We start from the raw sequence: 57,671 nt of genomic DNA, 5'->3' as shown, positions 1-57,671 counted from the left end.
ATCGAATGTAAAATATTCAGTTCATTCAAATTCAAAAAATCCGAATATGTAACGATATCGCGACTATATGCCAGATTTGACAGCTCTGACAGCCGCTTCTCCAACTGTTGTTCTTCCTTCTGCATATGAATAAATCCTAGTATCTGCCTCTCATGCTTGGTTTTTCCATGGAACCGCCGAGAAGATCCTGCAGATCTCCGGAAATATCTACATTCGTCGGTGTCACAAGGAAGATGTAATTAGAAATCTTCTGCAGATTTCCGCTGATCGCAAAAGTCGCTCCTGAAATGAAATCAATGATACGCTGTGCAATCTCAAGATCCATACCTTCCAGATTCAGGATCACAGTACGTCCTGCAAGCAGTGTCTCGGTAATCTCACGAGAATCATCTACAGAAGTCGGTTTTACAACACAGACCTCCATATTCACACCTCTTCTGGCTGCAGGCTGACGCATTGGTGTCACTTTATTTCCAGAGGATGGGGCAAGATGCTTGTCCTCGTCCATATCGAAATCATCAAAATCATCACTTCTGCTCTTCTTGTTTCCGAAAATTGAACGATGCGGTTTTTCATCGAAATCATCATCTTCAAAATCATCATCATAAAAATCATCATCATCGTATTCGTCATCATTCAATTTCATGATATCCAAGAATTTATCAAATACACCCATGTTTACACTCCTATCTTATGCCGTACCCTTTTTGCATAAAGTTATTTTAAAATTGAAAACGTACCTTCTTATCCGGAAATTAAATCTGATAATTTCTGGCACCAAAGATTCCAGTGCCTACACGCACCATAGTCGCGCCTTCTTCGATCGCAACTTCGTAATCATTGGTCATCCCCATTGAAAGTATGCTTACGTTAACATTATCAATGTTTTTATTCATAATGTCAACAGATAATTTATGTAAATTTGCAAAAACAGGACGATTGTCATCTGGATTTTCCACAAATGGTGCGATTGTCATCAGCCCTTTTACGCAAATATGTTGAAATTGTGAAATTTTTTCAATGAAGGGAATGACTTCGTCAACTTTCAGCCCAAACTTACTTTCTTCCTGTGCAACATTTACTTCTACCAGAATATCCTGGATACAATTCTTCTTTGCAGCCTCTTTTTCGATTGTTTCTGCCAGCTTCAAAGAATCCACGGAATGGATCAGTGCCGTTTTTCCGACAATATATTTTACTTTATTTGTCTGAAGATGGCCGATCATGTGCCACTCTATATCCTTTGGCAGAATCTCATATTTTTCTGTCAGTTCCTGCACTTTATTCTCACCGTATACATGTATACCAAGTTGATATGTCTCTTCGATCATTGATACAGGCTTTGTTTTGCTTACAGCGATCAGAGTCACTTCCTCCCGTTTTCTCCCTGCACGGTCACATGCCGCCTGTATACGGCGTTCCACCTCTTTCAGTTGTTCTTTCAACATGTTTCAAGCTCCTTTCCCACTTTAAAATACCACTTCATCCTCTTTTACGTCTTCTCCATCCTGTACGATATGATCATAATTTGACAAGCCGTAAGAATTACCTTCTTTAATAATATAATACTCATCACTCTCACACAGGATCTCAACTGCATTGAATACCGCGTATCCCTGATTGATATTATAAACGCCACTCAACTCTGCCGTTTTTTCTACTGTCATTGTCTCTGATGACTCCGGTTTGATTAAGGTAGTTCCTGCTTTCAGACTCTCCGGATTCACATAGTTTGTCCCGTCATCTGATACATAATAAATCTCAATCTGCTGAAATACCGCGCTGTCCTTATCCTGTATCATCACTCCGGAGTCCGAGCTGTTGCCTCCGGTTGTAATATAATCCTGAGGTATCGCATAACATGATTTTTTGATCACCGAGCTTTTCGGAATCTTCAGTCCGCTCTGATCTTCCAGTATCAACTCTACATTCAAGTAGCGCTTATCTGCATACCGGATCATGGATTTATCAAAATCGAGACACCCATAATATTGTTTTCCTTTTTTCAAAATTGAAAAATCTGCCCATACCGTGTCATTCTCATTATCAAGCCGCACTTTCACAGAATCTGTCTCAGACAGCTCTTTTGCTGTTTGATCCTCCAATGGAATCACAACCGACCAGTCTTCACTGGTGACAAGCTTATAAATCGGTTCTCCGCTTGCTATTTCCATGTTGTCTTCCAGATTTGTACTCTTGTAATTGCTTTTATCAAAATCTGCATCCGTAAAATTGTCTTTTGTCAGACCTTCTTCGCCGTCATATGTCAGAACCATCACACCGTCCCTTGCAGCCGGATATGTTTTTACATCCTGCCCACTCGCAGCGATCACTGCGTCAAGCTGTGCTGTTTTCGTCTGGTCGGATGCATTCTGAAGAGTTTCTGCAACATCTCTTTTCAGACTGTAGACAGAAGAGAATTTCTGTGATGTGAAATTTTCATTAAAATCCTGTGCTTTCAGAACAATCGTTTCCTGCTCCTCTGCGCTCAATGTCGTCTCACTCTGCTCCTGAGACTCTGAAACATCCAACTTCTGCGGCGAAATCGCGCAAATGTTCATGCCTGTCCTGATTTTACTCTGTCCACTCTGATAGTAATTGACATACCCGTCACTTTCCGCATTTACCAGGGTTTCCTCTCTGAGAATCAACCCCGTATATGAATGATCCTTCAAAATACTGCCTTCCCGTACTTCATACACCGTGATCCGTTTCTCTGTGGCATACGCCACCACCGCAACGACCAGATAAATAAAAATCAGTGCGAAAATCAGCGTTCCGATATTCAATTCTCTCTTTGTTTTATATTTATTAATACTGATTGAATTCTTTTTTTGTTTTTCTGGCAAACTTGATACCTCCTTGAAATCAGTCTTAATCCCCTCTTAAATAACTTGTTAATTATAACATTTCTGTATGTATATTTCCAGTTTTTGCGGAAATAATAAAATTATCCCATAGAAAAGGAGGGAACAGTATGAAATGGCTCGATAATACAGCTCTTGTAATTGTCATCATCGGAGCAGTGAACTGGCTGCTTGTCGGAATCTTCCAATTTGATCTGGTGGCGTTCCTTTTTGGAAATTTAAGCTGGCTTTCCAGAATCATTTACACTCTTGTCGGCTTGTGCGGACTCTATCTGATCAGCTTTTTTGGCAGAATCGGGAATTCAGCAAGTGATGTGTAAGTTTCACCCTCTTACGACTTTATATAAAAACGGCAGTTCCATGCGAACTGCCGTTTCAAGTCTTTATTTTCCATTAATTCCCGAACTCATTAATCTTGTCATATTGTCATAGAGAATCGATTTCTGAGACGCTCCCATCACAATCGAAATATATGGACGCCCCTGCTGATCCTGCTCATACAGCACCAGACAAGACCCTGCTTCATCCGTTGTCCCGGTCTTCCCGCCAATCACCTTGACTCCTTCCGGCGCTGCAGCGTCTCCGGATGCATAATAATTGGTAGGCTCCCAGGTCATCGTATACGGTACTCCGGATGCCGATGTAAGATTCGCAGTATAGGATGTCTGCGAAATCATCTCTACAAACTGCGGATTCTGCAGACAGGCATTGAACATCAGATATAAATCATATGCCGTTGTGTAATGATCTTCGTTCTGCAGTCCGTGAGGATTTACAAAATGTGTCCCGGTCGCCCCAAGGTTCCGTGCCTCTTCATTCATCTTATCCACGAATGCCTCCACACTTCCGGATACATGCTCTGCGATTGCAACGGCACAGTCATTCCCCGAATAAAGAAGCAATCCATTCAGCAAATCTCTCAAAGAAAGCTGATCTCCTGCCTGAAGTCCGCATACCTGCTCATCTTCGGCAAAATCAGTCGCACGCTCACTGACCGTGACTATATCATCCAGATTCCCATATTTTAATGCCACATACGCTGTCATGATCTTTGTTGTACTGGCCGGATATAACGGTTCAAAAATCTGATCTGCATAGAGCACATTCTTCCCCTGCACATCAAACAGACCAACGGCATGAAGGGATGCATCCTGTGTGTATCCTTCCATTGCCACATCTGCATCCGTCACACACAGCTGGGAAGCAAACGTTTCCGCTTTGTAAAGACTCTTGCGATAATGTGTCTTCTCATATTCCGAAACAAAATCCTTCGCGTTGTCATGCAGGATCAGCATCAGAGTACCGATCAATGCCAGAAACAGTAAAACTGCCACAACAATTCCTGCAATTGCGCCTTTTCCAATTCCGGTTCTTTTTTGTACTTTTTTACTCCTGCTTCGCTTTTTACTTGTAGATTTCACGCCAGTCCAAATCTCCTCTGTCCAGGGCCAGAACCAATGCCTCTGCTGTAGCAATGTTCGTAGCCATCGGAATGTTATACATATCACACAGTTTTACAATATCATTTACATTCGGTTCATGCTTCTTTGGTGCAAGCGGATCCCTGAAAAAGATCAGAAGATCGATCTCATTATGCTCGATCTGTGCTCCCAGCTGCTGATTTCCGCCAAGATGTCCCGGCAGAAACTTATGAATGCTCAGATTGGTAACACTTTCTACCAGTCTTCCAGTTGTCTCTGTCGCATACAGGTTATGCTTACACAATATTCCTCTGTATGCAATGCAGAAGTTCTGCATCAGTTTCTTTTTTGCATCATGTGCCACTAATCCTATGTTCATACACTTTCGTCTCCTCTATTGATATTTTTTAGGCTGCAGGCCGACATTCAGAACCAACCCGATTCCTGCAAAAAAGCAGACAAGGGATGTCAGTCCATAACTTACAAACGGAAGGGATATTCCTGTATTCGGAAAAATTCCTGTCGCCACACTGATATTGATAAATGTCTGAATCCCTACCAGTGCGCCAACACCCCCGCAGATGATGCGCCCTCCGGTGTCTTTTGCCCTTAAACCTATCACAATACATTCTATCACAATCAATAATAACAAAATTATGACCACACAACAACCCACAAATCCTAATTCTTCACCAATAATTGCAAAAATAAAGTCTGTCTGCGGTTCCAAAATAAAATTTCCGTTTTTTACTGATGTTGTAGCATCGCTGTTGTATCCTTTCCCGTTCAACTGCCCGGATCCGATCGCCATCACGGAATTCAGCTGCTGATATGCTTCCTCCGTGGCATATGCCTCCGGTTCCAGCCATGCCAGAATACGCTTCTGCTGGTAATCCTTTAAAAACGGTTGATTCGGCTGCACCACAATTCCGATCACCAAAGCGATCGTAGGAATTGTGATCGCCAGCACTGTGCCAATGAATTTATAGCTCAGACCGGCCATAAACATGATCACACAGAACAATGCTGCAATACAGATCGTTGCCGAAAGACTCGGCTGCTTATATACAAGGAGCAAAGATGGTATGATCAGACCGATTGCTTCCAGAATCGTCTTTTTCTTATTGATCTGTTCTTCCCTGTCAGCCAAAAATCTGGCAAAAAACAAGATCGTGATCAATTTTGTCAGATCTGAAGGCTGAAACTGCACAAATCCAAGATCCAGCCATCTTGTCGCACCATTTGCCTCTGTCCCAAGAAAAATAACAGCCAGAAGTAAGGCAATATTTACCACATACATCAGCCAGTAGAAATTCAGGATCCACTTGTAATCGATCAGTGAGATCACACCCATGGCAAGCAGACCTAATCCCACGCCCATGATCTGTCTGGGCTGATACTCTGCATTTGCACTCCCCACCATAAATACGCCGATCACAGAAACTGCCAGTACCAGCAAGATCAGAGTGAATTTATAATCTTTCAAATTGTATCGCTGTTTAAGATTTAAAAATTGAAGTTTCAATTATTTTCTCCTGTTATTTTAATATGTATATCTGAATGTGTTATCTCTATCTGAACCGCTTCCGGTTTTAGTTCTATGTATTTTGAAATCGTATAGTAAATGTCTGAAGTCATTCTCTCAGACATATCGGGTGTACACATAAGCCGATCCGCAATGAGCAGATTCCGGAGTCTGTCTTTCGCAATGTGAACAGATGGTACACTCATATCTGCCCCTCCTAATTCTTTTTGAACAGATCTCTGAATTTCGAGAACAGTCCTTCTGATCTTCCAAAGTCAGTAATCGGAATTTCCTCCCCGAGAAGCCTGCGGCAGATATTTGCATATGCTTTTCCTGACATGCAGTCCTCTCCCACGATCGGCTCACCCTGATTTGTCGCGATCACAACCTGCTCATCATCCGGGATCACACCAAGCAGATGAATCGCCAGAATCTCTGTCACATCCTCCACGGACATCATGTCTCCCCGCTTCACCATGTCGATCCGCAGACGATTGATGATCAGATCATTGTTTTTAATCCCGTGCGCTTCCAGCAGACCGATGATGCGGTCTGCATCCCGGATCGCAGACACTTCCGGTGTTGTCACTACAATCCCTCTGTCAGCTCCGGCAATCGCATTTTGGAACCCCTGCTCGATTCCTGCCGGGCAATCCAGCAAAATATAATCAAACTCCGTTTTCAGCTCTTCGATCAGTTTTTTCATCTGTTCCGGAGAAACTGCGGTCTTATCCTTTGTCTGTGCCGACGGCAGCAGATACAGTTCCGGAAAACGCTTATCCTTAATCAGTGCCTGTTTCAGACGGCATCCGCCTTCGATCACATCCACAAGATTATATACGATCCGGTTTTCCAGGCCCATAACCACATCCAGATTGCGAAGTCCGAGATCGGTATCGATCACCACTACTTTTTTCTGCAGCTGCGATAACCCAATCCCTATATTTGCTGTTGTCGTCGTTTTTCCAACACCGCCTTTTCCCGATGTAATGACAATCACTTCTCCCATGTCTATTCTCCCTTTCACACTTAAGTTCATATTTGTCTACAGCGAATCCAGAACAAGTCTGTTTTCACCCATGACTGCTATCTGCGGGTGCTTAAAAGACTGTCTGCAGATGGCAAGCAGCGATCTGCCTGCTTTGACATCTCCGATACGCATATATGCAGGTTTCATGGATAACGCGGCCACATAGGCTTTGTCATCCCCGCAGGCTCCTGCATGAACAGATCCTTCCAGTCTGCCAAGAATCACAACGCTGCCCTTTGCGATCACTTTTGCCCCATACTCCACATCTCCGAGTATAAGAACACTGGTATCTGATTCCAGAATCTGCCTTTTTCTGAGAGTTCCCCGATAGAACTGCCCGTCCTTTTGCCGAACATTCGTCATTGTGTGTTCTATCACGCTTTTGTATGCCATTTCTTTTGTCTGATTCCGGTCTATGATACAGACCACATCAATCCCGGCTGTTTTCGAGATCAACTCTAATAACTGATCCTCTTCTGCCTGTGAAAGCAGGCGGTCTTTAAATTCGACCGCCATCTTTGCTCCTTCAAAAAATTTGATCGAAGCCTTCAGCTTCCGTTCCATCTCCCGAAGCAGTTTGGAAAATTCCGCCTGTGGATTCAGATGGATCTCCAGACCGTACCGGCTGCTTTTGAGCATTACCAGCTTGTCCATACACCTCACATCCTTTTTTAGTCACCGGCTGTAACAGCGCCAAGCTGTGCTGCCTTTCCGGTAACAAGTTTATCGGAATCTGATATCTTGTAATAGCTCTTGACAATATCTCTTCCGATTTCTGCTGTATAAGCGGAACTATATCCATTTGCAATTCGCACGGCAACTGCGATCTCAGGGTTTTCTGCCGGTGCAAATCCGACAAAAAGTACATGGTCCGGATGGATCTCACTCTGCTGTGCAGTACCTGTCTTACCTGCCATGGAAATCTCCATTCCGTTGAACTGGGACATATCCTGAACCATGGCGATCATTCCCTGATGAAGCAGATTCCATGTATTGTCACTGATATCATCGATCGTGTTTGTCACTTCCGGCTCATATTCTTTGATCACTTTACCGTTCACATCTGTGGTCTTATCAAGCAATGTCAGCTTATATACAGTTCCTCTGTTTGCAACTGCAGCCACATAGCGGTTCAGCTGACTGACTGTAAAGTTGTTTGTTCCCTGACCGATCGCACTCTGTACCGAATATTCATCCGATATCTGCGGTTCGCTCTCCGGAATCTCTACTCCGGATTTTTCACCCAGTCCAAATTCTTTTGCGTATTTTGCAAGTGTGTCTGTGCCTTTATTGCTGTCGTATTCTTGCCCGTTCATGCCAAGCTCGTATCCGATGTTATAAAAATAATCGTTACAGGAATCACGAAGTGCAGTCACAACATTCTCATAGCCATGAGCACCCGGATATATCCAGCATTTTGGGTTCGGTGTGATTTTATCGAAAACTCCGGTACAATAAAATGTCGTATCTGCTGTCACAATCCCTTCTGTAAGTCCTGCCGCTGCTGTCAGCATCTTGTACGTAGATCCCGGCGCAGTACGCTCCTGCGTGGCATTGTTATAGAATGGTCTGGACAGACCGGTAACCAGCTGATTGTAGTATTTCGAGTCCATGGTATTGGACAATCGGTTATTGTCATAGCCCGGATAAGAAACACATGCCAGCACCTCACCGGTATTGGGATCACTGACTACCGCGGATCCCGTACAAGGCTCCAGAGCCAGCTGTCCCGGAGTAATCTCCAGATTTTCAATTTTCTGACACAGCCAGGTATACGGATTGACACTTCCGTTATTCAGACCATTGTACGCAGCCTCATCCATCGGAAGTACCCCCTGCTCATATACCATGGCACAGATCTGTGCCCCACTGATACCCTCTGATTTTATAAGATATTTATAGAGAAGTTTGTCGAAATCTGCATCTGAATTCAAATATTCTTCTAAAAATTTCAAAATTCCCTGATAAATCTCTCCGGAATCAGAATATTTCTGCTCTGCCACTTCCTCTGACAGCTTGGATGTATCGATCCAATTCTTCGAAATGGCATAATTTAAATACTGGTTCAGATTGATCGTTTCCTCTTTTGCCCACGCAAGATACGTCTCATCTTTTGTATCCACCAGATCCATATTTAAAATCCCAGTGTTCTTAGCAAGCACGGTATCACATACATAATCCATATAGGCCTGCATTTCTTTTGACAAGTCCTTGTAGGCTGTTGCACCCGCATTATTCAATTCTGCCAGAATCTCTTGGATCACACTTGCCTTACGGTTGGTAAAAATTTCATACACTGTTTTTTCCACTGCTTTTGCATCTGCCGCACCGAAATGCGTCTCATCCAGAATCTCGTTCGCAATAAATGCATTGTAGGCATCATCTACCGGAATGATAATCTCACTTGAATCATTTGTTGTACTCGGATCGTAATTCATTACATTACGAAGTTTTGACCTTACGATTCCTGCCAGCTTTTCCTCCAGCAGTTTATAGGTCTGCTCCTGAAGATCCTTATCAATTGTCAGATATACATCATTTCCTGCTCCGGGATCTTTTTTGCTTACCGTATCCGTTACTTTCCCGACATTATCCGTATAATAGCTGATCTCACCTTTCGTTCCCTGAAGCACCTCATCCATGGTCTGCTCCAGTCCAGATTTTCCGACAATATCAGAAAGTGAATACTTTTTCTTCTGCTCTTTTGTCAGCGCATCATATTCCTCCTGGGAAATCTTTCCGGTATAGCCGATGATCGACGCAAAATACTTGCTGTCCGTATACCGGCGCAGGGAGTCCTCTGCAATATCTACCCCATCCATCTGATCCAGATTTTCCATGATCGCCGCCACCGTCTCATCGCTGACATCGGATGCGAGCACTGTCGGAATATACTTCTGGAAACTGTTGAGTCCGATGGCATAACGCATGGTCACAAGCTTTAAAACATGACTCTTGTCCAGATTTTTATCATCGATCCCATACCCGTACGTATCATCTGTACAAAGATAATGGATCACATCTTCCGCAGACTGCTGTTTCTGCGCGTCTGAAAGTTCATCAATTGTTTTCTTTCCATAAACATCTGCAATAAACCGCAGTTTTAATGTCTCATCCGTCTGCAGAAACTGATAGTTTCCCGCAGAATCCAGAACAACGCCAAAGTCACTGATCACAGAATCGCCATGCGCTTCTACAATCTGCATAACTTTCTCCAGAATTCCGTTGATCGTATCATTTTTCTTGGAATCATTGGTAATATTGTCCTCAAATGTGACGGAATAGGCAAGCTCATTATATGCCAGAAGATTGCCGTTCCTGTCATAAATATTGCCTCTTGTTCCTGACAGTTCTCTTGTCTTTTTGATCTGCAGCTTGTAGTTGTTCAGATAGTAGTCTCCCTTTACGATCTGAAGATAAAACAGTCTGTTCACCAGGATCGCAAACATTACGCAGAATGCAAGGATCAGAACAGTCAGCCGGGAATTTACGATACGATGAAACACTTCTTTGATTTTCTCAAACAAATTTACTTGCACTCCTTTTTTCTTCTGCTTCCAGTTTCTGGTTGATCCACAGGATCAGCTGATACAAAATGAGCGTAACCCCAACTGTATAGATCAGTTCCGGAATGATTACATGCATCAGATAATAAACAAAATCAAATTCACCTCTGAGCATGAACATCAAAAAGTAGATCAACAGCCCGTATACAAACTCGCTTCCTGCGATCAGCAGTAACGGAAGCTTGATGTCTTCGTCAAAATAAGTTTCACTGAACAGGCCATTCACATAGCCGATCATCAGATAGATCAGTGCATACAGCCCCAGCACCGTTCCAAACTGAATATCGATCAGAAGTCCCGAAAAAAATCCGATCCACATTCCTGTTTTCGGCCCGCGCATAAAACCATAGGCAGCTGTCACAATCAACAGCAGATTCGGCTTCACAGATGCCAGTTCCAGAGATGGAAATAAGGTACATTGAAGAAGATAACATGCCAGCATGATCACAACCGTGATCACAAATCGTTTTAATTTGATCTTTTTCATCTTGGCAGGCTCCTTTCTCTACTCACTCTGATCTGTTCCTGTCATTTCCGCCTTTGTCGTTGTAATGACAAGCACCTCCTGCAGATTTTTAAAATCTACCACAGGAGTGATATAGCCGGAACGGGTCAGATTGTTTGCATCTACATTGATCTCGCTGACATAACCGATCAAAAGTCCCTGCAGATATTTATCACTGATGTGAGAAGTGACGATCTGCTCCCCTACCTCTACATCATGATCATTATTTTCCATCTGTTCAAACCGGATCTTCCCTTCTCCGATCAAAGAAAGGTCTCCTCTTACGATACATTTGTCAGAAGTAGAAAGTGCCATACCGCTGACGTTGCTGGAATCATCAATAATCGCACGTACCGTTGCCCAGGTCGGACCTGTCTGAGTCACGATCCCGACGAGTCCACTTCCTGCCAGCACATTCTGATCTACTTTGATGCCGTCATTACTTCCCTTATCAATCGTAAATGTACTAAACCAGTTTCCGGAGTCCTTCCCGATCACACGGGCTCCCACTTTCGGATATTCTGCATAAGTCTGATCCAGCTTGTACAGATCCTGAAGACGGTCCAGTTCGTATTTTTCCTCCTGAAGATTACTGTTTTCCGTGGTCAGCTGATCCACCTGCTTCTGAAGTTTTTTATTTTCTTTTTTCAGCTGTTTCAATGTCTCAAAATTTTCACTGACATCTCCGATCCATGTGCCGATCTGACTGATGCCTTTCTGCATGGGAATCACCGTGATATCAGCCACTCCCCGGAAGGGCCCTTCTACCTTCTCTGCAAACACAGAAAAAATCATCAGTAAAACGCAAACCAGACTCGTTCCCAGAAGCCAGTACTTATTTGACCTGGATTTTTGATTTTTTTTCTTCATATTATCTCAACCACCTATAATCTTCATCTGACATCTCGTATGCCAGGTTTCTGTAATGTTTATCGGAAATGATCGTGCGCAGTCCCTTCACTGCACATAATTCAGGATTCTTGTGTGCAGTCACAAGAAGGCCGGTACTCTGTCGCAGATATGCCGGGAGACCATGCGAACGTGCAAGACCTCCTGTCAGATAAATCCCTGATTTTAAAATCTCACTCCGGACATCCGGCGGTGTACGCTCGATCATGGACTGGATCGCTCTTACAATCTCCGAAAGAGAATCTTTCATTGCAGCCCGAACCAGACCATCCGAGATCTGCCTGGCCCCTGGAACTCCCATTGCCAGATCTCTTCCCGCCACTGTCAGCTTCCTTCGGTTTGTGTTTTTTAAAATACCGCACTGCCATCTGAGCTGTTCTGCTGTAATCCGTCCGATCAGAAACTCCTTATTGTGCCGCACACTGCCCACGATTGCTTCATCTAAAGCCGCACCTCCCACAGGCAGCAGACGGCTCAGCACCGTTTTTCCGCCCGAAAGAACCGAAAGCTCAGTTGTCTCACCGCCAAAATTGACCACAAATATGCCTTTTGCCGAAAAGACATCCAGTCCTATCCCCACTGCATCCGCAATTGCACGATCGACAATCCGGACTGTTTTTGCCCGTGCAGCTGAATGATGCACCAGATCATAAAACGCTTTCTTTTCCACTTCTGTCACATCCGTTGGCGCTGCGATCACATACTCTGCTCCGTTTGGGTATCTCCCTTCCCGCTTCAGCAATGCGCGCAGAAGATACTGCATCTCATGAAAGCGGGCAATCACGCCGTGATGCATGGGAAATACCACCTGAATATTCTCAGGTGCCTTCTCATACATTGCATAGGCCGCATTTCCGACCGCAAAAATATCTTTTTCATCCCGGATTGCAATCACATTTTTGGCACTGCGGATCCGGTCTCTTCTCTTATCATATATCTTGATCTCATATGTGCCCAGATCCAGGCCATATATATTTCTGAACATGCGTCTTGTCCCCTTATTGCAGTTCTTATCGTACCAGTCCCTTTTCTCTGAGACTGACATAACAATTATCCCCGATCACGATATGATCTAACAGTTCCACACCGATCAGCCGCCCCGCCTCCTGAATCCGTCTGGTGATCAGCACATCCTCTTTACTCGGTGTCGGATCTCCACTCGGATGGTTATGCAAAAGCACAATGGACACTGCATTCTTCTGCAGTGCCTCCACAAACAGCTCCCTCGGTGAAATCACTGCTGAATTCACGGTTCCCTTCGAGATATCCGTCTCCCCGATCAGTCTGGATTTTGTATTCAAAAGCAGCAGTTTCATCTGTTCCTGATTTGCATGTCTTAAATCTTCCATATAATATCTGGCAATGGACGCCGGGTTTGAAAAATTCAGTCCCTCCTGTGCGGTTGCTTTTGCAAGACGTCTGCTAAGCTCCGCCAGACACAAAATCTGGATAGCCTTTACCTTCCCGATTCCTTTGATCTGCATCAGCTGTTCGTACGTCCACTGGTGAAGATTCAGCACACCCTTCTGCGAAAATACAGGATGTAAGATCTTATCCGCCAGCTGAAGCGCATTCTCTCCTCTGGTACCTGTACGTAGCAAAACAGCAAGTAATTCGCTGTCCGTCAAATTACTTGCTCCGAACCGCTCACATCTTTCATAAGGGCGCTCTTCACATGCCATTTCTTTCATATTTGCTTTTTTCATAAAAATATGAATGATAACACAATACAGTGATTTATTTTAGCACAATTTAAAAATCATGTATAGGTCTGACCTCTTAAATTTTTATGAAGATTCTATGACCCGATCTTGTTATATTTTTTCAGCACCGCCTCTGCCACTTTCATTCCATCCATGGCAGCCGAGGTGATTCCTCCTGCAAATCCTGCGCCTTCTCCGCATGGGAAAATCCCCTTGATCTCACTCTCCATATTCTCATCTCTTGGAATTTTCACTGGAGAAGACGTACGGCTTTCTACACCTGACAAAAGCGTATCTCCATCTGAGAATCCTGTGATCTTATGTTCAAACTGCCGCATTCCCTCCTCAATGGATTCTGCCAGCACTTGCGGGAAAATTCCACGCACATCTCCAAACGCATATGCCCCTTTCATCTGAGGCTCTACGTTTCCAAACGAAGTGCTGATCTGATTTTTGCAGAAATCTTCCAGTCTCTGAACCGGGATTTTTCCGCCTCCCGCTCGAAAGGCACGTTCTTCGAGCTTTCGCTGAAATTCCATTCCTGCAAGCGGATGTTCACTTCCGTAATCTTCCGGAGTCACCGTCACGATAATGGCGCTGTTCGCATTTTCTCCTGCTCTTGCATGATAACTCATTCCGTTGACAGCCAGACGTCCTTCTTCGGAGGATGCATTGACTACATATCCTCCCGGACACATGCAGAAAGAGTATACGCCTCTTCCATTTTCCAGTTTTGCTGTCACTTTATAAGGCGCTGCAGGAAGTCCCGGCACAGACTCTGCTCCATATTGAGAGGCATTGATCATTTTCTGCGGATGCTCGGCGCGCACACCTACCGCAAATGATTTTGCCTGCATTGGAAGATTCTTTTCATAGAGCATCTCAAATGTATCTCTTGCGCTGTGTCCCACTGCAAAGATCACGGTATCGGTCTCCAGCTCTTCCTCCTGATTGACCTGCACTCCGACAAGTGATGTCTCATCAAGAACAATATCCGTCACCTGACTGTGAAACCGTACTTCTCCTCCGGCTCCACAGATCGCAAGCCGCATATTTTTTACCACCCGGATCAGAATATCCGTTCCGATGTGGGGCTTCTGTTCGTATAAAATCTCCGGCGGTGCCCCGAATCTTACAAAGGTTTCCAACACAAAACGATTTCGCCCGGATGTATCTTTGACCAATGTGTTGAGCTTTCCATCCGAAAAAGTTCCGGCGCCTCCCTCTCCGAACTGTACATTCGACATTGGATTTAAAATCCCGCTTTTCCAGAATTCCTCTACATCACGCTGTCTTTCCTCTACACAGGCACCCCGCTCCAGAAGGATTGGTCTACATCCTGCCAAGGCAAGGATCCATGCACAAAACAGACCTGCAGGGCCGCTTCCTACAACAACCGGACGCTTTTTCGGTGTTTCTCCTTCCAGTTTTGGCATCTGATAGTACACATCCTGTGTCTTCTGAACATTCTTTGGATGTTTTTTGAGTACCTCTTTTTCTTTTTTCACCTGTACATCGATACTGTATACATAGTACAGTTCCGGCTTTTTCCGCGCATCTATGGACTGTCTGCGGATTTCAAATTTCTGCAGCTCTTCCGGACGGATCTTCAATTCCCGTACCAGTTTTTTCTTTAGCTGTTCTTCGCTGTGTCCTACTTTTAATTTTAACTGATTAATTCGTAACATCTGCTGCCTCTCTTCCTGCAATCCATCCGCTGGACCATGCCCACTGCAGATTATATCCGCCGCAGATCCCATCCACATCCAGTATCTCTCCGGCAAAATAAACGCCCGGTACATAACTTGACTCCAGGGTATCTTCCTTCACTTCTTCTGTAGAGACTCCGCCGCAGCATACCTGAGCCTGTTCAAACGAATTTGTCCCTTCCACATTCACCTCAAACTGCTGAATCAGACGGACAAGCGTTCTTAGTTCTTCCTCAGAATATGTTCCCACCGGCTTTTCTTTGGAAATGCGACTACATTTGACCCACAGAGCAATCATTTTTTTGTGAAACAGCCCGGTTAAGAATTCTTCTGCCGTCTTTTGCGGCCGAAGTCTCGCACGCTCTGCCAGAAATACTGTAAACTCTTCCTCAGACATCTGAGGCATAAAATTTAAGACCGCTGTTACTTCCTGTTTGTTGTAAAGCGCCTTTGCTGCAAAACGACTGACCTGAAATACCGGAATCCCGGAAATACCATACTGCGTCAGCTGAATTTCTCCGGTATCCCGACAAACACAGTCCCCATCCACATATAAAGATACACATCCCTGTATGCGCACTCCGGCGATACTCTGAAAGAATTTTCCCTTGCATTTAAGCTGTACCAACGCCGGAAGTACCGGGACGATCCGGTGTCCCATTTTTTTTGCGATCGCATATCCGGAACCATCAGAACCTGTAACAGGAGCCGCCTTGGATCCTGCTGCCAGGATCACCCGGTCTGCGGTCACATTCCCATTTCCGGTTCGGATGACAAACCGGTTCTTTTTCGGAATGATTTCCAGAACTTCTGTCTCTGTGTGCACTTCCACACAAAGCCGCTCCATCTCCATGCGAAGGGAATCTAAAACCGCACCGGCCTGATCCGAGTTTGGATAGAGATATCCGTTTCTGTTTTTCGCATATACACCGATGTTCTGGAAAAACTCCACTGTCTTTTTCTCATCAAACTGTGTGATGACCCGCCACGGAAACTTAGGATCATCACTGCGATAACACTGAGGTGTCTGTACAAGATTTGTAAAATTGCATCTTCCGTTCCCGGTGGAAAGGATCTTCTTTCCCACCCGGTCTTTATGCTCCAGCACAACTGTATGTGCGCCGTGCTCTGCTGCCGAAATAGCCGCCATCATCCCGGCTGCTCCTGCGCCGATCACAACAACTTTTCTCATGGTCTCTCCTTTTGGTTTTATTTTAATCGTTCCAGTTCAATCACTCCTGCATCGATCATATTCTGCAGTGATTTTAAAATTCCAAGCTTTGCATGCGGCCAGGTCAGTCCGCCCTGGAAATAAACTGCATACGGTGGTTTAATCGGTCCATCTGCACTTAATTCAATAGAAGAACCCTGCACGAACGCACCTGCCGCCATGATCACATCACTGTCATATCCCGGCATTGCCCACGGTTCCGGACTGACATAGCTGTCCACAGGCGCCGCCGCCTGAATTCCCTTACAGAATGCGATCACACCCTCTGCACTGCCAAGCTCCACGGCCTGGATAATATCATGTCTGGACTCTGTTCCGTTCGGAATCACTCCATATCCCAGTCTTTCATAAATATTTGCCGCAAACACCGCACCTTTTACCGCACTGTTGACTACAGTCGGCGCCAGGAAAAATCCCTGATAGAACGACTGCATGACACCGAGAGATGCTCCCACCTCTTTTCCGAGTCCCGGAGAAGTCAGACGGTATCCGCAGTTCTCGATCAGATCTTCTCTTCCCGCAATATAGCCCCCGATCGGCGCCAGACCGCCTCCAGGATTTTTGATCAGGGAACCAACGATCATGTCCGCTCCCACATCACTTGGTTCAATCTTTTCTACAAATTCTCCATAACAGTTGTCCACCATACAGATCACATCCGGCTTGATCTCCTTGATAAAGGCGATCAGCTCTCCGATCTTCTCCACGGAATAGCTTGGTCTTGTCTGATATCCCTTGGATCGCTGGATCGTCACCAGTTTCGTCCGCTCATTGATTGCCTCCCTGATTGCAGGATAATCAAAATAACCGTCTTCCAAAAGCTCCACCTGACGGTATGTGATCCCATACTCTGCCAGAGAACCTTTTGACGGGCGAATCCCGATCACTTCCTCCAGCGTATCATATGGTTTTCCCACCGGCGAGAGCAGTTCGTCTCCCGGACGTAAGTTTGCTGCAAGGGCAAGGGCAAGGGCGTGCGTTCCACAGGTAATCTGCGGACGAACCAATGCCGCTTCTGTATGGAATGTACTGGCGTATACCTGCTCCAGTGTGTCTCTTCCCATATCGTTGTAGCCATACCCGCTGGCGTAGTTGAAACACCCCTCACTGACCTTATTTTCCTGCATGGCATGGAGCACCTTTAACTGATTGTACTCTGCCACTTCATCCATCTGTGAGAACCGTTCCTTTAATCCCGCCTCTATTGTCTGTCCAAACTCGTAAACTTCCTTCGAAATCCCCAGCTTCTCATACATCGTCTCTGTCATACACTCTCTCATTTTATTTCCTCTTCTTTCTGTGGAAAGATCTCCTGAACCTTTAATTCTTTCAGAATTCTCTCCAGTATCTTTTCTTCCTGATATCCATATTCCTGCTTGTTGATCCAGATCACATCCCGTTCCCGTTTAAACCAGGTGATCTGACGTTTTGCAAAATGTCTGGTATCTCTTTTGATAATTTCTTTTGCCTCTTCCAGCGTACATTCCCCGTCCAGATAAGCAAAAATCTCTTTGTATCCCAGCCCCTGCATGGACACCATCCCTCTTGTATAGCCACGTTCTTGAAGCGCCGTAACTTCTTCTACAAGTCCCTCCTCAAACATAGCATCCACTCTTTTGTTGATTCGCTCATAAAGATTGGCCCGGTCATCATTCAACACAAAATAGGCAGAATTATAGGCAGATTCTTTTTCCCGTTCTTTGGCATTGTGTTCGGAAATCTTTTCACCGGTCTGATGATAGAATTCCAGGGCACGGATCACACGTTTTACATTGTTGGCATGAATTTCAAGCGCCGCCTTTTCATCCACCTGCCGCAGCATCTGATGCAGCTTTTCTGCACCTTCTTCCTGTGCCAGTTCTTCCAGCTCTTTCCGGTAGGAATGATCCTCCTCATTGTCTTCAAACGAAATGTCATACAACAGAGCCTGGATATAAAACCCGGTTCCACCTACAACAATAGGGATATGTCCTCTCTGATAGATCCCATCCAGCGCTTCTTTTGCCATCTGCTGGAATTTCACCACATGGAACTCTTCCTCCGGCTCCAGCACATCGATCAGATGGTGCGAGATCCCTTGCATCTCTTTTGACCGAATCTTTGCAGATCCGATATCCATATGCCGGTAGACCTGCATGGAATCTGCGGAAATGATTTCTCCGCCAATCGCTTTGGCAAGTCCGATTGAAGCAGCGGTTTTTCCAACCGCTGTAGGACCGGTCAATATAATCAATGGTTTCTTCATCTATACAATCCTCTTAAATTTCTTTTCCAGTTCCCGCTGTGTCATTGCGATGATCGTCGGACGTCCATGCGGGCAGTGATATGGATTCTCCAGCAATAACAGTTCCCCGATCAGTGCGTCCGCCTCCTGCGCGGAAAGCCGGTTATTGCCTTTCACCGCTGCTTTACATGACATAGATGCCACTTTCTCATCAATAAGCTCCGGTGTCATGGAGGTGCTGATCCCATCTGTCAGATCGTCCAGCATTTCCAACAGCAGCTCTTTTTTGGCGATTCCAAACAAATTGTCCGGAATGGCGCGCACTGCATATTCCTCTCCGCCAAACGGTTCGATCTCAAATCCGATCCTTGTAAACCGGTCCATATTTTCATTCAGCACCTGCGCCTCCTGCATAGACAGGCTCAGGATGATCGGCGGACTTAAATACTGAGCGGTAAATTCTCTGTTCTTCATCTCTTTTAACGTGCGTTCATATAACACCCGCTCATGAGCAGCATGTTGATCAATGATATACAGACTGTTCTCAAATTCCACCAGCCAGTATGTCTCAAATACCTGCCCGATCAGCTTGTACTCTGCTTTCTTCTCCCGTTTCAGAAGATGCTCCTCAAACAAATTTAACTGCTCTGCTTTTTCTTCTGTTACAGGCTTCGTTTCATAGACAGGTGTTTCCCGGATCAATTCCGGCTGTTCTTCTGCCTGCTTTTGCGGCTGCTTCTCCACTTCCTTTGCACGGGCAAGTGCATCTTTGATTCTCTCCGCCTGAGCCTGCGGCCGGAAGATCTGCTCTTTTTTTGCGACTTCTGCCGAAGAATTGCGCTGATGATAGGAAAGCACTCTCTCCTTCATCTTCTTCATGAAATATGCTTCGTCATGGGGCTCTTCTTTTTCTTCTGGCTTTTTCTCCATTGGCTGCGGTGCTGTTTTGGGCTTTAATAAAAACGGACTTTCGCTCTTTGGCTGTGAAATTACTTTTGGAGCCGGCGCCTCCACCTGAGGAATGAGTTCCGGCTCCAGAAGGGTTCTATGAACCCCCTCATACACAATATTATAGACATCCTGCTGCCTCTGAAACCGCATTTCCATTTTGGTCGGATGCACATTTACATCGATTTTCTCACCATCCACCTGAAAGTGGATGACTACGAACGGAAACTTGTGCTGCATGAGAAAGTCCTTGTATGCATCTTCGATTGCTTTGGAGAGCATCGCATTTTTCACATACCGCCCGTTTACAAAATAATTTTCAAAATTCCGGTTTCCTCTGGTGATCACCGGTTTTCCAAGATATCCTTTCATCACCAGACCATCCATGGAATAATCCAGTTCGATCAGATTTGCCGCGGCCTCTCTCCCGTAAATGCTGTAGATTACATCCTTTAATTTTCCATTTCCAGATGTCCGCATTTTTGTCTGTCCGTTATTGATAAAAGTAAATGCAACCTCCGGGTGAGAAAGTGCAAGGCGCATGAGCAGATCCTGTACATGCCCGGCCTCTGTCATCGGTGTTTTTAGAAACTTCCGTCTGGCAGGCACATTATAAAACAACTGCCGCACAAGGAAGGTCGTCCCGTCCGGTGCCCCGGCATCCTCCAGACTCTGCTCCACTCCGCCTTCGATCACATAGCGGGTTCCAAATGTATCCTCCTTCGTCTTGGTGATCAGCTCCGTCCTGGTCACCGCAGAGATACTGGAAAGTGCTTCTCCCCGAAATCCGAGTGATGCAATATGTGCCAGATCTTCCACTTTGCGGATCTTGCTCGTGGAATGACGCAAAAATGCATTGCGGATATCTTCCCGTTCAATCCCGCTTCCATTGTCCGTGACGCGGATCAAAGAAATCCCTCCATCCTGAATCTCCACGGTAACGGAGGCAGCTTTTGCATCAATGGAATTTTCTACGAGTTCTTTGACGATCGACGCCGGCCGCTCAATCACTTCACCTGCGGCGATCTTATCTATTGTAATCTGATCTAAAACCTGAATCTGCGGCATCTGTGTTCTCCTTTACTTTCTACCAGCGGTTCTTTAGTTTATTCTGCAGACGATAAATGGTATTGAGTGCATCGACAGGCGTCAGATTTCCCACATCAATGCTCTTTAATTCTTCCAGAACGTCATCGTCTTTTACCGTATCAAACAATGACATCTGCGCCATATCCACCTCGTCATATTTTTTCGTCTTCTGTTTTTTCTTCTGCTCTTTTTCTCTGGATGCGATCTCACTGACTCTGGTCGTAATATCCTCATCACTCAGCTCTTCCACGATCTCTTTTGCGCGTGTGATCACAACATCCGGAACTCCCGCCAGCTTTGCCACCTGGATTCCATAGCTCTTATCCGCTCCGCCTTTTACGATCTTGCGAAGGAACACAATATCGTCTCCCTTTTCCTTTACCGCAATACAGTAATTGTTGACATTGTGAATCTTGCCCTCCAGCTCTGTCAGCTCATGGTAGTGTGTCGCAAAAAGTGTCTTCGCACCAAGCAGTTTGTTGTCGCTGATATACTCCACGACTGCCCAGGCAATGGACAATCCGTCAAAGGTACTGGTTCCTCTTCCGATCTCATCCAGGATCAGAAGGCTCTTAGATGTGGCATTTCTGAGAATATTGGCAACCTCTGTCATCTCTACCATAAAGGTACTCTGTCCGGATGCCAGATCATCGGATGCCCCCACACGGGTGAAAATGCGATCCACCAGACCGATATTAGCACTGGATGCCGGAACAAAAGATCCAAGCTGTGCCATTAAAACGATCAGCGCCGCCTGTCTCATATACGTAGACTTTCCAGCCATATTCGGTCCCGTGATAATGGAAATCCGCTGTTTTTTATCATCCAGATAGGTATCGTTGCTGATAAACATATCGTTTGGGATCATCTTTTCCACCACAGGATGCCGTCCGTCCTTGATATCGATCACACCTTGTTCATTGATCTTCGGACGCACATAATTGCTGCGTTCTGCCACCAGAGCAAGCGATGCAAACACATCCACTTTTGCGATCGCTTTCGCAGTCGTCTGGATGCGCTCCACCTGGGCAGCGATCTGATTGCGGACATCACAATAAATCTCATATTCCAGCGCATACAGTTTGTCTTCTGCACCAAGAATGGTATCTTCCAGTTCTTTTAATTCCGGGATAATGTAACGCTCTGCGTTGGCAAGTGTCTGTTTCCTCGTATAATAATCCGGAACCATATCCTTAAATGAATTCGTCACTTCCAGATAATATCCAAACACTTTGTTGTACTTGATCTTCAGATTTTTGATCCCGGTCTTTTCCCGTTCTTCTGATTCCAGCTTTGCAAGCCAGTCCTTTCCTTCTGATTTTGCGCGGCGCAGAGTATCCACCTCTTCGCTATAGCCATCCCGGATAATCCCGCCTTCTTTCATCGCAAGAGGCGGCTCTTCTGCAATCGCTTCTTTGATCAGCGCAGAAATATCCTCCAGCGGATCCAGTTCTTCTTTTATCTCCTCCAAAAGAGGGGCACGCAGATCCTCCATAATACAGCAGATCGGCGGAAGCATCGTCAGAGAGCTTCCAAATGCAGTCAGATCCCTCGGGTTCGCAGAACCATATGTAATCTTCGTCACCAGACGCTCCAGATCGTAAACCGGTGAGAGATATTCCCGGATCTCTTCTCTGCAGATCGCCTGCTCTTTCAATTCCTCCACAGCATCCAGCCGCCGAAGGATTTCTTTTTTCTCAATCAGCGGCTGCTCCACGTACTTTCGCAGCATACGCGCACCCATTGCTGTTTTTGTCTTATCAAGCACCCAGAGAAGAGAGCCTCTCTTCTGCTTTTCGCGCAGTGTTTCACACAGTTCCAGGTTTCTTCTTGTGGAACTGTCCAGCATCATATATTTTCCTGTCGTATATGCCGTAATATGTGTCAGCTGAGCCAGGGAATTTTTCTGAGTTTCGTATAAATACTGCAGAAGCGCCCCGGCACTGATGATCCCACAGTCATAATCTTCGAGCCCAAGCCCGGCAAAAGATGCTACTTTGAAATGCTCCAGCAGTTTCTGTCTGCAGACCGCATCATCAAAATACCACGAATCCAGAGAGTAGATTGTAATTCCCAGGCGGTCTTTTAAATCATCCAGATCCATGCCGCTCATATAATAAGACTCGTTACAGATGATCTCAGACGGCATAAAACGATAGATCTCATCCAAAAGCTTTGCACTTTCCTCCAGCTCTGTTACAAAATAATCTCCGGTCGTTACATCCGCGATGGAAAGCCCATACCGGTCTGCAATGTAGACAATACACATGATATAATTGTTCTTTGTCTCATCCAGTGCCTGGGTGTCCAGATTTGTCCCCGGTGTCACGATCCGTACAACCTCACGCTTTACGATTCCTTTCGCCTGTTTTGGATCTTCCACCTGTTCGCAGATCGCCACTTTATACCCTTTAGACACCAGCTTGTTCAGATATCCTTCCACTGCATGATATGGAACTCCGCACATGGGAGCTTTTTCTTCCTGCCCGCAGTTTTTTCCGGTCAGTGTAATCTCCAGTTCCCTGGATGCAGTCAGGGCATCCTCAAAAAACATTTCATAAAAATCGCCTAATCTATAAAATAAGATGCAGTCCTGATACTGTTTTTTTGTCTCGATATACTGCTGCATCATTGGTGTTAATTCTGCCACACGTTTTTCTCCTTTGTGTATTTTTTTCTTTGCCATTATAGCATCTTTGGAAATTCAGTTCAATGTACCAGATCCAATTTTGTCCGCCTTCCAACTTCCTAAAGCACGTGAAAATGTGGTTTTTCTTCCCCGTATAACCAATAAAGAAGATACCCGGAGAGCAGAATGCCGATCACGCACAGTGCGGAAAAAATAATGGTAAACGGCAGACAGATCTGACCGAACAGCTGCCATTTTCTTCCTGTATAATCCCATACATTCCATCCAAGCCACTGATTCACGATCATTCCCGTGATAAATTCCGCTGCTGTCACAAAGATTGTACACCAGAGCACCTGTTTCCATAACGGCTCCCTCCATCCGGTCCAAAGTCCCTGTTTGGCACAAAATAAAAGACAGATTCCTCCAAGCACGAACATACTCCAGTGAGAAAATCCCCGGAAGAAAACTTCAAATCCATAATAAAGACTGCCTCCCAAAGCCCATAAAAATAAATTTTCGCTCCATTTTTTCACAAAAAGCGCCCTCCCTGTCTGCAGGTCTTTTCGACTCATACAGATAGTTTGGGCGTTTTTTGCCAGATTATACCCGGATGGATGCTACCATTTCACCGAGATAATAAAATCCTTTGCAAGTATCAAGACGGACATCCACCAGTTTTCCAACCAGATCTTTCTCTCCCGGGAAATGAACCAGGAGATTATTGCTCATTCTTCCTGTCACAAGTGAATCATCATGATCATTGACTGACTCTACAAGCACACGCTGTACCGTTTTGGTATGCACACTGCACACTTCGGCGGAAATACTCTGTACTTCTTTTAACAGACGGTCAAAGCGGTCTTTGACAATCTCTTCCGGAACCTGTTCCTCCAGCACTGCTGCCGGAGTTCCGGTCCGTTTTGAATAAATAAAGGTAAATGCGCTGTCATAGCGAACCTTTCGCACCACATCCAGCGTCTCCTGAAAATCTTCTTCTGTCTCTCCCGGAAATCCGACAATGATATCCGTTGTCAGGGAAATATCCGGAACTGCTGCTTTGATCTTCTCCACCAGTCCAAGATAGTGTTCCTTTGTATAGCGCCGGTTCATCTTTTCCAGGATCCGCGTGCTTCCGGACTGCACCGGAAGATGCAGATGCTTGCAGATTTTTTGGGACTGCGCCATCACCTCGATCAATTCATCGGAGAGATCCTTCGGATGGGAGGTCATAAAACGGATACGCTCCAGTCCTTCGATTTTCTCGATTTCCTGTAAAAGCTGTGCAAATGTCATCGGTTCTTCCAGCGTCTTTCCATAAGAATTGACATTCTGTCCCAGAAGCATCACTTCCACCACTCCGTCTGCAACCAGGCTCTCGATCTCCCGGATAATATCTTTCGGATTCCGGCTGCGCTCCCGTCCGCGCACATACGGCACGATACAGTAGCTGCAGAAATTGTTGCATCCAAACATGATATTGACCCCTGATTTGAATGAGAACTTCCGCTCACTCGGAAGATCTTCTACGATCTTGTCTGTGTCCTTCCAAATATCGATCACCATCCGATCAGATTCCAGTCTTGTGGCAACCAGCTCTGCGAATTTAAAAATATTGTGCGTTCCGAAGATCAGATCCACAAACCGATAGCTTTTCTTTAACTTCTCGACTACTTCCGGCTCCTGCATCATACATCCGCAGAGTCCGATCAGCATATGCGGATTTTTCTTTTTCACACGGTTGAGCTGTCCCAAATGTCCATATACCTTCTGATTGGCATTTTCACGCACCGTACAGGTATTGTAGATTACGAAATCTGCCTGATTCTCTTCTTCCTCTTCCACATATCCAATCTGCTCCAGAATTCCGGTCAGCTTCTCCGAATCCCTTGCGTTCATCTGGCAGCCAAATGTTGTTACATGAAAGGTCAGCGGACGTCCCAGGGTTTCCGCCTGGGTCTTGACAAGACGACGTGCTTTTTCCATAAAATAATACTGGCGCATAGGTTCCTCTGCCGGAGCCGGCTGTTCCAGATCGATTTCAGTTAAAATCTCTTCTATCTTCTTCGTTTGTTTCTTCTCCAACATGAATTGTCTTCCTCTCTATCTCTTCGTATATCTTAGCATTCCATATGAGCTTTCATTATAATCGAATCCATTTGGTTTTTCAAGATAAAACAATCCTCTGTTATCCTTTCGGAATATAATACACTTGTATCTTTTGCGTAATCGGATTTTTCGTGATCTGCGCATGGATTCCAAAAATTTGTAAAATATTTTCCTCGGTAAGAATCTCTTCGGGTGTTCCCGCTTTGATGATCCTCCCCCGATCCATAAGTAAAATTCTGTCGCAGTACATGGCTGCAATATTCAGATCATGAACGGAAGAAAAAATCGTCGCATCCTGTTTCTTTAAGATCTCCATCAACAGATATTGAAACCGGATATCCAGATGATTCGTCGGCTCATCCAGGAGAATCAGTCTGCTCTCCTGAGCAAGCGTTCTTGCCATGAGCACCCTTTGTTTTTCTCCTCCGGACAAGCTGAAAAAAGAGCGGTTTTCGTATCCTTTCAGTCCCACTTCTTCTAAAAAACGCCTGCAGATTGCAAGATCCTCTTCTGTTTCCTTTTCTAAAAACCTACGATGTGCATAGCGTCCATACATAACCATATCAAGCACTTCCAGATCAAATTCGGTCTGATTTTCCTGTGCGACAACTGCTGCTTGTCTTGCCATCTCTTTCGCTGACAGCGAAACAACATCCTTCCCGTCGATATAAACGGTATCTTTCTGTGGTCTGTACGTTTTGTATATGTTTTTCAGCAACGTTGATTTTCCGCAGCCATTGGGACCAATCAGCCCGACAAAAGTGCCTTCCGGTACTTCCAGAGAAACATCCTGCAGAATCTCGGTTCCATCAATACTGTAGTCCAATCCGCGAACTGTCAAAAAGCTATGGTTCATGTGCTCTTCCTCCTTCCCCTGCGGATCAGATACAGGAAAAACGGTGCGCCGGACAAAGCCGCAATAATTCCGATTGGGAGCTCCTCCGGTGCAACGATCACCCGCGAGAGAAAATCTGCCAGTACAGTAAACAATCCGCCCAAAACAATTACAAACGGTAATACTATCGTATGCCGTGATCCTACCATTCTTCTCGCAATATGTGGAACAACAAGCCCGATAAAGCCGATCACTCCACTGACAGAGACCACAATTCCGGTCAATACGGCAGCCATGATGATCACAACCATTTTGATTCTTGTTACATTGACTCCCAGATTCTCAGCAGTGCCATCTCCCAAAAGCAGCATATCCAGTTCTCTTGTAAAAAGAAGAATGATGCAGACTGTAATCAGAAAAGCAGCTGCAACATATTTGACTTTCTCCCAGCTTGCGCCACTCAAAGAACCTACCATCCAGTATTGTGCTGTCTTTGTCTTATCCGATCCGGTATGATACCCGTAAATGATCAGATTGGTGATCCCGCTAAACAACGCAGAAGTCGCAATCCCCGCCAGGATCAGCTGTGTCGAAGTAACGGTTCCCTTATATGTTGCAATCGCCATGGATAATACAATTGCCAGGGCCGCTCCGCAAATTGCTCCAAACATGGTTCCGTATCCGCCTGCAAAATGAAAACAGCCTGTGATGATGGCACATACCGCTCCTGCTGAAGCTCCGGAAGAAATACCAAGTACATAAGGATCTGCCAGAGCATTTTTTGTCAACGCCTGCATCAGTACTCCACACACAGAAAGTCCGGCACCTACAAACCACGCAAGCACAACTCTTGGAAGTCGGATATTCCAGATAATTGTTTCCATATTGGTTTCCCATGTCGGGAAAAATATCTCCCGCCCTGACAGATGGTTCATAATAATACGAAATACTTCAAAAGGGTGAATCTTGACAGCTCCAAAGGAAACGGAACAACCTACCGCTAAAACACTGCACACAAATACAGCGCAAAACAGGGACAGGTGCCTTACTCTTTTCTGTCTTTTATTTAATTCTTTCATGTAATAGAAGAACTCCCTTTCCTATTGAAAACAATCTGGATATAACTGCTTTGCAATTTCTTCAACTGCAGCTGCTGATCCGGCAGAGCCCTGCATGTCTGCACAGCATGCAGAATAGATTTTTCCTTCTTTGATTGCCCTTAAATCTTTTGTTGCAGCATTGGTGCGAAGAAATTCTGCCTTTTCTTCTACATCTCCATCATAGTCTAAAAGGAGGATTGCATCCGGATCACGTTCTACCACTTCTTCCCAGGAAGGGGTTGCCCACCCGGCTTCAATGTCATTAAAAATAGAGATGGCGCCTGCCGATTTCAAAATATCTCCCGGCATCCCCTGGCATGCTGTAAAAGGGGCATCTTCTCCCGAATCATAGACAAACACTTTTTTCGGGTTCTTGTATGCATCTTCTCCAAGCGCCTCTTTCACATCCTGAAGTGTATCCTTCATTTTTTGTATTTTCTGCTCTGCAGTTTCTTCCACTTGAAAAATCTTGCCCAGTGTCTCATAGTCTTTGTACAAATCTTCAAATGTGGCACTGTCTGAGCATACATATGGGAAATACATGGCAATTCCATTTTCGTCACAGAATTCTGTACTGAAATTTTTATCTGAAAATACGGAATCCCAGCCGATCAGAAAATCACAGCCTGTAGCAAGCAGTTCTTCCTTTGAAACAGATGACAGGTTCACTCCGGGTTCTGCGATCTGTGGTACAGAATCTCTTGCAGGATATTCCGAGACAAGACTCCAGCAACTCCCTTTCGTGTATCCGGCCATCTGCTCCTCTAAGCCCAGATCAAAAAACAAATCTGCCATCTGATCTCCGGAAGCAACCACATGATCCGGTTTTTGCTTAAAGGTATACTCTACATTTTTTCCCAGCCCGGATCGCTCCAGATTCAGCTGAATTGTAACCGGTTCATAATTACGATCTTCTGATTGTACCGATTTTTCTGCATGAGCTTCTTTTTTATCAGTTTCTGTCTCCTTATTGCTTCCACATCCGGAAACAAGAGATATCGTCGCTGCTGCACACAGGATGCAGCTTACTATTTTCTTTTTCATAAACTTTGACCTTTCTTTATCAATTTTATCCCAGTTGCTCTATTGATAAAAGGTCATGATCAGGTCTTCATCTACCTCGTCCCCTTTCTCTTTCTTCTTATCAAGAAATCGTAAGATGACTTCAGCAAGTCTTAGGGCTTGGCATCTCCCGCCATTTCACCTTCTCACAGAATTCTCTGCAATGGTATCTGAAATTTTGTCCGCCTTACCTCAGGGATAAGCTGCCAATGAATTGCACATTGTTCCTTATTAAGCCAAAACACTGAAGCCGTCTGCACATTGCATGCAGTCCGAAATATTATAGCATTAATTTCCTGCATTTATCCAGTAAAACCTTCTAAGTTTATAAAATTTCAAAAGACAGGGATATTTCCCTGCCTTACCTTTCATCCACTATTCAAACTGATTTTTTTCTGCATCGTATCTGTAGTCGATCATGCCGAGTTTTTCCTCCAGCACTTCTCTTGAAACGTCCATATCATCACAGAGAGCATCCAGGCTTGGATAATAATCTCTCAGTTTTGTATTTACCACGCTTAGAAGAAGTATCGGATCTTTCGGTAATCCTGTCAGCATTTCCAGCACCTCTTTTCTGTCATCACATATTCCATCCGAATGTCATGTGCCTCAGCAGGAATCTGATCTGCCATCTGCACCTCAAACGCAAGTCCAAACGTATGGCATCCTTCCATTTTCTGAAGATACGTGTCGTAAAATCCTCCTCCATATCCGATCCTTCTTCCCGCCGGATCGAACGAAACGCCGGGAACAAGCATCAAGAGATCCGATTTTTCCAGGCAGCAGTCTGCCCCTTTTTTCTCTTCTTTCGGCTCCAAAATTCCAAACGCTCCTGTTTCCAGATCATTCAACGATTCTATGTAGTAAAACTTCATCTCCCGTTTTCCGGTCACTTTAGGCACTGCGGTTCTTTTTCCCGCTCTCCACGCACTTACCAGAATTTGTTCTGTACACACTTCTTTTCCCATAGATACATAACACCAGATTTCTTTCGCCTGCACAAATAAAGGATGGGAGACAACCTGCTCTGTGATCCTGTCACTGTATGTCTCCCACTCTCTGTCTGTCAGCCGGTCTCTGGCGCATAACATCTGTTTTCTAATGTCCCGCTTTGTTTCCAAATTTCTCTCCCAGATTGACGATTGTACCGTCTTTTTCTTCCACATCAATATTATTGAGCTGACTTCTCAAATTGCGTTTGAATGCATCAATATATTCCTGCCTGAGAATCTTTTGTTCTTTCTTTTCCGCATCAGTCAGTCCTTCTGCTTTTGATTTTCTATACAGTTCATTGATTCTTTTTACCTTTTGTTCGTCCATAATCTTATCCTTTCCCAAAAATTCTTTCTCCATCTTACACTATTTCTCGATTTTCGTCTACCCCGCTGTTTTTTAGCTGGAATAATTTTCCAGAAATGCGTAAAGTTCCTCCTCTGTTTCAACATATTTTTTTTGCTTTACATTTGTCTGCACTTCTTTCGGCAGTTCTTCAAACGGAATGTCTGTAAATTCATAAATTGTAGATTGATCAAACAGATAGACGACCACATAGCCATGCAGCTCTGCCAGATAATATCCTTCATTTTTTTCTGCTTCCCCTTTCACGGCAACACTTCTTTGCTGTTTATCCTGCTGCCGCGCCATCTGCCTGTCCATCACATACTGGTAACTCACCTGATATCCGATTCCGAGCAGACTGACAAACACAAACAAGACCACAAAAAAGCCAATACAGTATTTCTTCTTCATAAAAGTCCGACTCCTTTTTTCATACAGTATTGGCTCTTTGTACCGGTTTTATTCAGTTCACTTGATTTTGTCAATCCAGATATTCAATGTCATCATCATCGTCCAGGTCTCTCTCCTGTGGAAAAATCTTAAAACGTTTGCAGACTCTTAAGATCCGTCCGCCCATTGGAAGTGCCAGCATATCTGACTCGGAAAGCGTTCCTACCCGGATCACCGCCACTGCGTACACCAGCATGGCAATGATGATAGAAAGTCCATTTGCCAGAAATCTTCCCGGCATCAGGGCGCTAAGAAGCTTATTGGACACAAATGCCGCCACTCCCATGATCAAAGCTGCCAGAAACGGCTTGATATAACAGGTCTTGAAATCCTGTCTGAATCCACTTGCCTTATATACATCCTTCATATTCAGTACACACATACAAAAACTGAAGATCACATTACTGAATACGAGAGAATAAATCCCCCATTTGAAAACAACCAGCATCAAAAGGACTGCCACAAGATGGATCCCCAGTGAAATCAGCGCATTCTTTGCCGGTGCAGTCAGCCGGTCCAGTCCCTGCAGAATCGAGTTTGTAACTGTTGAGGAACTGTACAACACAACTGTGATCGCCCCGGATGCCAGCATCAGTGCAGGCTCCGTTCTGGAATCTCCGTAAAGGAACTGCATGATCGGCGATGCCAGTACCACAAATCCCACAAAACAAGGAATCGCGATCAGCATGGTAAGACGGATCGTCTGATTGATCTTATTCTGCATCTGCGTCCGGTTTCTGGAGGCAACTGCCGCTGTCAGTGCCGGAATAACAGATGCTGCAAGTCCGTTCGCCATCGCAAGCGGGATGTTGATCAACGTATTGTATTTTCCTGTGTAAATTCCCTGTGGAATGATATATTCTTTCAAGGTAACTCCCTGTGCTGCCATGATCTTTGCAAACAAGGTCAGGTCAATAATCTGATTGATATTATAGATTGCCGTACTGAACAGGATCGGGGCGATCGTCAAAAGAAGAACCTTCAAAATCTGCCCATATCCATCCTGATGTTTCGTGCGGTCTCTTCTCATCTGCCGCATCATCACTTTTTGAAACAGTACAAACACAAACATCAAAAACAACAGTGCGACCAGTGCTCCCGTAGCCGTTCCCGCCGTTCCTCCCGCTGCCCCATAGGCCGGTTCAAGCAAAGGATTGTCCTGCTTTTTCGCAGCTGCCATCCCCACTTTGATCATGATGCTGGCTCCTACGATATTGACTGTTGCATTGATGATCTGCTCCAAAACCTGGGAGATCGCAGTCGGAACCATAGTTCCCATTCCCTGAAAATATCCGCGCATTACACCGAGCACTGCCACGATAAACAGCGCCGGAGCCAGCACCTTGAGTGTATAGACACTAAGCGGCGATTCCATCAGATGTCTGGAGATCATATCTGCCCCCAGAAAGATTGCCAGTGCCACAACTGCCCCCACGGAAACCGCAAACATCATTGCACATTTAAAAATTCGAAAGGCGTTTCTTGGCTGGTGCATCGCCATCTTTGTGGAGACCAGCTTGGATACCGCGATCGGAAGACTGAAGGAGGACAGCATCAGTGCCATCGCATAAATCTCATATGCATATCCGAGAAATCCGTTTCCCTCATCTCCGATAATATTGGTCAGCGGAATCCGGTACAATGCCCCGATGATCTTTACAATCACTGCCGCCGCTGCAAGGATTGCTCCCTGTATCAAAAATTCATTCTCTTTCGACTGTTTTTTTCTTCTTTTGTTCTTCTGTATATCTGCCATCCGTCTCCTCCGTCACGCCCTTAAAATCTGGACTTTTTCCATGATCTCACGCTGTCTTTCTTCCATGACCAGACGCTCCTCTTCTTCCATATGATCATATCCGAACAAATGAAGCATACTGTGTGCGATCAGAAATGCAAATTCCCGTTTCGGTGAGTGTCCATAGGCCTCTGCCTGTGCAAGTACCTTCTCCTTGGAAATAACAATGTCACCAAGCATCAGTTCTCCAGATTCCGGATTAAATGCTTCGGCCTCCTCTTCCACAAACGAGAAATCTCCCGGAGTCTCATATTCCAGCATCGGAAACGACAAAACATCCGTTGCCCGGTCGATCTGACGAAACTCCTCGTTCATCCGGTGGATCTCATCGTCTGTGGTCAGCAGCAGATTGATCTCTGCTTCATAAGGACATCCCTCATATTCCAATGCGGCTTCCACCACCAGATCTGCCACTTCTTTCGTTTCAAACGGAAGTGTGATTTCTCCTTCTTCTTCTAAATACAAACTCATGATTTTCTCCTTTTTGTACCGCCCTTTGTACGGGTGCTCTTCTTTTCATACTCTTCATATGCCTTTACGATCTTCTGTACAAGCGGGTGCCGCACCACATCCTTGCTCGTCAGTGTGCAGATGCTGATCCCCTCCAGATTTTTTACCACCTTGACTGCTACATCCAGACCGGAAACCGTTCCTGCCGGAAGGTCCTTTTGGGTGGCATCTCCGGTGATCACGACTTTGGAACCAAATCCGATCCTTGTCAGAAACATTTTCATCTGTGCCGGCGTCGTATTCTGTGCCTCATCCAGAATGATAAACGCATTGTCCAGTGTTCTTCCTCTCATATAAGCAAGAGGTGCAACCTCGATCAGACCTTTTTCTGAATTTTTTGCAAAACTTTCCGCTCCCATGATCTGATACAATGCATCATAAAGAGGACGCAGATAGGGATCGATCTTGCTCTGAAGATCTCCCGGAAGAAATCCCAGTTTTTCTCCTGCCTCTATCGCCGGCCTGGTAAGGATAATACGGCTCACTTCATTTCTCTGAAACGCTGTGATTGCCATAGCCATGGCAAGATAGGTCTTTCCGGTTCCCGCAGGTCCCAGCCCAAACGTGATCATTCCTTCCCGAATGGCATCTACATAACGCTTCTGTCCCAGCGTCTTCGGTTTGATCGGTTTTCCCTGCAATGTGTGACAGATCAATTCCCGATCCATCTCCACCATCGCCTCCTCCTGATCCTCATAGACCAGTGACATGGCATAATCTACATTCTGTTCCGTAATCTCATTTCCTCTTTTTGACAGAGCAGCAAGCTGATCCAATACCCGCCTTGCCTTCTCTGCATTTTTATCTTCACCTAATATCTTCACTTTGCCTTCTCTGGCGATCAGTGTCACATGAAACGTCCGCTCCAGCTTTTTTGCATACGCATCAAACTGCCCGAACACATTTCTCTCGTGCTCCGCCGGTATATCAATCATCAGTTCTGAAAGACTCATCCTTCTTATTCCTTTCAATCTCTAATATTTCTGTATCTGCTTTTTTTGCAATGTCTTCATTCAGGTATAAGCTCCCTTTTGCAACCGCAGATTTTTTGCCTATGTGTATTTTAACACTATTTCCCTGTATTTGAATACCTTTTTCCTTCAATTCCTTTGAAAATTGTTTGAAGTTTTCGCTCAATTTCTTTTGAATTTCTTCATTTGTATATCTTTTTTCTTTTATCTGGTATGATTTTGCAACTTTTACCCCATAAAATAGTGGAAGATGAAAATTTTCTCCCAGGGTCACCTGACGTTTCATCACATATTGTTCACTTTTCGGAAAAGAATTTTTCACACTTCCAAGATGACATTCCCAGTTTTTAAATTCCACAAAAACCTGCATCCGTTTTTGGTTCTGATACCTCTTTTCTTCATAGTATGTGCTGATTTCATCCTCATATTCTGTCTGCGTGTCTGCCCTAATATCCGCATCTGCCTGCTCATACTGATATTCTACCACCTCTTTTGCATCATTGCACACCTCGATTCTGCCTGACACAAGGATATCCCCCTTTTTCACCTGATCCCCGACATGCACCATGGGAACTCCGGAACGTGTCACCATCTTTGTGATCACCCCGTCCTGTTCTGCGATCAGATCACAGGGTTTTTCTTCCTTTTGCACCTCCTGAAACGTATCTTCATTCTCCTTGATCTGTATTTTCAGCCTGCTTCCATCGATGGAGGCTGAGACCCACACAATATCATCATATTTCTGCCGAATCTTCCGCACGATATCCGCGCAGTCTACCTTCCCTTTTGGCATGGCAGGTGTGATCTTCTCCTGCTCCAGAAATTGAAGCAGTACTTCATCCGTCCATTTTTCATTTCCTTCAAAATGGATATCCCAGATAAACGAAGTGTAGAACATCAACAGGAGTATACAGAGCACAGCTCCTGCGAGAAACCATGTTCTGCTCTGACATCTTGTTAGAAAAAATGGCATGCCGAAGCGTTCCACTAAAACGACCTTCGTGCGCGTTTTTCTCACGATCGGACGGATTTTCCGAAAATCCTTCAGCTTTACATACATCTCATAAGAATTTTTACAGGGCTGAAGTCCCCAGATATCGATCTGATGATGACTGCACAGATTTAAAAAACGCTCCGGGGAGTATCCCTTTATTCTGATTTTTACATATCCTCTCAAAAAACGCAGGATTCTCTGCATTGCTGTTTACCTCACATTTCATATTCAAGGGTATGGATCTTCCCTGTTATTTTCATCTCATCATTCAGATAGTACTCAATCTGCAGTCCCTTTCCGTGTACCTGGATCTGCCCTTTTTTCGTCTGTACCCGGATCAGCTCTCCTGTATATTCTAAAATTCCGCGGTAATTTTCAATACTGATTTCCCCGTTTCCGATCACAGTCACGACAGATGCCCCTAACACCACATCCTTTGGCATATTTGCAGCCGCCGCAAACCGTTCTCTTAACTTTTCTTTTTCTGCTTCTCTTTTCATATTCTGCACTGCCGTTATACGCCTCTTATCCAAAATGTATGCAGAACCTCCTCTTCCTATTCGTTTCCTGTCTTTCCCGGATTTTTTGATTTTCCGCTGAACCACTTTCATTTTCTAAGATTTTCTTGCTTTACCACGCTAAAAATGCTAGAATAGAACGAACGATATTTATATTAGAAAAGAGGTATGATCTATGAATTATAAAATCACAGGATACAAACCAGAAAAATTATTTCACTTTTTCGAAGACATCAGTGCCATTCCTCGTGGCTCTGCCAACGAGAAAGCAATCAGTGACTATCTCGTGGCATTTGCCGAAGAACGAAATCTGTGGTATCACCGGGATGCACTTTTCAATGTGATCATCAAAAAGCCTGCAAGCGCAGGGGCTAAAGAAAAACCGGCCGTTATGCTGCAGGGGCATACGGACATGGTATGTGAAAAACTCGCAGGCGTTGCACATGATTTTACAACAGACCCTCTGGATCTGATCATAAAAGACGGCGTACTCTCCGCAAACGGCACTACCCTTGGCGGGGACAACGGAGCTGCCGTTGCATGCATGCTTGCGATCCTAGATGACGATACACTGACACATCCGGCACTGGAATGTGTGTTCACTACACAGGAAGAGATCGGATTGAACGGAGCAGAAGCACTGGATAAATCCCTTCTTTCAGCTCGTACCATGATCAATCTGGATTCCGAGGACGAGGGAGTTGCCACAGTCAGCTGTGCAGGAGGACTTCGTTTCGGTCTCACCCGTCCAATCACCCGCAGTAAAAAAGAAGGGATGCTGCTCCATCTGGAGGCGACCGGACTTCTGGGCGGACATTCCGGAACAGATATCAACAAAGAACATCAGAATGCCAATCTGTTGATGGCTCGTATGATCAATCATCTGTTCCACAATACCGATGCCCTTTTAGTTGATTTTAACGGCGGTACAAAGGACAATGCCATCCCTCGTGAGACATCCGCAACTCTGTTCTATTCTGATGAAGTTGCTGCAAAAAATGCGGAAAATCTGGCTTTGGCACTCTCTGCTGACTTTTCATCCGAGATCTGTCCGTATGAGCCGGCATTTCAGTTCCTTGTAAGCACAGAAAACGGAACTGCAGATGTGATCTCTGCCGAGGATGGAAAAGCCTTTATCACGGCAATGTGTCTTGCGCCAAACGGTGTACAATTCCGCAACATGAACCTGGACGGTTTTACAGTCACTTCGTTAAATCTCGGAATTGCAGCAACTGATGAGACAAGTGCATCCCTTGTATTTGCACCACGTTCTTCTGTTGCCACACTGATGAGCGCACTCAAAGAAAAGCTCTGCCTTCTGGCAGAAACCTTCGGTTTCGAAGTCAGCATGCACGGCGAGTATCCGGGCTGGAGTTTTGCAGAAGTTTCTCCGATCCGCGATGTTTTTGTGCAAAGCTACAAAGAACTGTTCCACGATGATCTGAAGATCGAAGCCATCCATGCAGGTCTGGAATGTGGACTTTTCTCTGATGCGATCCCTGGACTAGATGCCATTGCAGTCGGCCCTACGATCCGCGGATGCCACACACCGGATGAACATCTGCCGCTGGATTCTTTCGAACGGTTCTATGAGCTCTTGACAGATGTCTTAAAAAAGCTTGCATAGACTTGTTACTGTAACCAGTAACATATCCTTATTTTTGATATTATGACATCCCCGCGTTCTCTGGGGAATGCAGGGATGCTCTGATATAATAGATTTTGCTGTAATTTCAGATGGATTGGGAAAGAGATTTTGAGAAAAGAAAGGAAAAATTTATACATGTCTGATAACAAAAATAATTTCAAGCCGTATATCCCGGCCGACCGTGTCGTACCGGAGTTCACGGTAACCTCTCTCCTGATTGGTATTCTGCTCGCCATCGTTTTCGGTGCGGCGAATGCATATCTGGGTCTGCGTGTCGGTATGACGATCTCCGCCTCTATTCCGGCGGCGGTTATTTCCATGGGAATCATCCGCGTCATCCTTCGCAGAGACTCCATTCTGGAAAACAACCTTGTCCAGACGATCGGTTCTGCCGGTGAATCCGTTGCAGCCGGAGCAATCTTTACGCTCCCTGCCCTGTTCCTGTGGGCAAAAGAAGGAACGATCGATTCTCCGAGTATGATCACAATCTTTCTTGTTGCATTAGTAGGTGGTCTTCTCGGTGTTGCTTTTATGGTTCCTCTGCGTCAGGCACTGATCGTAGAAGAACACGGCACACTTCCGTTTCCGGAAGGTACTGCCTGTGCAGAAGTTCTTCTTGCCGGAGAAGAAGGCGGAAGCAAAGCAGGTACGGTATTCTCCGGTCTGGGAATCGCTGCCGCTTACAAATTTATCGCAGACGGACTGAAAGTCTTCCCAAGTGAGATTGGATATGACATCAAAGCCTATGCCGGTTCTTCCGTTGGAGTCCAGGTACTCCCTGCACTGGCAGGTGTCGGTTACATCTGCGGACCGAAGATTTCCAGCTATATGCTGGCCGGAAGTACATTGAGCTGGTTTGTACTGATGCCTGCCATCGCACTGTTCGGTGCAGATGCACAGGCAATTTTCCCTGGGACCGATCCGATTGCCCAGATGGCTCCAAGTGATCTCTGGGGAACTTACATCAAATATATCGGTGCAGGTGCTGTTGCAACCGGTGGTGTGATCAGTCTGATCAAGAGCCTTCCGCTCATTGCGAAGACCTTTAAACAGGCAATGCAGAGTATGAAAAAGAAAAGCAGTGCTTCAGCACTGCGTACAGAGCAGGACATTCCGATGCCATTCTTACTTGTTATGATCCTGGTGATCGGAATTGCCATCTGGCTGGTGCCGGCATTCCCGGTTAATCCAATCGGCGCTCTGATCGTTATTGTATTTGGATTCTTCTTTGCAACCGTTTCTTCCCGTATGGTAGGACTCATCGGATCTTCCAACAACCCGGTATCCGGTATGGCGATCGCAACACTTCTGATCGCCACATTACTTCTGAAAGCTACCGGTACAACCGGAGTGAAAGGTATGACTGGTGCCATCGCAATTGGTGGTATTATCTGTGTCATCGCAGCGATTGCCGGAGACTGTTCACAGGATTTGAAGACCGGATTTATTGTCGGTGCAACTCCAAAGAAACAGCAGATCGGTGAGATGATCGGTGTCGTTGTTTCTGCTGCTGCGATCGGATTTGTATTGCAGCTTCTGGACAATGCATGGGGATATGGATCTGAAGCGATCCCTGCTCCACAGGCAACGATGATGAAAATGCTGGTAGAAGGTATCATGAGCGCAGAACTTCCATGGTCACTGATCCTGATTGGTGTCTGTGTAGCAATCGTCATGGAAATCCTGAAAGTTCCGGTAATGCCGTTTGCAGTCGGTATGTACCTTCCATTCAGCTTAAATGCCGGAATTATGGCCGGCGGACTTGTCCGTCTGTTCATGGACAAACGAAACGTCTCTGAAAAAGAGAAAAAGGCAAGCGTGGATCACGGAATCCTCTTCACATCCGGTCTGATCGCCGGAGAAGGATTGATGGGTGTCATCCTCGCAATCTTTGCCGTTGCAAAATTAGATAAGATCATCGATCTCTCCAAAAAATTCTCAATCGGAGAAATCGGAAGCTTAATTGTATTTATCCTGCTTTTATTATATCTCGCAAGAGTATGTATCAAAGGCGGAAAGAAAAGCGAATAATTTTTATTCCATTCACTGAAACAGCAGAAAACAGAAGATACGGCCTGTCGAAAGACAGGCTGTACTTATTCTTTATTATTTTAAAAAGGAGACATTATGTCAAAGAAAAAGAAGATTTCAAATCAGAATTATATGGATTTTATTGTCGTCAAAAATCCTGAGATCGAGTATGAAACAAACGACAAAGGTCAGGTTACGGTCATGATCGAATGGAGAGGATTTTATCACCGGATCGCACAGCGCTTTTTCAAACGTCCAAAGGTAAGCGCGATCAAGCTGGATGACTACGGCAGCTTTCTCTGGCAGTCAATCAATGATCAGAAAACCGTACATCAGCTCTCACTGGATCTGCAGTCACAGTTTCCAAAAATGGAAAAACCACTTGCCCGTCTGATCCGGTTTCTGGAGATTTTAAAGGATCATCATCTGATCGAGCTAAAGGAGGTTTATTGATATGTCTTTTCTTCAATATATTCCCTTTGTTCTGTTATTCGCCGCTGCCACCGCTCTTATTTACGGCTGGGGACTCTGGCGCAGTCAGAGACAGCAGCAGGACTTATCCAACCTGCTCTTTTCAAAGGGTGTCTCCAGAATTCAGAAAGCTCTGAAAAAACAAAAACAACTGTCACGTCAGGAATTAGAAGAAGCAGTCAAAGATCTGTACGCAAAACAGCCATTTTCCAGTGAACGTATCCAGATCACCGATCCAAAACAATTTTTAGATTCTCTGCTGCCTTATATGCTCCGGCAGCATCTGATATCTGAAATCCGCCAGAACCATCAAACATATTATATGATTCGAAAATAAAATGTCCGAACAACCTTTCAACAAGGTTATTCGGACATTTAAAATTCTCTCTGATGCTAAATCAACAGATATTTCAATACAAACAAGACTGCCAGTACATACATAACCGGACTGATCTTTTTCGCTTTTCCTGTCAGCAGATTCAGGAATACATAGGAGAGAACTCCCATAGAGATTCCTTCAGAAATGCTATAGAAAAACGGCATTGCTGCGATACAGATAAATGCCGGGATTCCCTCGGCTGCATCTGCAAAATTAATATCTGTCACTGCACTCAGCATGTAAAATCCTACAATCACAAGCGCCGGCGCTGTGGCGAAGGATGGAATTGCCAGAAAGATCGGTGACAAGAACAAGGACAGACCAAATAAAACAGCAGTCGTTACTGCAGTCAATCCTGTGCGTCCTCCTTCTGCAACACCGGAAGAGCTTTCTACAAATGTCGTTGTTGTAGAGGTTCCGAGTACTGCTCCTGCTGTTGTTCCAACTGCATCCGCCAGGAGCGCTCCTTTGATCCTTGGAAGCTTTCCGTCTTTATCCAGCATATTTGCCTTAGAAGAAACTCCGATCAAAGTTCCCAGTGTATCAAACAAATCTACAAACAAGAATGCAAATACGATCACAACAAATTCCAGAATCGGCACGCCTTCTAAACTGAATTTTGCAAAGATCGGAGAAAGACTTGGAATGCTGATTCCTGCACTGAAATCAGGAAGCAGTGAATAAAATCCAAGCTCCGGATTCGGAACATACAGTCCGGCAAACTGACAGATAATTCCTAATACCCATGTAATCAGAATTCCCCATAAAATATTTCCTTTTACATTTTTGACTACCATGATTCCGGTAATGATAATTCCGATGATTGCCAGCAGCACTGTGATCCCCACATCATTCATGCTTGCCGCTACGAAATCTTTGCCCCCTGCTGCCGCAGCCAGATTCTTATTGTATCCATCTAAAGAGAACAAACTTAAAAGCGTAGAGCCTCCGATCACAACCTTCGCATTTTGCAATCCGATAAATGCGATAAACAGGCCGATTCCGACCGACACCGCCTTTTTCAGATTATACGGGATTGCATCAAAGATTGCCTCGCGCACACTCAGCAGTGATAACAGAATAAAGATAATACCCTCTACCAGTACTGCTGCCAGCGCGACCTTCCAGGAATACCCCATCTGGAGTACAACCGTGTATGCAAAGTACGCATTCAGTCCCATTCCCGGCGCCAGTGCAAACGGATAGTTTGCAAAGATTGCCATACATAACGTACCGATGAACGCTGCCAGAGCTGTCGCTGTGAAGACCGCTCCGTGATCCATTCCTGCCTCTGCCAGAATATTCGGGTTTACAGCCAGAATATAGGCCATTGTCATAAATGTTGTGACACCCGCAAGAATCTCGGTTTTGACATTTGTGTTGTTTTCTTTCAAGTGAAAAATTTTGTCAAGATTCATAAATTTTCCCTCCCTTTTTTATTTTTGACACAGAATTATGTACACAAGTCAACTATACGTTATATCATGCCGGGTGTCAATTCATTTTTTACAAAATTTTAACACTTTCTTTATTATTGTTGTTAGTTTTATATATATTTTTTCTGTTTTCTATGTATTTTTACCGCAAATCTTACAATTCTATTGTAACCTGTTGCTTTGCTTCTGTCACAATCTCTTCCGGGAATTTCATGAATTTCAACAGCTTGATTGCATTGCCGGATGTCACAGCTCCCGGATACAGCCTGTAATCAAAATAAATATCATCCTCTCCGATCCGCTCTGTAAAATGATAGTTTTCATAAGTACCTTCCAGCAATACTGTCAATTCATAATCATGGGACGCAACCATCACAAGACAATTCTGTCTCTGCATATAATCCAGAATCGCTTTGGATGCCGCAATTCGCTCTTTCGTGTTAGTTCCTTTCAGGATCTCATCAATAATGCAGATCGTCAGCTTCTCTTCTGAAAAGCTCTCCAGCATTCTTCTGAGATATTTCATTTCTTTCAGAAAATAACTCTCCCCCTTCATGATGTCATCCCTCACTGCCATGGAAGTCATAATCTGTCCCGGATGCATCTGAAACCGCTTTGCCGTGCAGGTACAGATTGTCTGGGCAAGAATGAGATTGATCGCCACTGCCTTAATCCATGTCGATTTTCCGGATGCATTGCTGCCTGTGATAATACAGTTTCGACTCCAGTCCATGGAATTGCTCACCGGTTCTTCGATCAGAGGATGATACATCTCTTCCATGTGTACAGATCTTTCAGAATGAAACTCCGGCTCAGTATAAAACGGAAGACTTTTCCGAAAAGATGCAATACTGATTGCCGCATCCAGGCGCCCGATCTCTTCAAACAGCTGCAGATAACTCTCTCGTTTGTTCTCCAGCCATTTCACACTCTTTTCATAAGATATAAGCTGCCAGAGTGTAATCCCGAACAGGTAATCCAGAAACACCCCCTGATCGCTGGAATAGCTGTTTCGCCTCATAGCAGACATCTTTCCGATCAGCTTATCCAGTTTTCCCAGTTCTTTTAACTTCTCTTCCAGTTCTTTCTGTACAAGGCCGGCACATTTTTCTTTTGTAAGCTGCTTTCCGGTATCAATCACAAGTACGATCAATTCCATCATGCTCATCTGCTGCTCATATTTCATCCGCGTCATAATATAAACCGCAATATTGACAATTGCCATCACGCCTGCCAGCGGCAGGATCTGAACATTCCACAGTCCGCCCACAACACTTCCCAGAAGGAGGATCTGAAGCAGGCGATAAAAGAACACAGAGCCCACGTGACTTGCCTGAAGTGTATCCACGTATTCCGGAAGATAATACAGCCCTTCTCTTTTCCCAAGGGAAATCAGGATTGCTTCTGCTTTTTTACGCGTTTCCGCCTCCTCCTCATAGTACTTCAGCAATTCTTTCCACTGCGCCTGCCCGTTATCTGTACAGTGCAGCATGTTGTAAAGTACAGCCTCTCCTGCTGCACTGTCACACTGATCAATCCGCTGAAATACCTGATCCATAGAAAGATCCGACCAGGTTACCTGATCCACATCTTCCCTTCCCTGGTGTTTATGATAGACACTGATCCTCTCGATCGGAAGTATTTCCTCCATATCAGGAATCTCTCCAAACCGCCTCTGGATCTTCATTTTTTGAATCCGTTTCACCTTGATCTGCTGTGAAATCTGGATAAACAGCACTACAACCGCCAAAATAATCAACATTGTAATCGCAAGAACGAGATCCTCATTCATTTCTCTCACCTCATTTGTATTATTGCATTAATACATTGTGTCAATTTGTTTCCATTTTGTCAATTTCATATTTTATTCATATACTCTTTCTATTTCTTAATACCTTTTTTACAAAAGACAGTTTACCATAGAGAAAAGCCTAATAAAACAGTATTTAGAGGAGGAACAACAAATGAATACTTCTGTCTTTAAAGGTTCTGCAACAGCAATTATTACCCCTATGAAATGGATGGTTCTATTTCTTATAAAAAAATGGAAGAACTTTTAGAATATCAGATTTCACATCATACGAATGCCATCGTAGTCGCTGGAACAACCGGAGAATCTGCCTGTTTAAGCGATGAAGAACATCTGCGTCTGATTCAGTTCACCTGCCGAATTGTCAATGGAAGAATCCCTGTAATTGCAGGTGCTGGTTCTAATAACACAAGCCACGCACAACTTTTATGTAAAAACGCGCAAAATGAGGAACTGTTGGAAATTCCAAATGTGACAGCTGTCAAGGAGGCCAGTGGAAATTTTTCGCAGCTTGCAAAAATCACTTCCCGTTATCGTGATCGCCTTGATATCTACTGCGGAAATGACGACCAGGCTGTATCTGCCCTTGCTCTTGGAGCAAAGGGTGTAATCTCCGTTCTTTCGAATATTGAAGCACTCCTGGAATCGCTGACCTCTGACATCAATCCGGTTCCAGTCAAGACTGCCATGAACATGATGGGACTTTCGGTCGGTCCCTGCCGTCTCCCACTGTGTCCAATGGATGATTTTGCTGCACAACAGCTAAAAAACTGTCTGAAACTTTATCATCTTCTTTCGGAATAATTCCAGAATATCTGTAACCAGGAGGACTGTTTATGAAAAAAGAAATTATCATTTTTAAGGATCAAAAACCTACAAAAGAAGAAATCTGCCACAGTATTGAGCACTTCTGTATGGATCACAGTATCGACTGCATCTGTGTTACCAGACGAGATCGTATCCTATATAAAATAGACGGTGAACTTTATCAAACTAAAATACAGGAAGATCATCTGGATCAACCTTCGTATTGGATGATTATCTGCTTTTTAAGCAGATAATCATCCAAAATTTTCTTCTTTTCTATATAATTCATCAATTTTTCGAAATGGAACCGGATGTTCCGGATATGGGTTTAACTGCTTTTCATACCAGCTGACATCCCGCCATTTGCCGTTTTTATAGCCTGTATTTTTCAAAACTCCCATCAGGGTAAATCCCATCGCTTCATGCAGCTTTTCACTTTTTTCATTGGGACGGGTGATCAGACTGTATGCATTGCAGATTCCCTGCTCTGTAAGAATCCGAAGCAACTCTTCATACAATCTTCTCCCGATCCCTCTGGAAACAGCATCCGGATGCAGATACACGGTCAGCTCCACATTCCACTGATATGCAGCCCGTTCCAAATGGCGGTGCGCATAGGCATATCCAAGGATATTTCCCGCATCTTCATAAATGAGATATGGATATTCTTCCAAGACAGTCCGAATCCTTTTCCGAAATTCAGCCTCTGTCGGTAATTCATACTCAAATGTGATTTCTGTATCAATATAATATGCATAAATCGCAAGCAATGCCTGTGCATCCTCTTCTGTTGCAAAACGTATCATCTTATGTACCTCTTTCTACTTTTTATTCCTGTCTAAAGCAGTTAAAAACTTTGTTCATTATAGCACAGATACCAAATGCTTTCCAACGTCTCTTTTTCTTCCTCCCAAGCAGAATCTATGCTATACTGTACTTGAAATCTTTTTTGATTTTCTGAAGATTTTAAATGAAAGAAGAGGAATCTAATATTATGAAAGCAATGATACTTGACGTAGACGGAACACTCTGGGACACAACCGGTGTTGTAGCCGAAGCATGGATGCAGGCTGCCAGTGAGCTGATGATCCCTCTGGATACTCCCATTACCGCGGACCGTCTGAAACAGGAATTCGGAAAGCCGATGGATGAGATCGCCGCAAACCTCTTTCCGACTCTGTCAGAATCTCAGCGCGCTCTTGTGATGGAGTCCTGCTGTGAATACGAAGAATTTTATCTGGAAAATGCCAGAGAACCGCTTCTGTTCGACGGCGTGAAAGAGACCATCTTAACACTGTCACAGAATTATGCTGTCTGCATTGTCTCCAACTGTCAGAAAGGATATATTGAACTCTTTCTGAAAAAGACCGGACTGGAGAACGCCATCACCGACTTTGAATGTTTCGGAAATACCAGACTTTCCAAAGGCGAAAACATTCGTCTTCTGATGGAACGCGCTCAGATCACAGATGCTGTTTATGTGGGGGATACGAAGGGGGATGCCGATGCCTGCACCTTTGCCGGAATTCCGTTTATTTTTGCAGAATACGGATTCGGTTCTCCCACTCATTATGCTCACAAAATCACGCGTTTTCCAGAATTACTGGAATATCCCTTTTAAAAAAGTATCGGAGCACTGTCCGCTCCGATACTTTTCTTCTAGTCCCGATAATCCAGACATGCACGCTCTGTCACAAACGGACGCACATATATATCCGCTACTTTGACATGCTCCGGATGTGCAGAATACGCTTTGATATCTTCCGCTTTTTCAAACGTTGTCACAAGCGCCATATCATGCGTGCTTGACGCAAATGGTTCACTCACAAACGATACACTTAAAAGTCCCGGTACCTTTCCAATCAGACTGCTCAGATTCGCTTCCATATCTTTTTTGAGGTCTGCTTTTCTCTCCTCTTCGATTTCCGGTTTGAACTTCCACATTACAATATGATGTACCATACTGTCGCCTCCTTTCCCTTTTGGGCAATTCTCTTACATCGTAAAGCTGACCAGATTCATATCCTCGTCATACGCAAGACTGTAATTGACATTGCCTTCTTCATATTTTACCACAATAATGACTCCGCCGTACTTTTTATTATCTTTTATCTGCCCTAAATACGTACATTTTCCAAACTCTTTGAATTCTCCCTGTTTCTCCAGGATTTTCAAATAGGAATCGTACGATTCTTCTGTCAGACTGCTCTGCAGATCCTTGGTAAACCTGCTTTTCCAGCTCTCATAATCTTTAGACTGCGCGATCTCAATATCTTCCATTGCCTGCTTTCTTACTGTCTCCTTGTCAAACCCTTCCGGCAGTTCTTTCAGGATCTCTCCTTGTTCATTTCCTCCGCTTCCCAGAGAGCTGCATCCCATCAGACTTCCCACTGCCATCACGAAAACGCCGAATCCCACTGCCAGTTTTTTCATATTCTTTTTCATTGTCTTGTTCCCCTTTCTTCTTTCCACTTTCGTTTTGTAAAAATCAAAGCTATCATCGCAGCCACGACCCCAAAAATCAGAACACCCCAGATCAGGATTGTATTCTGAAATGCAATTGAAAAGTCGTATAATCCATGCAGAACTACTGCGATCAGCCAATAAAACAATTTTTTGTGTCTCCAGATTCCTTCCATGATGACCAGTGTCAACAAAATGTGAAAGGCCATCGCACAAAAACGCTCTGCTCCGGAAAGCAACACTACCACACTTATGCTGCTATCTTCATTCAGAACATTCGGCAAGACTCCAATCACACCGATCCACACCGCTTCGATCCCGCCGTGCCCAAGTCCAAATGCCACTGCATCCATCCAGCTGGTTTTTCCTTTCCTCAAGACACCAAGTCCCACAACTCTTCCTGTCTCCTCAAACACACCTGCAGAGAATGCCGCAATCGCCATATATATATAATAATGACTGTATGGCAGTATCATAAACCACTCCCAGTTTGTCTTCAGATAACCAAGAAGTGGGATCCGCAGAATCATCTGCGTCACCACAAAAGACAGAATTCCTGTAAGAAACGTAAGAAAATATCCCTTTCCTTTCACCGCAAAATAAATTCCTCCCAAAACCGGTATCCCGATACAGATCAATAAACTGATCACTTCAAACAGCAAATTCATGAGTCCTCCTTTCCCGGCAGCATCACGCTGACCCGATATTCTTCTCCCACAATTTCACACTGCATTGTTCCCTGATACGCTTCTACTGTCCGTCTCACATTTTCCAGTCCCACTCCCATATGTCCTTCCTTTTTCATTCCGGGTCTGCTTGCATTTACAATACTGATCACCCTGAAATGATGCACCTCCTGTATTTTCAGATTCAGATAGGCTCCCTCTCCAAAAGCCTCCACCGCTTCCAATGCATTATCCAGCAAATTGGCGAAAATCGTCGTAATATCAATATCCCGCAGATCCGAAAAATCAACATCTCCGATTTCCACGGATATAGCGACTGCAGGATGCCGCGCCAATGAGAGCTTATCATTACAGATAATATTCAGCATACGATTAGAACTGTAATATTTCTCACCCAACAGATTCAACATATGATACAGATCCTTCACATACGCTCCGCCTTGCTCCTGCCCATCTTTTGCCTGATATAAATGTTCTACAGCCTGAAGGTGATTCTTCATATCATGCATGATCTTTCTGGACTCTCTGTATTTTTGCTCCAATTCCGCATAATATCTGTACTGCAGCTCATTCTGCATCTGAAACTCTGCAAGCTGCCGCTCCAGCTTATGAGAACGGAACCAATATCCAAACAGGTACAAAAAACAAAAATTCAAAAGCACCAGCGCTCCCAGATTGACGACCATCAGACGAACTCCATACAGCTCCATATAGATATGTCCCATTTCTATCAGTGAATAGAGAAACAGTACGCTAAAAAGCGGAAGTAATAAAAGGAGCAGTATCTGCAAGTTTCCCATTTCTGTTTCCTTTTGTCTCTTTCTCCACATAACAGCGGCCGCTGTCACAGGAATCATGAAAAACATTTTGAAGAGCATGGTAACATTCCCGTACCACACAAGATTCTCAAACGCCCCCTGTGCAAGCAGGTAATTCCCCAGAAAAATCCCCACTTCTATGGAAAGAATCAAAAGGATGTTTACAAAAAGATCCAGGAGCAGACTTCCGATTTTTCTGTGAAACAATAAAATTCCAAGAAGCAGCACCCCTGTCAGCTGGATCTGTATACCGATCCACAGATTTCCGGTCAGCCCTGTCAGAAATGCCGCACCGTAAACACTTGCGCCAAGCGCAGTAAATCCAAAGAAATACCAGATTTTTTTCCGGTGGATCGTCTGTGCATTGGCGCTCATAAACAGATACTGACAGACACACATGACCACCTCTTCCAAAACAGAACAGACCAGATTCATTCCCATCTCAAGTGCCATACGCCTTCTCCTTTCATACCTGCTGCGCCAGCCATCGCGTCAGCAATGCCCGAAAATCTGCCGCTTTCTTTTGAGAAAGGGGAACTATCTCTCCTGTCGTCATGAGCAGATCACAGCCCTTTATATCTTTGATATGACGCAGATTTACTACAAAGCTTTTATGAGGAACTGCAAAGCCCATGTTTTGAAAAGACTCTGCCATTTTACTGATACTTCCTCGCATCCATGCTTCTCCATTCTGCGTCACAATCCGGATTTTCCGGTCTCTATATTCAAAATAGCAAATGTCCTGCATATAAAATTCCTGATACCCTGCCTCTGTATGAAGACGGATCCTGGGACCTCTTTGCTCCTCCTGTTCATAGTCAAAAGCTTCCTGAAGGATTTCCAGAATTTTTTCTTTTTCCACTGGTTTGACCAGATATCCGAACGCATGGACACCAAACGCATACTCTCGAAAATCTTCATAAGCTGTCACATAAATGATCTTTGCCTTTTTATCCCGAACTCTGATTTTTCTGGCAGTATCAATCCCCGAAATTCCTTTCATGTCAATGTCCAGAAAGATCACATCATAAAGAACATCCGATTCCAGGAGTGCCTCTCCGCTTTCAAAATAAGAGATGCAAAAAACCGATTCCAGCTCTTTGAAATATGCCTCCATCTGTTTTCTCACTGCCGGCTCATCATCACATATCGCAATTTTTTTCATTTTCTTTTCATTCCTTTGCCCATCATTTTTCTGGCGTAGTTTTAGTATAAAACAGCCTTTCTCCTTCTACAAGAGCTTTTGTCTGAAGTACAGAATTTGTGTCTGAAAGAGTGTTGGTGTGGGAACAGTAACCAAAAAAATGTTATTATAGAGAAAAAGACCTGATCTCCCAGGTCTTTTTCTCTATAACTCAGGCAAAAGTTTCTCTAACAACCTGATGGAATGTTCGATTGCTTTCTTCTCAAATGCCGGATAATCCATAGATGCACTGTTGTCTGCTTTATCGGAAATTGCACGCACGATCACGCATGGAATCTGATTCAGATATGCCCCATGTGCAATCGCTGCACCTTCCATCTCCGCACATTTTGCTCCGAAAAGTGTTACGATTCGTTCTTTTACTTCCTGTGAGGAAATAAACTGGTCTCCACTGGCGATCCGTCCGGTAAATGTATGGATATCCGGATTGGCCTCCTGGTTCGCACGCACAGCCTTTTCGACCAACTGGGCATCTGCGGGGAATGCAAATGTATCCATACGCGGAACCTGTCCGATCGGATCCCCGAAAATACTCGTATCCATATCATGCTGCACCGCATCCGTAGAGATCACCATATCTCCAATATCGATCGCTGCATCCAGAGAACCGGCAATCCCGGTATTGATCACAAGATCTACATCAAAATGATCCGCTAAAATCTGCGTGCAAATCGCTGCATTGACCTTTCCGATTCCGCTTCGCACGACAACTGCTTCTTTTCCATATAAAATTCCTCTATGAAATACCATGGAGGCGATTTCCTTCTCCTCCTGAATCTTCATGGCATGTCTCAATGCCTGTACCTCTTCTTCCATTGCTCCGATAATTCCTATCATCTTTTTTCTCCTTTTTATTCACCAATCACCTGTTCAGGTTACTGTTCATTATACACGAGATTGATTTCTTTTGAAATAGCTTTTCTTAAAAGTCATTCTATGGTACACTATCATGCGGAGAATTTTTTAGGAATGGAGTTATGCTATGAATACGAATGAATTTATTCAAAAACCGGTCCGTCAGTTATTCTTTCATTATCTGATACCGGCTATCTGCGGAACGATGGTCACATCCATCTATGTACTTGCAGATACAATCTTTATCGGAAAGCGGCTTGGAGCCACAGCACTTGCCGCCTTGAATATCTCCCTGCCGATCTACAATATCTTTTTCGGTCTGGGACTTTTATCCGGTGTCGGCGGCTCTGTACTGATGTCCATCTGCCGTGGAAAATCACAAAAGGAAGAAGGAAACACCTATTTCACAACTGCCCTGCTGCTGAATTTTGCACTTCTTCTCATCTCCATGACAGTCTGCGTTCTGTTTATGGAAGACATCGCATGGCTGCTTGGCGGCACAGAAGAAACCCTGCCTTACATCATGGACTATCTTCCTTATATTATCTGGGGAATGGGAACTTATTTCTTTTCTTCTTTTCTTCAGACTTTCATCCGCAATGACGGTGCACCAAAACTTGCCATGAACGGAGTCATTGCCGGCGGAGTGACCAACATTGTACTGGACTATCTTTTTGTGTATCCTATGAATATGGGAATGAAAGGGGCTGCACTTGCCACTGTTCTTGGTTCAAGCCTTACCGTGGTTATTTTATGCACGCACTTTTTTACGAAAAAGAACCAGCTGAAATTTACATTAAAAGGATTTCATCCTTCCTTTTTACAGAAGATCATTGCAAACGGTTTCACCAGTTTTGTCATCGAAGCTGCATCCGGATTTACGATTTTTATTTTCAACCTGCAGCTGATCCGCTATCTCGGAAATACCGGAGTCAGTGTATATGGCATCATCTGTAATACTGCTCTGGTAGTCATCTGCCTCTGTAAAGGAATCGAACAGGCTGCTCAGCCGATTCTGTCGATCAACCACGGAGCAGGGCTTTCAAGCCGGATCTTAAAGGTACAGTCACTTTCATTAAAAACATCTGTGATCATCTGTACCCTGCCAGTCCTTCTGGGATTGTTTGTTCCGAATCTGTTTACTTATATTTTTCTGGAACCAACGAGCGAAATCCTGACTCTGGCAGCTCCGGCCATCCGGATTTATTTTACCGGATTTTTGTTTCTGGGCATCAACATGGTCTTTATCTGTTATTTTCAGTCCGTGGCAAAATCCGTCCAGTCCCTTTCACTCTGCCTGTTAAGAGGATGTATTCTGGTGGTGGCATTTGTTTATATTCTTCCGGTATTCTTTGGAAGCACCGGAATCTGGCTGGCATTTCCTGCCGCTGAATTTCTTACTATGATCGTAGGAATCTGCTTTTACCGTCAGGATCTCAAAGCTTATTAATATGAAAGAAAAAGCGCGTTTCCATTTTAAACGGAAACACGCTTTTTCTTTACTTCTGCAATCCAGTCCATACCGATAGAAAACAGCTGATAAAAAACCAGTGCATAGAAAGCTCCAAATGCATTATTAAAGATACGGTAAAAAATAGCGCCGCCCACTCCCAGAAATGTCATGGCAATGGACATTGCACCCCAGGAATTAAATACTGCCTGCCATCCATAAGTAGCTGAGAGCCCGACTCCGATCCCTCCCAGAATACCGATCAGAGAATACATAGATTCCGGAAGTACCAGATATAACACAATAAATGTCAGGCCTCCTAAGATATTTCCCGGAATTCTTCCCTTGATCCTTCCTTTCATATCTGCATGAAACGGTACCAGTACCGACATCGCCGCAATTCCTGCCCACATCGCTCTCGGCAATCCAAACAGTCCGGCAAAAAAGATCACGCTGGATACCCCCAGGGTCACGCAAATCTGCCATCTGGTTCTGGAGGAATGAAGGTCAAATTCCTCAAAAATATGACGCAACGTCCGTTTGTATTTCTGATGTCTGTGATTGCGGTAAAACACAATCCCTGTCAGGATGCCGCCGACCGCCATCCCTGCAATTCTCTGCAGATACTGTGTGCCTGAAACATCATACCCATACAAAAGCAGATATCCAAGCAGCAGCGTAGACTGATTGAACATCACTACATTATGACATCCCAGAATCATCAGCGTGAAAATACATACCATATTGACGATCAGCTCCGTCACCAGATTTCCTGCATTTGCAAGCCGGGGACCAAATGTCATGATTCCCCAGATCACCATCAGAGAACTAAGTGCATGGGGTGCATGAATCCCAAAATCTGCAAACCGAAATGTCATCACGCTCAACAGCACTACCACTCCTACAATGCTGTTATCACTGCCGAATACCTTTGTGTATACTGTGACAAATGCAACACAAAAAGCCAGTGTCAGTAAAATTTTAAATAGATAAACCGCAATATGACGTGCTTTTTCTTTTTTATCCTGTGTGTTTCGAATCAGCTGCTTGGATCCTGCCTGATTCAACTGTAACTCCTGATATAGAGTCATATCTTCTGCCTCCCTTGTTGTAAACTTATCGGGGAGGCATTATATCATCCATCTTTCCTCTTGTCAATCACGTCTAATTTCTTAAATTTTTATAAACTCACTGTATACATATACAATTCATGAAGTGCTCTTGTTGCGCAGATGTATTTCGCCTGTGTCATCAAAGGATTTTCTTCCTCTTCAAACACGCCGAAAACCTGATCAAATTCCAGTCCTTTCGCCAGATAAAATGTTGTAACTGTAAGCCCGCGTTCAAAAACAGAGGTATCTCTGTCAATATAAGACGCCTGAATTCCTCTTCGTTTTAAAAGTTCATAGAGTTCTCTGGCTTTTTCTTCTGTCATTGCAATCACTGCCGCTGTCTCATAGCCGTTCTCTCCCACACTCAGATTTTCTCCAATGGCTTTGAGCATACTCTCTTCCTCCGAAAAATACACTTCTTCCACTGCTTTTCCATGCCTATCCAGCAATTCCAAATCCGTTGTCTGGTTGATTGCTCCTGCATACGTCGCGATTTCCACCGTATTTCGGTAGCTCTTATTCAGCACGATCGTGCGCATCTTTTTTCCGAAAATCTTTGGAAGAAACAACAGGACATCCCGCATCGTCTCGTCCAGTGTCTGTGCCTTATCTCCCAAAATCGTCATCCGGCACGAAAACAGTGTGTGCAGGATCACGTACTGGAGATAGGAATAGTCCTGCATCTCATCAATCACCAGATGTTTGATGTTGCGGTGTTCATTTTTCCCTTTCAGACGATATTTCAGATACAACATCGGAAATACATCTTCATATTCCAGAATCCGCCGCTCATAAGGAACATCCGGAAGTTTCTCATACCCGCATTCTTCCATAAGCCAGTTATAAATCACATAGAGATCCTTTGTTACATACATACGATCGAATTTTCTCTGCAGGATTTCCTCTTCTTCCTCTGAAAGGTCTCTGTTATGGAGAGTTTCATACTGGTCTTTAAAATACTCTTTCACCGCATCCATCCTGGCCAAAAGAGGGATCTCCTGAAATTTAAAATAACACAGCTCGATCAGTTCTTCTTCCGTAAGCTGCATTCCTTTAAACTCCACAGAAGTAAAATCCAATAGCCGATCTTCCAAAACCGCCAGAAAGCTTTCCATCTGCCCTGTCATTGCAAAGGACTGCTTGTCGCGGAAGCGCTTCTGCCTCTTTTTATCCGGAAATTTCATCTGCCGTTCCATGTGATGATACCGGTCTTCACAATCTGAAACCACGTCTTTCAATTCCTTATACGCAAACAGATCAAAACTCATCTCCCGGATATTTTCTTCCCCAAGCTCTGGAAGAATATGGGAAATGTAATCAGAAAACACGCTGTTCGGCGACAGGATCAGAATGTTCGAGGATTTTAAATGCTCCCTGTCATGGTATAAAAGATAGGCGATCCGGTGCAGGGCAACGGATGTTTTTCCGCTTCCTGCCGCTCCCTGAATGACCAGTATTTTATCTCCGGTATTCCTGATAATCTCATTTTGTTCCTTTTGAATCGTGCGCACAATATTTTTCAGCTGTACGTCACCGCTGCTTCCTAACTCCTGCTTCAGGATCTCATCATCGATTTTCGTATCACTCTCAAATGCATAGATCATTTTCCCGTTTTTGATCTTATACTGCCATTTGGAAGCGATTTCTCCCGTCAGGACACCCGCCGGTGCCTCGTAAGATGCCGAACCGCTGTCATAATCATAAAACAGACTGCTCACAGGCGCTCTCCAGTCATAGATCAGAGGTGTAGCTCCTGTCCTCTGTGCAAAATTTCCGATTCCTATATAAAATGGCTCCGCTTCCTCCTCTCCCTCATAGATAAAATCCACTCTCCCGAAAAACGGAGAATCTAACATCTTCTGAAAGCGGTGTTTTAAATCCAGCTTTTCCTGATTCGCATTGATCCGGTGCAGCAGAGCCTGCTGGTTGTCATAATCCTCATATCCGTACTGGTCCATCTCTGTATAATTTTCCCAGTAATATTCATGCATACTCTCAATATCTTTTTGTCCTTCTTCCAGTTCCTGCGCGATCTTCCTGATCCTCTGCCTTAAATTCTCCAGCACGTTTTCTAAAAACTGCTCTTCTCTTCTGCTCAATTCTTCTGTCTGACTCATACTTTCTCCTGCTTTTTATGATCTTGTTACTTTCTGACAATATCCAGTGTATGCGCACTTGCCCCCAGCAGATCTTTCCGCTCACAGGTGGACAAATGATACTGGATAAACAACTGATACGTCTCCTCATCCATGGCGTTTAAAACGGTTCGCATATAGTTCGCCGGCCCGTCCGCCGCGATCAGTTTTTCCCGCTTTACGCCAGCCGCCTGGTCAATGGCGTCAATATCCTCGATTCGAACATAATCGTACAAATCCTCCTCTTTCGATCGCACATGAAAACTATCATCCACTTTTTGATTCCGGATGCTCTCTTTCATATGTCCTTCTTTGAATCCATACGTCAAAATACTGTACTCATTCATACAATATGCCACTAAAATGATCCCACCCGGCTTTACCACACGTTTTGCCTCTTTTAACGCTTTTACTTTATCTTCCTTTGTATACAGATGATACATCGGACCAAATACCAGTACCATGTCAAACTGATCCGCTTCAAACCGGGACAGATTTAAGGCATTTCCCTGATAAGCTTTTACACTGCTCTTTTTGGATTTTAAAATCCCCAGATTGTATTTTACCAGTTCCACTGCCGTCACATCATAGCCTTCCCCGGCAAGCTGTACCGAATAACGCCCTGTACCGGCTCCCACATCCAGAATTTTGATCGTTTCCTTCTTCCCCTGAGGCAGATACTCATGGATGTACTTCATAGATGTCACATACTCCACATACCCGTGCCTTCTGGTCAGCCTCTTCTCTTCGCAAAATTTATTATAATATTTTTCCAGTTCTGTACTCATCATTCTCTTCCTCTGTCAAATTGTGATGTTTCGCCAAAAAGAGATGCAGCATTCACCGCATCTCTTTCCTATTATATCCTATCTTTTCTTTTTCGTACAGAATATTTTCCTATTCCTTTTTAAATGGATTCTTCTCATGTGGTCCTTTCAGGATCCAGAGTACAATGATAATCCCCACGATATACAAAATGTTTACAAGAACTGTCGGATTATCTCTCAGCAAAAATACAACGATCACAATAGCTGCCAGAGAAATTAAAAGCTGAAGCATTGTAAAACTTCTCTTTTCCCTTGCCTCTTTGATGCTCTGCATCATCTCCAGTCTTTCATGCTCCATCTCCAGATACTTCATCAAGTCCTCATCTTTAATCCTGGAAAGAATCTGTTCTTCTCTGGACGCTGCCGCTTTTTTCCTTGATCGGATAAAACTTCTCTTCGGTTCCGGCTCAGTTTTTTCTTTCTGCTCCTGTATCTCCACCGATTGTTGAATCTGTGTCACTGTCTCTGCAGCCTTTTTCTCTGTCGGCTGAGAAAGTATGGTCTGCTCTGTTTCCATCTTTTTTTCTTCCGCTACTTTGGTTTCTTCTATATCTTTCGTTTCTTCTGACACGTTACTGCCTCCTTATCCTTCGGTCATTTCTGTGTCCATTATACCCTGTCTTCCTTACAGAAACAATCATTTCCGGATAATTTCTCGCTCTTTTCCTCAAACATCAGCTTCCACTCGCATACAAACTGCTCTTTCTGAAAGCAATACTGTTTTCTAAGTTTCGGTCCACAGCTGTTTGATCCGATTCCATTCTGGGCGTAATCCAGGCAAACAATCGTGCTTCCGCTCTTTTCCAGTTCAAAATGATGTGCTTTTCTTGTCAGTTCTTCCTGTGTATATGGTGATACTGAAAAAGAAAACGAATGCGGAGAAACGACTGTTACGCTCTGTTCTTTGCTTGTCAGCTTCACATAGTCACAATCTGCATGGCTCCCATTTTCCTGTGGTCTGATGTAATCTTCGTGCATCTCATCTACTGATGATCGATAAATCCCATGACTGCTTGCCCTGCATTTATCCACATAACTCTCCTGGGGCCCCATTCCATAATATTCCACCTGATTAAATTCCTGCTTCAAAAAAAGCCGGATTCCGAATCTTGGGAGCTCCGGAAACTCCATTTCCTTTTTTACACGCATTGTTACACAGATTTCACCCGTATCAAAAACCTCCCACACTGCATCTACATCCAACACTTTCTGCAGTGAAACTGCCGCAACAGACAGAATACTGTGAAGAACCAGTTTTGATTTTTCTCGTTTCCACTGTGTATTGTACGCTCTTCCCAGACTTCTGTCATACCCGGCTGCAATCCATTTTCGTTTTAATATTCTGTCATTATCTGTAGGAGCTCTCCATATATTCAGCTCCATAGGAGCATCCAGAATCTTCTTTCCGCCTACGTTCAGTTCTTCAAACATTCCGGTCAGTTTATTGTAAACATATGTAAAATCATCTGACTTAATCTGTATATATCTGTCCGTTTCTGACAGCTTCACTTTTCCTTTCGGTGTTTTGAACGTCTTAAGCAGTGTCACAGCTTTCTGATTTCTTCCATCCTCATTTTTCAGAAGAATCTCATCAAACCCCAGGATCGTTCCCTGCGAGATCAGCTCCGTATCCTGGCGTTGATGATAAAAAATCTTCAAATAACACTTTCCAGTCTCCGGGACAGAAACATCCACATACACCTCTTTGCACTGACGTGGTAAGATGGATTGCGTAATTTCAACCTGCCCCCTTCCAAAAACATCCCCATCACAACTGACTTCATAACTGATGTAAATATAGGATTTCAGATCCTCTTCGTTCATATAATTTTTCAACACCAAACAGCCGCTTTCCTGCTCAAAAGAAACAACTCTCGCCGGACGGTACACATTTTGATATTCCAAAAGCCCTGTGTGCGGCGTTCGATCCGGATATACCAGACCGTCCATGCAGAAATTTCCGTCATGAACTTCTTCCTTATGATCGCCGCCATAAAAATACATTGCTTTTCCGTTTTCCGCCTGCCCTTTATAGATTGCATGATCACACCATTCCCATACAAATCCACCGCAAAGAGACGGATACTTGTAAATCATCTGAAAATAGTCTTCCAAATCCCCGGGACCATTCCCCATCGCATGACAGTATTCGATCAAAAGAAACGGCTTATCCGGTCCTTTCTCCATATATTCCTCAATCTCTTCCAACTCAGGATACATTCTGCTGTAAAGATCAATATTGGAGTAATCATATCTTCTCCTGTCACTTTTATAAAGAGCACTTTCATAACAAGTCAGCCGGGACGGATCAAATTCCTTTGTCCACTTCAACGCTTCTTCAAATGTACATCCGTATCCACATTCATTGCCCATGGACCAGATTACAACACAGGGACGATTTTTCTCTCTGTACACGCAAAGCCTGGTGCGGTCCATCGTCGCCGGAATAAACGCAGGATGATCCGCAATCCGTTCATTCCATCGTTTGCTGATATTTTCCC

Annotated in this window: 58 protein-coding genes and 1 riboswitch (2 of these 59 only partly in view); of the genes, 9 read left to right on the top strand and 49 right to left on the bottom strand. The window is 44.4% G+C overall.

The features are described from left to right. The 4 genes from FXV78_RS15445 to FXV78_RS15430 all read right to left on the bottom strand — a co-directional run. Positions 1 to 125 carry the 5' end (the start) of a YlmH family RNA-binding protein gene (locus FXV78_RS15445; RefSeq protein WP_004842892.1) on the bottom strand. Its footprint begins 664 nt before the window's first position, so 125 of the gene's 789 nt are visible here — the first part of the coding sequence; the start codon lies at positions 123 to 125; the stop codon falls past the left edge of the window. 11 nt (positions 126 to 136) lie between these two features. Continuing rightward, on the bottom strand, positions 137 to 676 hold the full coding sequence (locus FXV78_RS15440; RefSeq protein WP_004842891.1) for a cell division protein SepF: 540 nt from the start codon (positions 674 to 676) through the stop codon (positions 137 to 139). 79 nt (positions 677 to 755) lie between these two features. Next, positions 756 to 1,448, bottom strand: a complete 693-nt coding sequence (locus tag FXV78_RS15435) for a YggS family pyridoxal phosphate-dependent enzyme (RefSeq protein ID WP_004842890.1) — start codon at positions 1,446 to 1,448, stop codon at positions 756 to 758. 21 nt (positions 1,449 to 1,469) lie between these two features. After that, complete coding sequence (locus FXV78_RS15430) at positions 1,470 to 2,849, bottom strand: biotin/lipoyl attachment domain-containing protein (RefSeq protein WP_004842889.1); 1,380 nt, start codon at positions 2,847 to 2,849, stop codon at positions 1,470 to 1,472. Positions 2,850 to 2,977: 128 nt separating this feature from the next. On the opposite strand from FXV78_RS15430, the gene FXV78_RS15425 reads away from it, so the two are divergent. Continuing rightward, positions 2,978 to 3,187 (top strand): DUF378 domain-containing protein, encoded by a 210-nt coding sequence (locus FXV78_RS15425; RefSeq protein WP_004842888.1) that lies wholly within the window; start codon positions 2,978 to 2,980, stop codon positions 3,185 to 3,187. A 63-nt stretch (positions 3,188 to 3,250) separates the two neighbouring features. Here the strand turns inward: FXV78_RS15425 and FXV78_RS15420 are convergent, their stop codons facing one another. The 31 genes from FXV78_RS15420 to yqfC all read right to left on the bottom strand — a co-directional run bounded on the left by FXV78_RS15420 (position 3,251) and on the right by yqfC (position 35,020). Continuing rightward, positions 3,251 to 4,288 carry a D-alanyl-D-alanine carboxypeptidase family protein gene (locus FXV78_RS15420; protein ID WP_004842887.1) on the bottom strand — a complete coding sequence of 346 codons (1,038 nt, stop codon included), beginning with the start codon at positions 4,286 to 4,288 and terminating at the stop codon, positions 3,251 to 3,253. After that, positions 4,272 to 4,667 carry a methylglyoxal synthase gene (locus FXV78_RS15415; protein WP_004842886.1) on the bottom strand — a complete coding sequence of 132 codons (396 nt, stop codon included), beginning with the start codon at positions 4,665 to 4,667 and terminating at the stop codon, positions 4,272 to 4,274. The genes FXV78_RS15420 and FXV78_RS15415 overlap by 17 nt, the downstream gene beginning before the upstream one ends. Before the next feature lie 15 nt (positions 4,668 to 4,682). Then, positions 4,683 to 5,813 carry an FtsW/RodA/SpoVE family cell cycle protein gene (locus tag FXV78_RS15410; RefSeq protein WP_004842885.1) on the bottom strand — a complete coding sequence of 377 codons (1,131 nt, stop codon included), beginning with the start codon at positions 5,811 to 5,813 and terminating at the stop codon, positions 4,683 to 4,685. Beyond that, on the bottom strand, positions 5,810 to 6,019 hold the full coding sequence (locus FXV78_RS15405) for a cell division topological specificity factor MinE (protein WP_004842884.1): 210 nt from the start codon (positions 6,017 to 6,019) through the stop codon (positions 5,810 to 5,812). Before FXV78_RS15405 ends, FXV78_RS15410 begins: the two co-directional genes overlap by 4 nt. Positions 6,020 to 6,030: 11 nt before the next feature. Further along, positions 6,031 to 6,822 carry a septum site-determining protein MinD gene (gene minD / locus FXV78_RS15400; RefSeq protein ID WP_009244605.1) on the bottom strand — a complete coding sequence of 264 codons (792 nt, stop codon included), beginning with the start codon at positions 6,820 to 6,822 and terminating at the stop codon, positions 6,031 to 6,033. A gap of 36 nt (positions 6,823 to 6,858) precedes the next feature. Continuing rightward, positions 6,859 to 7,497, bottom strand: a complete 639-nt coding sequence (locus tag FXV78_RS15395; RefSeq protein ID WP_004842882.1) for a septum site-determining protein MinC — start codon at positions 7,495 to 7,497, stop codon at positions 6,859 to 6,861. Between the two features lie 17 nt (positions 7,498 to 7,514). Beyond that, on the bottom strand, positions 7,515 to 10,370 hold the full coding sequence (locus FXV78_RS15390; RefSeq protein WP_004842881.1) for a penicillin-binding transpeptidase domain-containing protein: 2,856 nt from the start codon (positions 10,368 to 10,370) through the stop codon (positions 7,515 to 7,517). After that, a complete protein-coding gene (mreD, locus tag FXV78_RS15385) occupies positions 10,363 to 10,896 on the bottom strand; it encodes a rod shape-determining protein MreD (protein WP_004842880.1) in 534 nt (177 codons plus the stop codon). Before mreD ends, FXV78_RS15390 begins: the two co-directional genes overlap by 8 nt. 18 nt (positions 10,897 to 10,914) lie before the next feature. Then, complete coding sequence (mreC, locus tag FXV78_RS15380; protein WP_004842879.1) at positions 10,915 to 11,784, bottom strand: rod shape-determining protein MreC; 870 nt, start codon at positions 11,782 to 11,784, stop codon at positions 10,915 to 10,917. 1 nt (position 11,785) lies between these two features. Continuing rightward, complete coding sequence (locus FXV78_RS15375; protein WP_004842878.1) at positions 11,786 to 12,808, bottom strand: rod shape-determining protein; 1,023 nt, start codon at positions 12,806 to 12,808, stop codon at positions 11,786 to 11,788. Between the two features lie 25 nt (positions 12,809 to 12,833). Next, positions 12,834 to 13,529, bottom strand: coding sequence for a RadC family protein (gene radC / locus FXV78_RS15370; RefSeq protein ID WP_004842877.1), 696 nt, complete (start codon positions 13,527 to 13,529; stop codon positions 12,834 to 12,836). A 92-nt stretch (positions 13,530 to 13,621) separates the two neighbouring features. Further along, positions 13,622 to 15,214, bottom strand: a complete 1,593-nt coding sequence (locus tag FXV78_RS15365; RefSeq protein WP_004842876.1) for an NAD(P)/FAD-dependent oxidoreductase — start codon at positions 15,212 to 15,214, stop codon at positions 13,622 to 13,624. After that, a complete protein-coding gene (locus tag FXV78_RS15360; protein WP_004842875.1) occupies positions 15,201 to 16,427 on the bottom strand; it encodes a BaiN/RdsA family NAD(P)/FAD-dependent oxidoreductase in 1,227 nt (408 codons plus the stop codon). Before FXV78_RS15360 ends, FXV78_RS15365 begins: the two co-directional genes overlap by 14 nt. Positions 16,428 to 16,444: 17 nt before the next feature. Next, positions 16,445 to 17,746, bottom strand: a complete 1,302-nt coding sequence (locus FXV78_RS15355) for a methionine gamma-lyase family protein (RefSeq protein WP_004842874.1) — start codon at positions 17,744 to 17,746, stop codon at positions 16,445 to 16,447. Next, on the bottom strand, positions 17,743 to 18,711 hold the full coding sequence (gene miaA, locus FXV78_RS15350; protein WP_004842873.1) for a tRNA (adenosine(37)-N6)-dimethylallyltransferase MiaA: 969 nt from the start codon (positions 18,709 to 18,711) through the stop codon (positions 17,743 to 17,745). The genes FXV78_RS15355 and miaA overlap by 4 nt, the downstream gene beginning before the upstream one ends. Continuing rightward, entirely contained in the window at positions 18,712 to 20,706 is a 1,995-nt protein-coding gene (gene mutL / locus FXV78_RS15345) for a DNA mismatch repair endonuclease MutL (protein WP_004842872.1), read from the bottom strand. A 19-nt stretch (positions 20,707 to 20,725) separates the two neighbouring features. Then, a complete protein-coding gene (gene mutS, locus FXV78_RS15340) occupies positions 20,726 to 23,377 on the bottom strand; it encodes a DNA mismatch repair protein MutS (RefSeq protein ID WP_330371452.1) in 2,652 nt (883 codons plus the stop codon). A gap of 98 nt (positions 23,378 to 23,475) precedes the next feature. Beyond that, a complete protein-coding gene (locus FXV78_RS15335; protein WP_022038073.1) occupies positions 23,476 to 23,892 on the bottom strand; it encodes a putative ABC transporter permease in 417 nt (138 codons plus the stop codon). A 67-nt stretch (positions 23,893 to 23,959) separates the two neighbouring features. Beyond that, a complete protein-coding gene (gene miaB, locus FXV78_RS15330) occupies positions 23,960 to 25,444 on the bottom strand; it encodes a tRNA (N6-isopentenyl adenosine(37)-C2)-methylthiotransferase MiaB (protein ID WP_004842869.1) in 1,485 nt (494 codons plus the stop codon). A gap of 100 nt (positions 25,445 to 25,544) precedes the next feature. Then, positions 25,545 to 26,321 (bottom strand): ABC transporter ATP-binding protein, encoded by a 777-nt coding sequence (locus tag FXV78_RS15325; RefSeq protein ID WP_004842868.1) that lies wholly within the window; start codon positions 26,319 to 26,321, stop codon positions 25,545 to 25,547. Next, positions 26,318 to 27,379 carry a FecCD family ABC transporter permease gene (locus tag FXV78_RS15320; protein ID WP_004842867.1) on the bottom strand — a complete coding sequence of 354 codons (1,062 nt, stop codon included), beginning with the start codon at positions 27,377 to 27,379 and terminating at the stop codon, positions 26,318 to 26,320. The genes FXV78_RS15325 and FXV78_RS15320 overlap by 4 nt, the downstream gene beginning before the upstream one ends. Before the next feature lie 21 nt (positions 27,380 to 27,400). After that, on the bottom strand, positions 27,401 to 28,444 hold the full coding sequence (locus tag FXV78_RS15315; protein ID WP_004842866.1) for an ABC transporter substrate-binding protein: 1,044 nt from the start codon (positions 28,442 to 28,444) through the stop codon (positions 27,401 to 27,403). 106 nt (positions 28,445 to 28,550) lie between these two features. Continuing rightward, positions 28,551 to 28,726: riboswitch (cobalamin riboswitch) on the bottom strand. 111 nt (positions 28,727 to 28,837) lie between these two features. Then, positions 28,838 to 29,020 (bottom strand): DUF4250 domain-containing protein, encoded by a 183-nt coding sequence (locus tag FXV78_RS15310; RefSeq protein ID WP_004842864.1) that lies wholly within the window; start codon positions 29,018 to 29,020, stop codon positions 28,838 to 28,840. Continuing rightward, positions 29,014 to 29,583 (bottom strand): 5-formyltetrahydrofolate cyclo-ligase, encoded by a 570-nt coding sequence (locus FXV78_RS15305; RefSeq protein WP_009244597.1) that lies wholly within the window; start codon positions 29,581 to 29,583, stop codon positions 29,014 to 29,016. The genes FXV78_RS15310 and FXV78_RS15305 overlap by 7 nt, the downstream gene beginning before the upstream one ends. Further along, a complete protein-coding gene (locus FXV78_RS15300; RefSeq protein ID WP_024852385.1) occupies positions 29,561 to 29,782 on the bottom strand; it encodes a DUF896 domain-containing protein in 222 nt (73 codons plus the stop codon). Before FXV78_RS15300 ends, FXV78_RS15305 begins: the two co-directional genes overlap by 23 nt. Positions 29,783 to 29,854: 72 nt before the next feature. Next, complete coding sequence (locus tag FXV78_RS15295) at positions 29,855 to 30,211, bottom strand: hypothetical protein (protein ID WP_004842861.1); 357 nt, start codon at positions 30,209 to 30,211, stop codon at positions 29,855 to 29,857. Positions 30,212 to 30,281: 70 nt separating this feature from the next. Continuing rightward, positions 30,282 to 32,006: a putative polysaccharide biosynthesis protein gene (locus tag FXV78_RS15290; protein WP_004842860.1), complete on the bottom strand. Its 1,725-nt coding sequence runs from the start codon at positions 32,004 to 32,006 to the stop codon at positions 30,282 to 30,284. A 12-nt stretch (positions 32,007 to 32,018) separates the two neighbouring features. Further along, positions 32,019 to 32,516: an rRNA maturation RNase YbeY gene (ybeY, locus tag FXV78_RS15285; RefSeq protein ID WP_004842859.1), complete on the bottom strand. Its 498-nt coding sequence runs from the start codon at positions 32,514 to 32,516 to the stop codon at positions 32,019 to 32,021. Further along, entirely contained in the window at positions 32,513 to 33,508 is a 996-nt protein-coding gene (locus FXV78_RS15280; protein ID WP_009244595.1) for a PhoH family protein, read from the bottom strand. The genes ybeY and FXV78_RS15280 overlap by 4 nt, the downstream gene beginning before the upstream one ends. After that, entirely contained in the window at positions 33,483 to 34,724 is a 1,242-nt protein-coding gene (locus FXV78_RS15275) for a sporulation protein YqfD (RefSeq protein ID WP_004842857.1), read from the bottom strand. Before FXV78_RS15275 ends, FXV78_RS15280 begins: the two co-directional genes overlap by 26 nt. Positions 34,725 to 34,735: 11 nt before the next feature. Continuing rightward, entirely contained in the window at positions 34,736 to 35,020 is a 285-nt protein-coding gene (gene yqfC, locus FXV78_RS15270; RefSeq protein WP_172624263.1) for a sporulation protein YqfC, read from the bottom strand. Positions 35,021 to 35,213: 193 nt separating this feature from the next. Between yqfC and FXV78_RS15265 the strand changes: the two genes are divergently transcribed. The 4 genes from FXV78_RS15265 to FXV78_RS15250 all read left to right on the top strand — a co-directional run bounded on the left by FXV78_RS15265 (position 35,214) and on the right by FXV78_RS15250 (position 39,525). Beyond that, positions 35,214 to 36,665 carry an aminoacyl-histidine dipeptidase gene (locus FXV78_RS15265; RefSeq protein WP_004842855.1) on the top strand — a complete coding sequence of 484 codons (1,452 nt, stop codon included), beginning with the start codon at positions 35,214 to 35,216 and terminating at the stop codon, positions 36,663 to 36,665. Positions 36,666 to 36,821: 156 nt separating this feature from the next. Beyond that, positions 36,822 to 38,717 carry an OPT family oligopeptide transporter gene (locus tag FXV78_RS15260; RefSeq protein WP_004842854.1) on the top strand — a complete coding sequence of 632 codons (1,896 nt, stop codon included), beginning with the start codon at positions 36,822 to 36,824 and terminating at the stop codon, positions 38,715 to 38,717. Positions 38,718 to 38,813: 96 nt separating this feature from the next. After that, positions 38,814 to 39,170: a PqqD family protein gene (locus tag FXV78_RS15255; protein ID WP_004842852.1), complete on the top strand. Its 357-nt coding sequence runs from the start codon at positions 38,814 to 38,816 to the stop codon at positions 39,168 to 39,170. 1 nt (position 39,171) lies between these two features. After that, positions 39,172 to 39,525 (top strand): hypothetical protein, encoded by a 354-nt coding sequence (locus tag FXV78_RS15250; RefSeq protein WP_004842851.1) that lies wholly within the window; start codon positions 39,172 to 39,174, stop codon positions 39,523 to 39,525. 56 nt (positions 39,526 to 39,581) lie between these two features. Here the strand turns inward: FXV78_RS15250 and FXV78_RS15245 are convergent, their stop codons facing one another. Next, on the bottom strand, positions 39,582 to 40,985 hold the full coding sequence (locus FXV78_RS15245) for an NCS2 family permease (protein WP_004842849.1): 1,404 nt from the start codon (positions 40,983 to 40,985) through the stop codon (positions 39,582 to 39,584). A 172-nt stretch (positions 40,986 to 41,157) separates the two neighbouring features. After that, complete coding sequence (locus tag FXV78_RS15240; RefSeq protein ID WP_004842848.1) at positions 41,158 to 42,795, bottom strand: MutS-related protein; 1,638 nt, start codon at positions 42,793 to 42,795, stop codon at positions 41,158 to 41,160. 252 nt (positions 42,796 to 43,047) lie between these two features. On the opposite strand from FXV78_RS15240, the gene FXV78_RS15235 reads away from it, so the two are divergent. Further along, the gene (locus tag FXV78_RS15235) at positions 43,048 to 43,617 is read left to right on the top strand and encodes a dihydrodipicolinate synthase family protein (protein ID WP_233447384.1); all 570 of its coding nucleotides are present in this window, start codon (positions 43,048 to 43,050) and stop codon (positions 43,615 to 43,617) included. Positions 43,618 to 43,649: 32 nt separating this feature from the next. Then, positions 43,650 to 43,874: a DUF4318 domain-containing protein gene (locus FXV78_RS15230; RefSeq protein WP_004842846.1), complete on the top strand. Its 225-nt coding sequence runs from the start codon at positions 43,650 to 43,652 to the stop codon at positions 43,872 to 43,874. On the opposite strand, the gene FXV78_RS15225 is transcribed toward FXV78_RS15230, so the two are convergent. After that, entirely contained in the window at positions 43,875 to 44,426 is a 552-nt protein-coding gene (locus FXV78_RS15225) for a GNAT family N-acetyltransferase (protein ID WP_004842845.1), read from the bottom strand. 188 nt (positions 44,427 to 44,614) lie between these two features. On the opposite strand from FXV78_RS15225, the gene FXV78_RS15220 reads away from it, so the two are divergent. Next, positions 44,615 to 45,241, top strand: a complete 627-nt coding sequence (locus FXV78_RS15220; RefSeq protein ID WP_009244586.1) for an HAD family hydrolase — start codon at positions 44,615 to 44,617, stop codon at positions 45,239 to 45,241. A 38-nt stretch (positions 45,242 to 45,279) separates the two neighbouring features. On the opposite strand, the gene FXV78_RS15215 is transcribed toward FXV78_RS15220, so the two are convergent. The 6 genes from FXV78_RS15215 to FXV78_RS15190 form a co-directional block, all read right to left on the bottom strand. Then, positions 45,280 to 45,582 carry a Dabb family protein gene (locus FXV78_RS15215; RefSeq protein WP_004842843.1) on the bottom strand — a complete coding sequence of 101 codons (303 nt, stop codon included), beginning with the start codon at positions 45,580 to 45,582 and terminating at the stop codon, positions 45,280 to 45,282. A gap of 33 nt (positions 45,583 to 45,615) precedes the next feature. Continuing rightward, positions 45,616 to 46,065, bottom strand: coding sequence for a DUF3887 domain-containing protein (locus FXV78_RS15210; RefSeq protein WP_004842842.1), 450 nt, complete (start codon positions 46,063 to 46,065; stop codon positions 45,616 to 45,618). Next, positions 46,062 to 46,751: a YhfC family glutamic-type intramembrane protease gene (locus tag FXV78_RS15205; protein ID WP_004842841.1), complete on the bottom strand. Its 690-nt coding sequence runs from the start codon at positions 46,749 to 46,751 to the stop codon at positions 46,062 to 46,064. Before FXV78_RS15205 ends, FXV78_RS15210 begins: the two co-directional genes overlap by 4 nt. Further along, complete coding sequence (locus FXV78_RS15200) at positions 46,748 to 48,040, bottom strand: ATP-binding protein (RefSeq protein WP_004842840.1); 1,293 nt, start codon at positions 48,038 to 48,040, stop codon at positions 46,748 to 46,750. The genes FXV78_RS15205 and FXV78_RS15200 overlap by 4 nt, the downstream gene beginning before the upstream one ends. A gap of 13 nt (positions 48,041 to 48,053) precedes the next feature. Beyond that, positions 48,054 to 48,752 (bottom strand): LytR/AlgR family response regulator transcription factor, encoded by a 699-nt coding sequence (locus FXV78_RS15195; protein ID WP_004842839.1) that lies wholly within the window; start codon positions 48,750 to 48,752, stop codon positions 48,054 to 48,056. Between the two features lie 183 nt (positions 48,753 to 48,935). Continuing rightward, positions 48,936 to 49,628 (bottom strand): 5'-methylthioadenosine/adenosylhomocysteine nucleosidase, encoded by a 693-nt coding sequence (locus FXV78_RS15190; protein WP_004842838.1) that lies wholly within the window; start codon positions 49,626 to 49,628, stop codon positions 48,936 to 48,938. 145 nt (positions 49,629 to 49,773) lie between these two features. Here FXV78_RS15190 and FXV78_RS15185 point away from each other — a divergent pair, with 145 nt between their 5' ends. Then, positions 49,774 to 51,096, top strand: a complete 1,323-nt coding sequence (locus FXV78_RS15185; protein WP_004842837.1) for an MATE family efflux transporter — start codon at positions 49,774 to 49,776, stop codon at positions 51,094 to 51,096. A gap of 26 nt (positions 51,097 to 51,122) precedes the next feature. Here FXV78_RS15185 and FXV78_RS15180 read toward each other — a convergent pair whose 3' ends face one another. From FXV78_RS15180 to FXV78_RS15160, 5 genes are all read right to left on the bottom strand, one after another. Next, complete coding sequence (locus FXV78_RS15180) at positions 51,123 to 52,187, bottom strand: FUSC family protein (protein WP_004842836.1); 1,065 nt, start codon at positions 52,185 to 52,187, stop codon at positions 51,123 to 51,125. Positions 52,188 to 52,276: 89 nt separating this feature from the next. After that, the gene (locus FXV78_RS15175; protein ID WP_004842835.1) at positions 52,277 to 54,325 is read right to left on the bottom strand and encodes a HelD family protein; all 2,049 of its coding nucleotides are present in this window, start codon (positions 54,323 to 54,325) and stop codon (positions 52,277 to 52,279) included. 26 nt (positions 54,326 to 54,351) lie between these two features. Continuing rightward, a complete protein-coding gene (locus tag FXV78_RS15170; protein WP_024852402.1) occupies positions 54,352 to 55,131 on the bottom strand; it encodes a class I SAM-dependent methyltransferase in 780 nt (259 codons plus the stop codon). Positions 55,132 to 55,240: 109 nt separating this feature from the next. Then, entirely contained in the window at positions 55,241 to 55,741 is a 501-nt protein-coding gene (locus tag FXV78_RS15165) for a hypothetical protein (protein WP_055168983.1), read from the bottom strand. A 38-nt stretch (positions 55,742 to 55,779) separates the two neighbouring features. After that, positions 55,780 to 57,671, bottom strand: partial view of a glycoside hydrolase family 2 TIM barrel-domain containing protein gene (locus tag FXV78_RS15160; RefSeq protein WP_039959057.1) — the 3' portion only. Its footprint extends 1,219 nt past the window's final position; only the last 1,892 of its 3,111 coding nucleotides appear in the window; its start codon lies off the right edge, out of view; the stop codon is at positions 55,780 to 55,782.

It is taken from the genome of Mediterraneibacter gnavus ATCC 29149, assembly GCF_008121495.1.
GTDB classification, from domain to species: domain Bacteria; phylum Bacillota; class Clostridia; order Lachnospirales; family Lachnospiraceae; genus Mediterraneibacter; species Mediterraneibacter gnavus.
Note: the sequence above shows the minus strand (reverse complement) of the source record. Positions and strands in the feature narration are given on the sequence as shown.

Bases quoted from the DNA above. Each gene is read 5' to 3' on its own strand.
- FXV78_RS15295 (WP_004842861.1), bottom strand. From the start codon at position 30,211: ATGAAGAAGAAATACTGTATTGGCTTTTTTGTGGTCTTGTTTGTGTTT.
- FXV78_RS15205 (WP_004842841.1), bottom strand. From the start codon at position 46,751: ATGAATTTGCTGTTTGAAGTGATCAGTTTATTGATCTGTATCGGGATA.
- FXV78_RS15315 (WP_004842866.1), bottom strand. From the start codon at position 28,444: ATGAAAAAGAAAATAGTAAGCTGCATCCTGTGTGCAGCAGCGACGATA.
- miaA (WP_004842873.1), bottom strand. From the start codon at position 18,711: ATGAAGAAACCATTGATTATATTGACCGGTCCTACAGCGGTTGGAAAA.
- FXV78_RS15360 (WP_004842875.1), bottom strand. From the start codon at position 16,427: ATGAGAAAAGTTGTTGTGATCGGCGCAGGAGCAGCCGGGATGATGGCG.
- FXV78_RS15260 (WP_004842854.1), top strand. From the start codon at position 36,822: ATGTCTGATAACAAAAATAATTTCAAGCCGTATATCCCGGCCGACCGT.
- FXV78_RS15375 (WP_004842878.1), bottom strand. From the start codon at position 12,808: ATGTTCAGAAATATATATGGCCTGGATCTGGGCACATATGAGATCAAG.
- FXV78_RS15300 (WP_024852385.1), bottom strand. From the start codon at position 29,782: ATGGACGAACAAAAGGTAAAAAGAATCAATGAACTGTATAGAAAATCA.
- FXV78_RS15355 (WP_004842874.1), bottom strand. From the start codon at position 17,746: ATGAGAGAGTGTATGACAGAGACGATGTATGAGAAGCTGGGGATTTCG.
- FXV78_RS15175 (WP_004842835.1), bottom strand. From the start codon at position 54,325: ATGAGTCAGACAGAAGAATTGAGCAGAAGAGAAGAGCAGTTTTTAGAA.
- FXV78_RS15405 (WP_004842884.1), bottom strand. From the start codon at position 6,019: ATGAGTGTACCATCTGTTCACATTGCGAAAGACAGACTCCGGAATCTG.
- FXV78_RS15325 (WP_004842868.1), bottom strand. From the start codon at position 26,321: ATGAACCATAGCTTTTTGACAGTTCGCGGATTGGACTACAGTATTGAT.
- FXV78_RS15245 (WP_004842849.1), bottom strand. From the start codon at position 40,985: ATGAATCTTGACAAAATTTTTCACTTGAAAGAAAACAACACAAATGTC.
- FXV78_RS15185 (WP_004842837.1), top strand. From the start codon at position 49,774: ATGAATACGAATGAATTTATTCAAAAACCGGTCCGTCAGTTATTCTTT.
- FXV78_RS15200 (WP_004842840.1), bottom strand. From the start codon at position 48,040: ATGGCACTTGAGATGGGAATGAATCTGGTCTGTTCTGTTTTGGAAGAG.
- FXV78_RS15435 (WP_004842890.1), bottom strand. From the start codon at position 1,448: ATGTTGAAAGAACAACTGAAAGAGGTGGAACGCCGTATACAGGCGGCA.
- FXV78_RS15255 (WP_004842852.1), top strand. From the start codon at position 38,814: ATGTCAAAGAAAAAGAAGATTTCAAATCAGAATTATATGGATTTTATT.
- mreD (WP_004842880.1), bottom strand. From the start codon at position 10,896: ATGAAAAAGATCAAATTAAAACGATTTGTGATCACGGTTGTGATCATG.
- yqfC (WP_172624263.1), bottom strand. From the start codon at position 35,020: ATGAAAAGAGAAGCAGAAAAAGAAAAGTTAAGAGAACGGTTTGCGGCG.
- FXV78_RS15220 (WP_009244586.1), top strand. From the start codon at position 44,615: ATGAAAGCAATGATACTTGACGTAGACGGAACACTCTGGGACACAACC.
- FXV78_RS15290 (WP_004842860.1), bottom strand. From the start codon at position 32,006: ATGGCAGATATACAGAAGAACAAAAGAAGAAAAAAACAGTCGAAAGAG.
- FXV78_RS15275 (WP_004842857.1), bottom strand. From the start codon at position 34,724: ATGCAGAGAATCCTGCGTTTTTTGAGAGGATATGTAAAAATCAGAATA.
- mreC (WP_004842879.1), bottom strand. From the start codon at position 11,784: ATGAAGAAAAAAAATCAAAAATCCAGGTCAAATAAGTACTGGCTTCTG.
- FXV78_RS15365 (WP_004842876.1), bottom strand. From the start codon at position 15,214: ATGTTACGAATTAATCAGTTAAAATTAAAAGTAGGACACAGCGAAGAA.
- FXV78_RS15235 (WP_233447384.1), top strand. From the start codon at position 43,048: ATGGAAGAACTTTTAGAATATCAGATTTCACATCATACGAATGCCATC.
- FXV78_RS15240 (WP_004842848.1), bottom strand. From the start codon at position 42,795: ATGAATGAGGATCTCGTTCTTGCGATTACAATGTTGATTATTTTGGCG.
- FXV78_RS15310 (WP_004842864.1), bottom strand. From the start codon at position 29,020: ATGCTGACAGGATTACCGAAAGATCCGATACTTCTTCTAAGCGTGGTA.
- FXV78_RS15225 (WP_004842845.1), bottom strand. From the start codon at position 44,426: ATGATACGTTTTGCAACAGAAGAGGATGCACAGGCATTGCTTGCGATT.
- minD (WP_009244605.1), bottom strand. From the start codon at position 6,822: ATGGGAGAAGTGATTGTCATTACATCGGGAAAAGGCGGTGTTGGAAAA.
- FXV78_RS15180 (WP_004842836.1), bottom strand. From the start codon at position 52,187: ATGACTCTATATCAGGAGTTACAGTTGAATCAGGCAGGATCCAAGCAG.
- FXV78_RS15250 (WP_004842851.1), top strand. From the start codon at position 39,172: ATGTCTTTTCTTCAATATATTCCCTTTGTTCTGTTATTCGCCGCTGCC.
- FXV78_RS15440 (WP_004842891.1), bottom strand. From the start codon at position 676: ATGGGTGTATTTGATAAATTCTTGGATATCATGAAATTGAATGATGAC.
- FXV78_RS15425 (WP_004842888.1), top strand. From the start codon at position 2,978: ATGAAATGGCTCGATAATACAGCTCTTGTAATTGTCATCATCGGAGCA.
- FXV78_RS15190 (WP_004842838.1), bottom strand. From the start codon at position 49,628: ATGATAGGAATTATCGGAGCAATGGAAGAAGAGGTACAGGCATTGAGA.
- FXV78_RS15320 (WP_004842867.1), bottom strand. From the start codon at position 27,379: ATGAAAGAATTAAATAAAAGACAGAAAAGAGTAAGGCACCTGTCCCTG.
- FXV78_RS15280 (WP_009244595.1), bottom strand. From the start codon at position 33,508: ATGAGTCTTTCAGAACTGATGATTGATATACCGGCGGAGCACGAGAGA.
- FXV78_RS15215 (WP_004842843.1), bottom strand. From the start codon at position 45,582: ATGGTACATCATATTGTAATGTGGAAGTTCAAACCGGAAATCGAAGAG.
- FXV78_RS15210 (WP_004842842.1), bottom strand. From the start codon at position 46,065: ATGAAAAAGAATATGAAAAAACTGGCAGTGGGATTCGGCGTTTTCGTG.
- FXV78_RS15265 (WP_004842855.1), top strand. From the start codon at position 35,214: ATGAATTATAAAATCACAGGATACAAACCAGAAAAATTATTTCACTTT.
- FXV78_RS15230 (WP_004842846.1), top strand. From the start codon at position 43,650: ATGAAAAAAGAAATTATCATTTTTAAGGATCAAAAACCTACAAAAGAA.
- ybeY (WP_004842859.1), bottom strand. From the start codon at position 32,516: ATGAGTTTGTATTTAGAAGAAGAAGGAGAAATCACACTTCCGTTTGAA.
- radC (WP_004842877.1), bottom strand. From the start codon at position 13,529: ATGAAAAAAGCAAATATGAAAGAAATGGCATGTGAAGAGCGCCCTTAT.
- FXV78_RS15415 (WP_004842886.1), bottom strand. From the start codon at position 4,667: ATGAACATAGGATTAGTGGCACATGATGCAAAAAAGAAACTGATGCAG.
- FXV78_RS15170 (WP_024852402.1), bottom strand. From the start codon at position 55,131: ATGAGTACAGAACTGGAAAAATATTATAATAAATTTTGCGAAGAGAAG.
- FXV78_RS15395 (WP_004842882.1), bottom strand. From the start codon at position 7,497: ATGGACAAGCTGGTAATGCTCAAAAGCAGCCGGTACGGTCTGGAGATC.
- mutL (WP_004842872.1), bottom strand. From the start codon at position 20,706: ATGCCGCAGATTCAGGTTTTAGATCAGATTACAATAGATAAGATCGCC.
- miaB (WP_004842869.1), bottom strand. From the start codon at position 25,444: ATGTTGGAGAAGAAACAAACGAAGAAGATAGAAGAGATTTTAACTGAA.
- FXV78_RS15195 (WP_004842839.1), bottom strand. From the start codon at position 48,752: ATGAAAAAAATTGCGATATGTGATGATGAGCCGGCAGTGAGAAAACAG.